The following is a 57070-nucleotide window of genomic DNA, read 5'->3' on the forward strand; positions in this document are numbered from 1 at the left end:
CTCGGCGAAGATCGTGTCGAACGCGAGGGAGGACTTGCCCGATCCCGAGAGCCCGGTGAAGACGATCAGGGAGTCACGCGGGAGGTCGAGCGAGACGTTCTTGAGGTTGTGCTCACGAGCGCCACGGACGATGAGACGGTCGGCCACGCCGGTCCGCACCTTTCTTCAGAGAGCGGATGTCTTCAGAGAACGGATGTGCCTGAACACCCAACACTTCAAGGATGCCGGATGCTTCCTTCGAGCTTATAGCACGCACATTCGATTTCCGGACTCACGGAGACCTCTTCACCCGAACGAGTGGTGACACCCCGGCCGGCACTAGGGTCGGCGCCATGATCGACCACGAACGCGACCTTGCCCACGTCCGCGAAGCGACCGAAAGGCTGCTGAACGCGACTGCCTCCCTGGACAACGCGGCGGTGGCCGAGCCGTCACGGCTGCCCGGCTGGACCCGTGGCCACGTGCTCGCCCACATCGCCCGTAACGCCGACGCCCTGGTGAACGTTCTCCAGGGCCTCCCCATGTACCCCGACGCCGCGACCCGCGACGCCGACATCGAGCGCGACGCCGGCCGTCCGCTCGACGTCCAGCTCGCCGACCTGCGCGCGACCGCCGACCGCTTCCAGGCCGTGGGCGCCGAGCCCGCCGACTGGAGCCGGACGGTCGAGCTCCGCAACGGCGTCAAGGACAGCGCCTCCCGGATCCCCTTCCGCCGCTGGGTCGAGGTGGCCCTGCACCATGTCGACCTGGGTGTCGGCTACGACCTGGACGACCTTCCCGAGGACTTCACGCGGCGGGAGATCGCCTTCCTCGCCGACCGCTGGTCCGGGCACGCGCAGGTGCCGCCGGTGACCCTGCGGACCCACCACGACGACACCCGCTGGCACACGGGCGGCACCGAGGGCACCCCGGTGACCGTCCAGGGCGCCCTCGGCGAGCTGCTGGGCTGGCTGGCCGGGCGCGGCCTCAAGGGCGCGCACCTGGCCGTCGAGGGCGGCCCGCTCCCTGAGCTCCCGCCGCTGTAGTCCCGGCTGTTGGGCCCCGCCCGTCGGTGCCCGGAGATAGGCTGAGGCCATGACGTACAGCGGAGTGGTGAAGGTCGGCGGGGCGGCGGATGTGCACGAGCTGACGGACCTGATGATCTCGAAGGTCGCGGTCGGCCCGATGGACAACAACGCGTATCTGCTGCGCTGCCGGGCCACCGGCGAGCAGCTGCTGATCGACGCGGCCAACGACGCGGACACCCTCCTCACGCTGATCGGTGACGACGGCATCAAGGCCGTCGTCACCACCCACCAGCACGGCGACCACTGGCAGGCGCTCGCCGAGGTGGTCGCCGCGACCGGCGCCGTGACCTACGCGGGCGCGTACGACGCGGAGGGCATCCCGGTCGCGACCGACGTGCCCGTCGAGGACGGCGACACGATCCGGGTGGGGCGGGTCGAACTGACCGCGCGCCGCCTGGTCGGGCACACCCCGGGCTCGATCGCCCTCGTCTACGACGACCCGCACGGCCACCCGCACGTCTTCACCGGCGACTGCCTCTTCCCCGGCGGGGTGGGCAACACCTGGAAGGACCCGGAGGCGTTCGCGAGCCTGATCCACGACGTGGAGACCAAGCTGTTCGCGGTCCTCCCGGACGAGTCCTGGATCTACCCGGGCCACGGCAAGGACACCACGCTCGGTGACGAGCGCCCCTCACTCACGGTGTGGCGCGAGCGCGGCTGGTAGGCCGTCGGGGAAGCCTTCGGAGACGAAGAGCGCGCGGCTGAGCAGCCGCGCGCTTCCGCACGCCCCCGTAACCCGGACGGCGGCGGGGTAGTTGGCGCGACATGAGCCTCAGTAACGCTCCGTCGCCGCCCGCTTCCCCCGCCCCGCCCGCCTCGCCCGCTCCGCCCGCGATGGGGAGGCTCGCCGCCGCCTCGCTCGTCGGCACCGCCATCGAGTTCTTCGACTTCTTCGTCTACGGGACCGCCGCCGCCCTCGTCCTCGGACCGCTCTTCTTCCCGACCTTCTCCCCGCTCGCCGGGACCCTGGCCGCCTTCGGCACCTTCGCCATCGGCTTCCTGTCCCGGCCGCTCGGCTCCGTCCTCTTCGGCCATGTCGGCGACCGGTACGGACGGCGCCCCGTCCTCTTCGCCTCGCTGATGCTGACCGGCTGCGCCACGGTCGCCGTCGGCTGCGTCCCCACGTACGCGACGATCGGCATCGCCGCTCCGATGCTGCTGCTCGTGCTCCGCTTCCTCCAGGGCCTGGGGCTCGGCGGCGAGTGGGGCGGGGCCGTCCTGCTCACCGCCGAGCACGCCCCCGAGAACCGGCGCGCACTCTGGTCTAGCTTCCCCCAGATCGGCCCGTCGATCGGCTTCCTCCTGGCGAACGGGGTGATGCTGGCGCTCTCCGCCGGCCTGAGCGACGCGGAGTTCCGCTCCTGGGGCTGGCGGGTGCCGTTCTGGGCGGCCGGCCTGCTCGCGGCGGTCGGGCTGCTGCTGCGCTCCTCGCTCGCGGAGACCCCGCAGTTCGAGAAGCTGTCCGCGACCGGGCAGACCGCGGGCGCACCGCTGGCCGAGGTCGCCCGCGACCACTGGCGGCTCGTGCTGCTGACGGCCGGGGCGCTCGCGGTCGGGTACGCCACCTTCTACACGGTCTCCACCTGGGCCCTGGCCTACGGCACCGAGCGGCTCGGGGTGAGCAGCACGGTGATGCTGACCTGTGTGATGGCGGCGGTCGCCATCAAGGGCGCGGCCACGCCGTTCGTGGCGGTCCTCGCCGACCGCTGGGGCCGCCGGCCGCTGTGCCTCGCGGGGTGCGCGGCCTCCGCGCTGTGGATGTTCCCGATGGTGGCGCTGCTGCACACCGCGCGCCCGTTCCTGATGTTCCTCGGCTTCCTGGGCGCGCTGCTCGCGTTCATCACGATGTTCGCGGTGGTGGCCGCGTATCTCCCGGAGCTGTACGAGCCCCGGGTCCGCTGCACCGGCGCCGCCGTCGGCTACAACCTCGCCGGTGTCCTGGGCGGCGCCCTGACCCCGCTGGTCGCCACCGCTCTCTCCGAAGGCGGCTCCGGGCCGCCCTGGGGCGTCGCGGCCTATCTGACCGTGGTCGCCCTGGTCAGCCTCGGCTGCTTCGCCTTGCTCCCGGAGACCCTTCCGGCCAAGGCCGAGCAGCGAGCGGAGCCCGAACCCGCCACGGCCTGAGTGCCGGAGTGCCCGGGACGGAGAAATGCCTGGGACGGAGATACGGCGACGGCCGGTCGGGGAGTCCCCCGGCCGGCCGCCGCCGTGTCTGTGCCATGTCTATGGCGTGTCAGGCACCGATGCTGTCCTTCTTGGCATCGTCGACGCCGTCGACGATGCCGACGTCGGTCACGTCGGTGACGCCCTCGGCCGCGGCTCGCTCCGCCTGCCTCTTGGAGGCGATGAGGCTGGTGATCGTGGTGACGACCAGGACGCCGCCGATGACCGCCAGCGAGAACCCGATGGAGATCTCCGGGACGTGCACCCCGGACTCGTGCAGGGCGTGCAGGACGAGCTTCACGCCGATGAAGCCGAGGATCACCGACAGGCCGTAGCTGAGGTGGACCAGCTTCTTGAGCAGGCCGCCGATCAGGAAGTACAGCTGCCGCAGGCCCATGAGGGCGAAGGCGTTGGCGGTGAAGACGATGTACGGGTCCTGGGTCAGGCCGAAGATCGCCGGGATGGAGTCGAGGGCGAAGAGGATGTCCGTGGTGCCGATGGCGATCATGACGACCATCAGCGGGGTCAGGACGCGCTTGCCGTTGACGCGGATGAAGAGCTTGGTGCCGTGGTACTTGTCGGCGACGCCGAACTTCTTCTCGACGGACTTGAGGAGACGGTTCTCCTCCCAGTCGTCCTCCTCCTCGTCGGCGCGCGCCTCCTGGATGAGCTTCCAGGCGGTGTAGATCAGGAACGCGCCGAAGATGTAGAAGACCCACGAGAAGTTCGCGATGACCGCGGCGCCCGCGACGATGAAGATCGTGCGGAGGACCAGGGCGATCACCACACCCACGAGCAGCACGCGCTGCTGGAGGTGGGAGGGGACCGAGAACTTCGCCATGATCAGGATGAAGACGAAGAGGTTGTCGACACTGAGCGACTTCTCGGTGACGTAGCCGGCGAAGAACTCCCCTGACGCCTGGCTGTTGCCGAACACGAGCAGGCCGACTCCGAAGAGCACGGCGAGCACGACCCAGACGATCGTCCAGATTCCGGCTTCCTTGACCGAGACGTCATGGGGCTTCCGCCCGATGAAGAAGTCGGCTCCGATGAGGGCGACCAGACCGAGAATGGTCAGCACCCACAGGGTCATTGAAACGTCCACTGCGCCTCCGGCGTCGTACGGCTACTTGATCAGCGTCGTCGCTGCCGGAGGTCTCTTCCACCCGAGCGGATCACACCGCGATCGGGCCGACGCCCCGGGATCGGATCGATGAGGATCCGTCCGTATTGACGGGTACGCCGCGCATGGGGAGTACTCCCCTCCGCACCGAGAAGACTACCCGAAAACCCAAGAGAAGGTAAAGGGAAGGGTAAAGAGCCGCCAAGAGAGCAGGTCAGGGCCGTCAGGGCCGCTTTCCATGGCGTGCGGCCGCCACCTGTCCGAGGACCTGACGGAGGACCCCGCTGCCCGGCGGGAGCATCGGAGGCTCGTACGACCAGGCGTGACCGACCCACGGATCGGCGAGGTGGTCGTCGGGGACGGGTGTGAGTCGGAGCAGCGAGCGCCACAGCGGGTCGAGCAGCGGCCCGTACGCGGACGCGTCCTCCCGGTCCGCCACCATCAGCAGATGGACGCCGACCGACGGGCCCTCGTCGGCGAGGTACCGGAGCCGGGTGACCGCCCGGTCGTCGAAGCCGTGCGGGAAGTCGTGCACGAGCAGCAGCTGCCGGGCCGCGTCCAGACCGGGCGGCAGTGCGTCGGAGGCCCCGGCCCGCACCGCCATCTGCAGCAGGTCGACCCGCTCGGTCAGCTGCTCCAGGACCGCCGACACCCCGGCCGCGCCCCGGGCCGGCGGGGCCGCGAGGACGCCCGTCTCGACGAGCGGCGCGAGCGCGGCGGCGCCCGCACCGGCCGGGTCGACGACATGGACGGTGAACCCGCCCGCCGGGTGCGCCGCGAGCAGCCGGGCCGCGTGCGCGACCGCGCAGTCCAGGGCGAGCCGTCGCAGTTCGGTCTCGTCGAGGAGGCCGGCGGCTTCGGAGCGGCCTCGGCCGCTGTCCACCCAGAGCCCCCGCTCCAGCGGCAGCCGGACGAGCATGGGGATCCGCAGATCGGTCCTCTCGGGGAGGTGGAGGTCGCCGAGGCGGACGGCCATCGGCTCCTCGGCCGGGACGCGGTAGGCGTGCCAGACGGGGTTGTCCCAGCGGGCGTAGGCGGCGGGCAGGGCCGGCTCGACGACGTCGGACTCGGCCACGAGCTGGGCGAGGTCCCGGTCCAGGACCTCCTGGGCCCGCTTCACCAGCTCGTCGTGCCGGGCGCGGGCGGCCGCCCGCGCGGCGTCGTTGGCGCCGTCGGCGCGGGCGCGGTAGTCGGAGAGCGTCTCGTCCAGCTCCCGGTCGAGCCGGGACTCGGCGAAGTCGCAGGCGCTGCGGTAGGCGGCGGCGGTACGGGCCAGGTCCTCGAACATGCCCCAGACCTGGTTGTACAGGCGCTCGTCCATGGACCAGCCCGACGCGTCCCCGGCGACCGGGGTGGGCGGACCCTGCCGGGGCTCGGGTTCGGGCGCGGGTGCGGCGGCCTGGCGGCGGGGGTGGGCGTAGTTGACGGGACCGCCGCCCGTCGCGGGCGTGGGAGTGGGCGTGCCCATGCCCGTCGGCGGGGTCGGTGGCGGGGTCGCCGGGGCTGTGGGGGCTGTGGGGGCGGCCGGGTCCGGGGCGGTCACCGGCGCCGTGTGGCGTACGCGCTCCGCCTCGGGGACGTGCTGCGGCGGGGCGGCGACCGGGGCGGGCCCGGGCGCGACCGTCTCCAGGATCGACGCGGCCAGGTCGGCGGGGCGCTCCAGGCCCTGGTCGCCGAGGAGGGCGGCGAGCCCGCCCTCGTACCCCTGGCCCATGGCGCGGACCTTCCAGGTGCCCTGGCGGCGGTAGAGCTCCAGGGCGACGACAGCGGACTCGCTGTCGAGTCCGGTGATCGTGAAGGTGGCGATCTCGGCTCCGTCCTGGCCGGCGACGGCGACGAACGGGGCGGCGACCGTTCCGAAGCGGGCGGCTCCGCCGGCGCGGGGTCCGGGGAGCGCGAGGAGGACCGAGACGCGGTGGACGGCGCCGGGGACGGCTTCCAGGTCGACGGTGAGGCGGTGGTCGGCGGCCGCCTGCCCGGGGACGTCGACGCCGGGGAGGGAGGGGGCGCCGGGGTGGGCGATCCACTCCACGCCGGGGACTCTGCCCTGTTCGTCGCCGAGGGTGGCTCCGGCGAGGACAGGGTGACCGGCCGACACCCGGATCTCCAGTCGGGTGTCGGGCAGGGGGTGGTTCTGCCCCCGGACCAGCTCGGCCGTCATCGACTCTGTCCCCTCAGCGTTTCCCGGCGTGGATCAAGCGGATCGTTCGTTCGTCCGCTCGGACGGGAGCGGATCATGCGGGACAGCTCCCGGTGGCCTGCTGCCTCCGGGAGCTGCGGGTGCGTCCTGCGCGGGACTGCCTACAGGTGCGGCAGGATCGCGGGCATCAGGTCCTGGAACGTACGGCCGTTGGCCGGGTTGCCCAGGGCGGTCATCTGCCAGCCGGAGCCGACCCGGTGCACCTTCGCCATGATCTGCGCGGTGTAGTTGCCGCCGCCGTCGAGGGTGTAGCGCGCGAGCTCCTGGCCGTTCGTCTCGTCGACGATCCGGCAGAACGCGTTCTGCACCTCCTGGAACGTCTGGCCGGTGAAGGAGTTCACCGTGAAGACGATCTGGTCGATGTGGACCGGGACCCGCTGGAGATCGACGAGGATCGCCTCGTCGTCCCCGCCCTGGCCCGCGCCGCCGACGAGGTTGTCGCCGGTGTGCTTGACCGAGCCGTCGTCGCTGACCAGGTGACGGAAGAAGACCACGTCGACCGGCTGCTTGTCCGCGAAGAGGACGGCCGAGGCGTCCAGGTCGATCTCCTGCGTGCGCTTGCCGAAGAGACCGCGGCGCGGTGCAGCCTGCCAGCCGAGGCCCATCCGCACCTGGCTGAGGCTGCCCCCGCCCTGCTTCTCCAGGCTGATGGCCTGACCCTTGGTCATGTTGACCGACACGCGTTTGCCCCTCTCGTTAGCGTTCCCCGCGCCCGCTGTTCCGGTGCGTGCGGTTGTCGAGCACCCTACGCAGCGCCACGGACACCGCGGAGGCGCGGTCCGGTTTTGTGTCGGTCTTGCAACACACCGGACCACCCGCCGGCCCGCGTCCGGTCAGGCGAGTCCCGCCTCCTTCATCTGGCGCAACTCCTTCTTCAGCTCTCCCACTTCGTCGCGGAGCCGGGCGGCCACCTCGAACTGCAGCTCGGCGGCGGCGGCGCCCATCCGGTCGGTCATCTCCTCGATGATCGCGGCCAGTTCGGTGGCGGGCCGGTCGCCGAGTTCGACTGTCGAACCGGCCCTGCCCTTGCCCTTGCCCTTGACACCGTGCGCGGCGAGCGAGGGAACGGGGGCCTTGGCGCCCTTGCCTTCCTTGCCCTGGCGGTAGCCGGAGCCGAGGAGTTCCTCGGTGTCGATCTCCTCGCGCGCGATGGTCGCGACGATGTCGTTGATCTTCTTGCGGAGCGGCTGCGGGTCGATGCCGTGCTCTGTGTTGTACGCGATCTGCTTCTCGCGGCGCCGGTTGGTCTCGTCGATGGCCTTCTCCATCGCCGGGGTGATCCGGTCCGCGTACATGTGGACCTGGCCCGAGACGTTTCGCGCGGCGCGGCCGATCGTCTGGATCAGGGACGTCCCGGAGCGCAGGAAGCCCTGCTTGTCGGCGTCGAGGATGGCGACGAGGGACACCTCGGGGAGGTCGAGGCCCTCGCGCAGGAGGTTGATGCCGACGAGGACGTCGTACTCACCGGCGCGCAGCTCGCGCAGCAGCTCGATCCGGCGCAGGGTGTCGACGTCGCTGTGCAGATAGCGCACCTGGATGCCGAGCTCCAGGAAGTAGTCGGTGAGGTCCTCGGCCATCTTCTTGGTGAGGGTGGTGACGAGGACCCGCTCGTCGCGCTCGGTGCGCAGCCTGATCTCGTGGACCAGGTCGTCGATCTGGCCCTCGGTGGGCTTGACGACGACCTCGGGGTCGACGAGCCCGGTGGGGCGGATGATCTGCTCGACGAAGCCGTCGCCGCGCGAGAGCTCGTACGTCCCGGGGGTCGCCGAGAGGTAGACGGTCTGCCCGATCCGCTCCTGGAACTCCTCCCACTTCAGCGGGCGGTTGTCGAGGGCGGACGGGAGCCGGAAGCCGTGGTCGACCAGGGTCCGCTTGCGGGAGGCGTCGCCCTCGTACATGGCGCCGATCTGCGGCACGGTGACGTGCGACTCGTCGATGACGAGCAGGAAGTCCTCGGGGAAGTAGTCGATGAGGGTGTTGGGCGCGGAGCCGGGGTCGCGTCCGTCGAAGTGCATCGAGTAGTTCTCGATGCCCGAGCAGGAGCCGATCTGGCGCATCATCTCGAGGTCGTACGTGGTCCGCATGCGCAGGCGCTGGGACTCCAGGTGCTTGCCCTGCTTGTCGAGCTCCGCGAGGCGGACCTCCAGCTCGCGCTCGATGTCGTTGACCGCGCGCTCCATGCGCTCGGGGCCCGCGACGTAGTGGCTGGCGGGGAACACGTACAGCTCGCGGTCCTCGCTGATGACCTCGCCGGTGAGCGGGTGGAGGGTGGAGAGGGCCTCGATCTCGTCGCCGAACATCTCGATGCGGACGGCGAGCTCCTCGTACACCGGGAAGATCTCGATGGTGTCGCCGCGGACGCGGAAGGTGCCGCGGGTGAACGCCAGGTCGTTGCGCGTGTACTGGATGTCGACGAAGCGGCGGAGCAGCTGGTCGCGGTCGAGCTCCTCGCCGACCTTGAGCGGGACCATCCGGTCCACGTACTCCTGGGGCGTGCCGAGGCCGTAGATGCAGGAGACGGAGGCGACGACGATGACGTCCCTGCGGGTGAGCAGGGAGTTCGTCGCGGAGTGGCGGAGCCGCTCCACCTCCTCGTTGATGGAGGAGTCCTTCTCGATGTACGTGTCCGACTGCGGCACGTACGCCTCGGGCTGGTAGTAGTCGTAGTACGAGACGAAGTACTCGACCGCGTTGTTCGGCAGGAGCTCGCGGAACTCGTTCGCCAGCTGGGCGGCCAGTGTCTTGTTCGGCGCCATCACCAGGGTGGGGCGCTGGAGCTTCTCGATCATCCACGCGGTGGTGGCGGACTTTCCGGTGCCGGTGGCACCGAGGAGCACGACGTCCTTCTCGCCCGCGCGGATACGCCGCTCCAGGTCGGCGATGGCCGTCGGCTGGTCGCCGCTGGGCTGGTAGGAGCTGACGACCTCGAAGGGCGCCACCGAACGTTCGATCTTGGAAACGGGCCGCATGCAACCACCGTACGACCCGGCACTGACAGTCGGGCGGTGATCGGCTCAGCGGTGGTCTTCCGTCACCAGTCCTGGGAGCGGTGGCCGGCCCGGGGGGCGGTCCTGCGGGCGCCGCGTCCGGCGGGCCGGGCCGTCCAGTTGGCGGGCTCGCCGTAGGACGGTACGTGGCGCGGGGCGGGCACGCCGGGGCGGTGCGGGGTACGGGCGGCGGGGCCCTGCCAGTCCGGGTCGCCCATCACCAGGAGCGGGTCGAACATGACGACGACGGCGGCGAGGATGAGGAAGACCGCCGGGCCGATCAGCATCGGCAGGAGCAGCGAGGTGGCGGTGGCGTCGGTGCCGGTGGCGGGCTCGGTGCCGTGCAGATGGACGCTGACCGCCGACATGGCGGTGTAGTGCATACCACTGACGGCGACACCCATCACCAGGCTCGCACCGAGACTGGCCAGAAATCCATGTACGGAGACGGCCGCCCAGAGGGCCGTCGTGGCGGCCACCACGGCGATGACCACGGACAGCGCGACGGTGAGCGTGTCGTACTCGATGCGCCCCTGGAGGCGCATCCCGGCCATGCCGAGGTAGTGCATGGTGGCGACGCCGAGGCCGGTGATGGTGCCGCCGGTGACCAGGGTGAGGGCGGTCGCGCCCCGGTATCCGACGATGAAGATGCCTATGCCGACCATGAGGACGGCGACGCCCAGGCTGGCGAAGGTGATGGGCAGGTCGTAGTTGATGGGCGCCTGCTGGACCGAGAAGCCCATCATGGCGATGAAGTGCATGGTCCAGATGCCGGTGCCGATCGAGGTGGCGCCGAGGGCGAGCCAGCCCGCCTTGAAGCTGTCGCGGTGGCGGAGCGATCTCGTCGTGCAGCGAAGGCCGAGGGCGCCGCCCAGGCACGCCATGAGAAAGGCCGCCACCGGAGTGACGAGCCCGTAGCTGAATCCGTCGACCGTGCCCTGCATGAGCGTGTGTCCTCCACCCCTGGTGCCACGTCGTCCGAAAACAGTCGGTACCGCTGGGTAGTACTACCGGGGCGAGATTATGGCGCGCCGGAGGCCACGCGACCACGCGACCGGGGAATTTCCGCTCGTGAGACCGGAGCGAGACCGGTTCGTGATCTTGCGCCCTCTTTCCGGGGCCTCTGTCACCGTCCGGGTGAGCGGCTTTCCCCGCCTCGCTGTCAGTGGCGGGTCGTACGGTGGGCGGCATGGACATCGAAGCGGGGCCGGAGGGCGGCGAGCGGGCCGTCCCGGTGGAGTGGACGGTCATGGAGTGCGCCATCGGGCCGCTCTTCCTCGCCGCGACCGAGCGGGGGCTCGTGCGGGTCGAGTTCCACGCCGACGCGGCGCGGCGGGACCGGATGCTCGACCGGCTGGCGGCGCAGCTCGGCGCGGAGCCGGTGGAGCGCGCCACGGGGCTGCTCGCGGGCGCGATACGTCGGCTCGACCGGTACTTCGCGGGCGAGCCGGGCGATGTCGACCTGCCTCTGGACTGGAGCCTGACGGCCGGGTTCAACCGGCAGGTGCTGCGCGAACTGGCGAGCGGTGTGCCGTACGGCACGGTCGTCGGGTACGGGGAGCTGGCCAGGCGCGTGGGGCAGCCGGGGGCCGCGCAGGCGGTCGGCGCCGCGATGGGCTCCAATCCGCTGCCGGTGGTGGTGCCGTGCCACCGCGTGGTGGAGAGCGACGGCGGCCTCGGCGGCTTCGGCGGCGGTCTGGAGACCAAGCGGCAGCTGCTGGCACTCGAGGGCGTGCTGCCCGCGCCGCTGTTCTGATTCCCATCAGGTGGGACGGCTGGCACACTCACGTAAGTGACCCACACCCCCGGCGCCCCTGACGCCACCCTGCCCGAGCACATACCCGCCCCCGTCACCGACGCCGAGCTGCCGACGCTGCGCCGGCGCGTCCAGGCCGTGCTCATCGCCACCCAGATCCTCGGGGGCCTCGGCATCGCCACCGGCGTCGCGCTCGCCGCCGTGCTGGCCAGGGACGTCAGCGGCTCCGAGGCGCTGTCCGGTCTCGCGTCGACGGCGACCGTGGCGGGGCCCGCGCTGCTCGCCATGCCGCTGGCCGCCCTGATGGCCTCGCGCGGGCGCCGGGCCGGACTCGTCCTCGCGTATCTCATCGGCGCGGTCGGCGCCGGGGTCGCGGTGCTCGGGGCGGTCACCGAGAGCTTCCCGCTGCTGCTCCTCGGGCTCGTCGGCTTCGGCGCCGGGTCCTCGGCCAATCTGGCGGCCCGCTTCGCCGCCGCCGACCTCGCCGAGCCGGACCGCAGGGCACGGGCCATCTCCACCGTGGTGTGGGCGACCACCATCGGCGCGGTGCTGGGCCCGAACATCGCCGCGCCGGCCGGGGAGAGCGTCGTGGGCCTGGGCATTCCGGCCACCGCGGGCCCCTTCGTCTGGGCCGCCGGAGTCTTCGTGATCGCGGCGGCCGTGGTGGCCCTGCTGCTGCGCCCGGATCCCCTCCTCACCGCCCGCGCGCTGAACTCGACCGGCGAGGGCGGGGCGGCGGAGGAACGGTCGCTGCGTGCCGGGATGCGGGCGGTACGGGACTCCCCGAAGGCCCGCCTCGCCGTGGTCACCGTCGCCGGCTCGCACACCGCGATGGTGTCGATCATGTCGATGACCCCGGTGGCGCTCACTCATCACGGTGCGGACATCCAGCTGATCGGGCTCGTCATCAGCGGGCACATCGCCGGCATGTACGCCTTCTCGCCCCTGATGGGCTGGCTCTCCGACCGGCTGGGGAGGCTGTCGGTGATCGGGCTCGCGGTCGGGCTGATCGGCGTGGCGGCGCTCGTCGCGGGCACGGCGGGGCCCAGCCACGGCCGGACCGCCCTCGGCCTGTTCATCCTCGGCCTGGGCTGGTCGGCGGGTCTGGTGTCCGGCTCGGCGCTGCTCACGGACTCGGTGCCGCAGGCTGCGCGGGCGGCGGTCCAGGGGCTCTCCGACTTCGTCATGAACACCGCCGCCGGCATCGGCGGCCTCGCGGCCGGGCTGATCGTCGCGCAGGCGGGCTACGGGCCGCTGAACGCGATCGCCGCCTGCCTCCTGCTGCCGATGGCGGCGCTCGCGATCCGCGGCTCACTCCGGAAGGCGTAAGCCTCCCTCGGGTCGGTCAGTGCGGCACCGCCGGGGAGGAGGCCCCGCGCGCCAGTTGCCGTGGGGTGCCCGTGCCGTCGGCCGGGACCGACCAGACCGCTCCCCCGTATCCGTACGCGAGGGTCTTCCGGTCCGTCCACAGCGCCTGGTCGTCGATGCCGCGCCGCTCGGCGACCGCGTGTTCGCGCCCGGTGCTCAGCTCGTACACGTACAGCCGCCACGGCTCGCTCGGGCCGTCGGAGACCCGCTTCTTGAAGGCGAGCCGGGTGCCGTCCGGGGAGAGCGACGGGCATTCGACGTTCTCCCGCAGGGTCTTGGCCGACCACTCGCTCATGTCGCCCTCGACGAGATGGGTGCGGCCGCCCGTGGAGACGGTGGCGTAGAAGCGGTTGTCGTCGGCGGCGAAGCTGACACCCCAGTAGTTGACGTCGGGGGCGTGGTAGCGCCGGCCGCCGAGGGTGAGGGGGATCTGCTCGATGTTCTTCACCAGATAGCCGGTGCGCAGATCGAGGATCGAGGTCCGGGTGGAGAAGGACGAGCGCGCGTAGGAGTCGCCGGTCGCGAACATCGTCCAGGTGAGCATGTTCCCCGAGGCCGAGACCCTGGCCCGGCTGGGGATGCCCGGCAGGCCGATCCGGCGCACCTCGCGCAGCCGCCGGTCGAGCACGAGGACGTACGAGCGGGCCGGGACGCCCGGCCTGCGCTGGAGACAGAGGGCGGTGGAGCCGGCCGCGTGGAAGCGGTCGCAGGAGGGGCCGCCCACCACCCGGCCGCCGGGCGCGGACGGATCCACGCGCGCGACGCGCCCGCTCGCGGTGTCACGGGCGTAGAGCGCGCCGGCGTCGCCGTCGAGCGTGAAGCCCGGGTCGGCGGTCCCGGTGGCCGCGGCCTCGCGGCCCGAGGCCGCCCGCAGGGTGTAGGCGGTGGCACCGCCTCCGAGCAGCAGAAGGGCGAGTACGAGGATCCACACGCGCGTACGGGTGGACGGGCGGGCGCCGGTCGGGGCGGACATGGGTCAGTCGGTCCTCTCGGAGGGCTCGGGGACGGCACGCTCGGAGGGCTTCGGAGCGCCGTGCGTCGAAGGTGTGGTGGGCAGCAGTCGCGCGGCGCAGCACAAGGCCGCCGTGAGGGCGAGCAGCGCCGCGACGAGCGCGGTCTCCGGCCCGCTCGCGGTCCAGACGGCACCGAACGCGACGGCGGCGCCGAGCCTGGCCAGCGCCTGCGCGGTCTGGACGACGGCGAGGCCGCTCGCCTGCCGGCCCTCGGTCAGGAAGGGGCCGGCCAGGGCCATCAGGACGCCGTCGGTGGCGGCGTAGAAGACCCCGAGCAGGAGGAGGACGCCGAGGAGGACCACGGCGTCGGGCAGCGGGGCGAGGAGCAGTCCGTAGGCGAGGAGCAGGGCGCCGTGCCCGTACAGGAGCGGTCCCCGCCGCCCGATCCGGTCGGCGAGCCGTCCGGCGGGGACGGCGAGCAGCAGATAGACGCCGGCCGCACCGAGCGGCAGGAACGGGAACCAGGTCGCGTCGAACGCGAGCCGCCGCTGGAGCAGCAGATAGAGGAAGGCGTCGCCGACGGTGGCGGCGCCGAGGATTCCGGCGCAGAGGACGATCCGCCGGTACGCGGGCGAGCGCAGCCCGGCGAGAAGCCCGTCACGCGCGCGTGGCGGGGCCGGAGCGGTGCGTGTCTCCCGGTCGGCACGGGCTCGCCCGGGGACGAGAAGCACCCACAGCAGGACGCCGAACACGCCGACGCAGAAGCTGACGGCGAAGACCGCGTCGTACGCGTCGGCCGTCCCCCACAGCAGCGCGAACGCGGCCAGGGGTCCGAGGAGGGCGCCGGTGGTGTCCATGGCGCGGTGCGTGCCGAAGGCGCGGCCCAGGTCCTCGGGCGGGCTGTGGAGCGTGATGAGGGCGTCGCGCGGCGCCGTGCGGACGCCCTTGCCGAGCCGGTCGGCGGCGAGCGCGGTCGCGATCCAGCCGGTCGCGCCGCCCGCGAGGAGGAGGCCGAGCCGGGAGCAGGCGGACAGGGCGTAGCCGAGCCCGCCGACCTGTTTGTGGCGGCCGCCGCGGTCGGCGGTGGCGCCGCCGAGGAGCCGTACGAGCGCGGTGGCGCCGGTCGAGAGGCCGTCGAGCAGCCCGAACTGGAGCGGGGAGAGACCGAGTCCGAGGACCAGGTAGAGCGGCAGGACGGCGGTCACCATCTCCGAGGAGATGTCGGTGACCAGGCTGACCGCGCCGAGGGCGAGGACGGTGCCGGGGACGCGCCGCCGGACCCCCGAGGGGGCGGGCGGCGCGTCGCGGCGACCGGTGGTCGCGAGGTACATCAGTGGCAGGTGTAGGTCGGGCCGGAGTCCTTCACCTGGTTGTCGGTGCCGACGTACTGCCAGGTGTAGGTGGTGTCGGTGAGGTCCAGCTTCAGGACGCCGTACGGACCGCTGATCCGCTTCTGGCTGTTGGGCTGGACCGTCTCGATGTCGTAGGGCTCGGCGCCGCCCATGCCGCCGACGATCTCGACGATGCCGTCGGCGGTGGCACGCCCGTTGGGGTCCTGCGGGGCGAAGCGCTCGTAGTGGTGGTCGTGTCCGTTGAGCACCAGGTCGGCCTTGGCGTTGTAGAGGATCTGCCAGACGGGCTTGGACACCGGGTCGTTGCCGTGTCCGCCGGAGGAGTACAGCGGGTGGTGGAAGTAGGCGGCGACGCAGCCCTTGCTGTTCCGCGCGAGGTCGTCCTTGAGCCACTGGATCTGCGCGGCGTCGTCGAAGGAGTTGGAGTCGAGGGCGACGAAGTGCCAGTTGCCCTGGTCGTAGCTGTAGTAGGACTTGCCCTGCGGGTAGGCGATCGAGCCGAAGTACGCCTTGTAGCCGGCGAGCGGGCCTGCCGGGTCGTAGGTCTCGTGGTTGCCGGGCACGGGGCGGGTCTTCGCCTTGAACGCGCCCCAGGACTTGTCGTAGTAGTTGCGGAAGTCGGAGAGCAGGGCGTCGTCGTACTGGTTGTCACCCATCGTCAGGTAGAAGGACGGCGCGATCCGCTGGGCCAGCGCTGCCGTCTTGGGGTGAGCGCACGAGCTGCTGGAGGCCGTGCACTGGGCGGCGATGTCGCCGGCCGCGACGACGGTGAAGGAGCCGGCGGGCGGCTCCGTGGTGCCGGTGGTGCCGTAGACCTCCACCGTGAAGAGCGAGTAGCCGTACGTGGTGCCGCGGGCGGTCCCGTACACGCGGAGGTAGCGGCCCTGGCCGGTGAGTCCGGTCCAGTCGTCCGTGGCGCCGTTCCCCGCCGTCTCGTCGGCGAGACGGGTCCAGGTGGTGCCGTCGGTGGAGATCTCGACGCGGTAGGCCTTGGCGTACGCGGCCTCCCAGACGAGCTTGACGCGGGAGACGGTGGCCGAGGGGCCGAGGTCGACCCGGATCCACTGGGGGTCGACGCCTTCGGCGCTGGCCCAGCGGGTGGTGGAGACGCCGTCGAAGGCCTTCTCCGGGCCGAAGGTGCTGTCCTCGACGGAGGAGGACGTGGCCGGCCGGCCCTGGGAGATGAGGACGTCGGCAGCGGCTCCGGCCCGGTCCGGGAGGGCGAGCAGGAGCCCGCCGACGAGCAGCAGCACGGCGGCGAGGACGAAGGGGAGAGGGGTGGTGGTGCGGCGAGGTGGGGCGGAGGCGTTCAGGCGCATACCTGGGCTCCCTGGCCTGTGGGGTCGGCGAGAGCTGGACACCGGTGCGGCGCACCACGCGCCGGCCGCGCGGGAGCGGGCCGGGGCGCCCGTGCCGTGGGGTACGGACACGGGCGACCGGCCGGGTGGCGATTCGGGGCGCCACACGGCGGGGTGGTGCTCGGCGGCCGGGTCAGAGCTCTCGCTGAGCGCGTCACGTCCCTTGGGGTGGGGCGCCGCGCCGAGCCGCTGCCGGGGATGCTAGCCGATAGGAAGGTTTCCTACCAGACCTTCAACCGCCCATGGATCTCATGGACTTGGCCTGCCTCCTCGGGTGACTCCGGGGACCTCAGAGACTGATGTGGTACGCCTTGCGCAGGGTCTCGTGCACGGTCCAGGTCGTCCGGTCGCCCTCGCGCAGCACGCAGGCGTCGCCGGGCCCGATCTCCAGGGTGTCGCCGCCCTCGACGGCGACGGTCGCCCGGCCGGAGACCACCACGAAGAGCTCGTTGGCCTCGGTGTCGGTGACGACGCCGGGCGTGATCTGCCAGATACCGCGCAGCTGCTTGCCGTCGGCCGACTCCCACAGCACCTTGCCCGTCACCTCGGGCGTGCCGGAGACGATCTGGGCGGGGTCGAGCGGCTCCGCCTCGAGCTCGGCGTCGGGGATGTGCACGGCGAAGGAGGGCTGGTCATGTGTCGTCATGGGCGGTGACTGTAGCCGGGGCCCAGAGCCACGCCGAGGCCGGGACCGGATGGACGGAAGCCCTCCGCTTCGCCTCCCACCAGGCGCGATGCCCGGATCCCGGCGCGACGACGAAATCCGCACGGCCCCTTCGCCGCAGCGCCGGACGGGTGGCGCGGCCGGCTCGGACGACCGCGCCGGGCACCCCGTGACGGAATCCGCAGGCATCCCCCACCGTGTGGCCGGAGCTCGCCGACGAGGTTTGCGAGGCCCGTGGTCGCGCCAGGAATGGGACATGTCCACACAGGTGTCCGAAGAGGTACGCGAGGCGCTCCACGAGGGGCGTCCCGTCGTCGCGCTGGAATCGACGATCATCGCCCACGGCCTGCCGCGCCCGCGCAACCTGGCCGTGGCGCTGGAGCTGGAGGAGCTGGTACGGGTCGGGGGCGCCGTCCCCGCCACCATCGCCGTGGTCGACGGCACGGCCAGGGTCGGCCTGGACCGGGCGGCCCTGACCCGCATCGCCGAGGACCCGGCGGTACGGAAGCTGGGGCACCGCGACCTCGCCCCCGCCCTGGCGACCGGCGTGACCGGGGCGACGACGGTCTCGGCGACTGCCTGGCTCGCGGACGCGGCCGGGATACGGGTCTTCGCGACCGGCGGCCTCGGAGGTGTGCACCGCGAGTGGACCGATACGCAGGACGAGTCCGCCGACCTGCGGCTGCTCGCCCGGGTCGGCATCACCGTCGTGTGCGCCGGGGTCAAGTCGATCCTCGACGTGCCCGCGACGCTCCAGCGCCTGGAGACGCTGGGGGTGACGGTCGTCGGGTACGGCACGGAGCACTTCCCCGGCTTCTATCTCGCCTCCTCGGGCGAGCCTGTCGACTGGAACCTGCGGACCCCGGAGGAGGTGGCCGGGGTGATACGGGCCCAGGACCGGCTCGGCGGGCCGCGGGCGGCGCTGATCGTGGCCAACCCGGTGCCGCCGGCCGAGCAGTTGGATCCCGCGCTGCACGACCGGGTGCTCGCGGGCGGCCTGGCGGCGGCGAAGGAGAAGGGGATCACCGGGCAGGCGGTGACGCCGTTCCTCCTCGAATATCTGACGGTGCACACGGAAGGGGCGTCCCTGGAGGCCAACCTGGCGGCGGTACGGGGCAATGTGCGGCTCGCGGCGAGCATCGCGGGAGCGTACGGCGCGGGGACGACGCCCGGTAGCGAGCCTGCGCGGGGCTCCGGGTCTGCGCCCGGTACCGAGCCTGCGCGGGACTCCGGGTCTGTGCCCGGTGCGGGCCGCCGGTGAACCCGGCGGCGGGTGCGCTGCTCGTCGTCGGGGACGTGGTCACGGACGTCGTCGCCCGGCACCGGACCCCGCTGGCCCCCGCGACGGACACGGCGGCGGAGATCCGGACCCTGCCGGGCGGCGCCGGGGCCAACGCGGCCTGCTGGGCGGTGCGTTCCGGATGCCACGACGTACGGCTCCTTGGCCGGGTGGGGACGGACGCGGCCGCCTGGCACGACCGGGCGCTGCGGCACGCGGGCGTACGCCCCTTGCTCGTCCCGGACGCGGACGCGGCGACGGCCACCGTGATCGCACTCGTGGACTCCTCGGCGGAGCGCACCTTCCTGACCGACAGCGGCGCGGCCCTGCGCCTGTCCCCCGGCGACTGGTCGGCCGGCCTGCTCGACGGCGTGGCCCGGCTGCATCTCTCCGGCTACCTGTTCTTCGCCGCGCCGAGCCGCGAGACCGCCAGGCGGGCGCTGCGGGACGCACGGGACGCGGGGGTCCCGGTGAGCGTGGACCCGGCCTCGGCGGGGTTCCTCGCGGAGCTGGGGGTGGACGGGTTCCTGGCGGCGGCGGACGGCGCCGAGATCCTGTTGCCCAACGTCGACGAGGCCCGGACGCTCACCGGCCGGGACGCACCGGAGGTGGCGGCTGTCGAGTTGAGCCGCCGCTTCCCCCTCGTCGTGGTCACCCTCGGTGCGGCGGGCGCGCTTGTCGCCGAGGACGGCGCGGTCACCGCGCGGGTGTCGGCGCCTCCGGTGCGGCCGGTGGACTCCACGGGCGCGGGGGACGCGTTCACGGGCGCGTTCCTGGCGGCCCGGCTCGCGGGCGCCGACCCGGCGAAGGCCGCCGAGGCCGGCTGCCGCGCGGGCGCGGAGGCGGTCACGGTGGTGGGCGGCAGACCTCCGGACGGGGTGCTGGGCGACTGACGGAGGGGGCGGAGGCGGGAGTCGGAGGGGCGGGGGCAGGAGGCGAGGGGCGGATCCAGGAGGGCCCCCGACTACTCGCCGAGCCCCGTCCAGGCCGGGTGGCGCGGGTCGTCCGCACGGACGACGACGTCCGCGGACGCGCCGGGCTCGACCTCCGTCTCGTACCGGGCGAAGGCAGGCAGGGTCCAGGCCTCCTCGGTGCGCCGGGCGAGTGCGGCGGGCGAGAGCCGCAGGTGCACGCTGAGGTCGAAGGGGAACCAGTGGCCGAGCAGGAAGGGCCCGTGCAGCACGAGCACCCCGCCGGGCGGCAGCGTCACGTACGGGCTGCGGGTCGCGCGGTCCTTCACCGGGTCCCACAGATCGGGCAGCACGCGCCCGGTGCCGCCGGGCTCCAGCGGCCCGAAGACCTCCCGCCACAGCGCCCCGGTGTCGGTCCATCCGCCGTAGTACGCGTCCGGGTCCTGCTTCCCGTACTCGTACCGCAGCGAGGCGGGCCGCAGGAAGCCGCCGGTCCCCACGACGTGGACGGAGCGCCCGCGCGTCCGCAACGCCTCGGCGAGCAGCTCGGCGAGCTCGTCCCCGGGGGCGGCGGGCGGTCCGTCGATGCCGACCTTGAGCCATGTGCCACCCGCCGTCGGTGCCGAGGCGTCGAGGTGCCCGGCGAGCGTCTCCGCCAGCCGTTCCCAGGTGATCGCCTCGTATCGCATCCCGCTCGTCCCACTCACTCCACCCATCCTGCCCGCAGGTGGGCTTGACCTTGTCACTGGCGTCACTGTTCGACCATCGGATTCATGGACACCACCGCACCCACCGCAGCCGCCTCACCCACCACCCTCACGACGCCCACGACGCCCACCAGGGTCGTTGTCGTCACCGGTGCCGGCACCGGCATCGGCCGGGCCACCGCCCGCGCCTTCGCCCGGCAGGGAGCGACGGTCGTCGCCGTCGGCCGCAGGACGGAGCCGCTGCGGGAGACCGCCGAGGGGCATCCGGGGATTCAGCCGTTCGTCGCCGACGTCACGGCGGAGGGCGCGGCCGAGGAGATCGTCCGCGCCGCGGTGACCGGCCACGGCCGCCTCGATGTGCTCGTCAACAACGCCGGGATCTCCGCCGGCGGCCCGCTCGGCACCCTCGACCGCTCCGTGATCGCTCCGCTCCTGGAGACCAATCTCGTCGCCCCGGTCCTGCTCACCCAGGCCGCCGTCCCGGCGCTGCGGGAGTCGCGGGGCGTCGTGGTGAACGTGACGACGACCATCGGCCAGCGAGGCTGGCCGGCCAACTCCGTCTATCCGGCGACCAAGAGCGCCCTGGAGACCCTGACCCGCTGCTGGGCTGTGGAGCTCGCGCCCGACGGCGTACGGGTGGTGGCGGTCGCCCCCGGCGCGATCGAGACCCCGATCGCGGACCACATGGGCCTCTCCCCCGAGCAGCTGAAGGCCTTGCGGGCGTGGCAGCTCGCGCACACCCCGCTGGGCCGGATCGGCCGGCCGGAGGAGGTCGCCTGGGCCATCACCTCGCTCGCGGCGCCGGACGCGTCCTTCCTGACCGGCACCGTCCTGCCCGTCGACGGGGGTGCGCTGGTCGCGTGATACCACTGGGCGGGGAGGTGGCGCCCTTGCGCATCGGTGAACTGGCCCGGCGGACCGGGGTGTCTCCGCGCGCGCTGCGCCATTACGAGACCGCGGAACTGATCGCGTCGACCCGCGCGGCCAACGGATACCGGCTGTACGGAGAGGACGCCGTCACGCGCGTGTCGAACATCCGGTACCTGCTGGACGCGGGACTGACCCTGGACGACGTGTCCGCGTTCCGTTCCTGCCTGGACGGCGACATGCCCTCGGTCCCGCCGTCCGCCCGCGGCCTGGAGATCGCCCGCGAGCGGCTGGCCGTACTCGACGCGCGCATCGCGGCGCAGACCGAGGCCCGGGACCGGCTGGCACGAAGCCTGGGCGCGGGTTCCGTCCCGAACTGACCGGCAGAGGCGCCCCGACGGGAATCCGCAGACGGAAATCCGCTCACCCGCCTACGGCGAGCCGCTCGGTCCCGCTCGGTCCTGCTAAGTCCCGCTACGACTGGGCAGCCCGCACGGGCCGTTCGAGAACCGCGCGCCCCGCCTCGACGGCCTCGGCGAGCGTCACTTCCCCGCCCGCGAGGGCCCGGCAGGTCGCCGTGTCGGTCCTCAGCCGGGCGTCGGCCGTGTCCGCCGTACCGGCGCCGTACACCCCGTCGCCGTACGACACGGCTCCGTCGCCCCCGACCCGCACGAAGAACTCGCCCTCGTCCAGGGTCACCTGGATGACGCCCTCGCCCAGCTCGGCGAGTGCCCCGAGGAGCGGGATCGCGTACCAGTGCGCACGGACGGCATCGGTGGGCCGCGGTTCACCCAGGTCGGGTGCCCCCCAGGCGGCGAGGGTGCGCAGCACGGGCAGCAGGTCACGGCCGCGCGGGGTGAGCTCGTACACGAACGCCGAGGCGGGCGGCGGCAGTCGGCGGCGGGTGACCAGCTCGGCGCCCTCCATGTCCTTGAGGCGGCCGGCGAGCATGTCGGTGCTGACGCCCGGGAGGTCGGCGTGGAGGTCGGTGTAGCGGCGCGGCCCGGCGAGGAGTTCGCGGACGACGAGCAGGGTCCAGCGGTCGCCGACGAGGTCGAGGGCGCGCGCGGCGGCGCAGTGCTGGTCGTAGCTGCGGCGGCGTGGCTGACGTGGCATGCGACGCAGTCTAGACATGTTGTTGGACTTTCCAAGCTCGAACTTGGTAAAACCAAGCAACACTGATTCCGGGGACTTGGGGAGGTCGGACATGGAGTTCCGGCAGTCGAGCAAGCTGAGCGAGGTCTGTTACGAGATCCGGGGCCCGGTCATCGAACACGCCAACGCGCTGGAGGAGGCGGGCCACAGCGTCCTGCGCCTCAACACCGGCAATCCGGCGCTCTTCGGCTTCGAGGCGCCCGAGGAGATCGTCCAGGACATGATCCGGATGCTCCCCAAGGCCCATGGATACACCGACTCGCGCGGCATCCTCTCCGCCCGGCGCGCGGTTGCCCAGCGCTGTCAGTCCATGGGCCTGCCGGACGTGGACGTCGACGACATCTTCCTCGGCAACGGCGTGTCCGAGCTGATCTCGATGGCCGTCCAGGCCCTCCTGGAGGACGGTGACGAGGTCCTCGTACCCGCCCCGGACTACCCGCTGTGGACGGCGGTGATCACGCTCGCGGGCGGCAAGCCCGTGCACTACCTGTGCGACGAGTCCGCCGACTGGTATCCGGACCTCGACGACATGGCCTCGAAGATCACCGACCGCACCAGGGCCATCGTCGTCATCAATCCGAACAACCCCACGGGCGCCGTCTACCCGAAGGAGGTCCTGGAGGGCATCTTCGAAGTCGCCCGGCGCCACGGTCTGCTGGTCTTCGCCGACGAGATCTACGACCAGATCGTCTACGACGAGGCCGTCCACCACCCGGCCGCCTCGCTCGCCCCCGACCTGATCGTCCTCACCTTCGGCGGGCTCTCCAAGACGTACCGGGTGGCGGGCTTCCGCTCCGGCTGGCTGGTCGTCACCGGCCCGAAGCAGCACGCCAGGAACTATCTGGAGGGCCTCACCATGCTGGCCTCCATGCGGCTCTGCCCCAACGCCCCCGCCCAGTACGCCATCCAGGCCGCGCTCGGCGGCCGGCAGTCGATCCACGAGCTGACCGCCCCCGGCGGCCGACTGCGCGAACAGCGCGACCGGGCCTGGGAGAAGCTCAACGAGATCCCGGGCGTCTCCTGTGTGAAGCCGAAGGGGGCGCTGTACGCCTTCCCGCGCCTCGACCCCGCCGTGCACAAGATCCACGACGACGAGAAGTTCGTCCTCGACCTGCTCCTGCGCGAGAAGATCCAGGTCGTCCAGGGAACCGGCTTCAACTGGCCCCGCCCGGACCACTTCCGCATCCTGACCCTGCCGTACGCCGACGACCTCGACGCCGCGATCAGCCGCATCGGCCGCTTCCTGAGCGGCTACCGGCAGTGACGCGCCACCCTCCCGACTGTCATGATCTGAGGGCCTGAAGATCCTTCGGGCCGACGGACAGGACAGCGGTACAGGAGGGGGCGGCCCGTCATGGATGTGGCGCTGATAGCGGTGGCGGGGACCCTGTTGGGCGTCATCGCCACGCACTGGTTCCAGGGGCGGGCCACCGAGCGCAACGCCTCGCTGACCCGGACCGAACAGCTCCGCCAGGAGCGGATCTCGACCTACAGCGCCTACGCGGGCGCGGTCGTCGACTACCGGCACAGTCAGAACGACCGCTGGTTCCGGGCCGCCGAGGAGCCGGGCTCGGAGGAGGCGGAGGAGTCCCGCCACGCGTCCTACCGGCAGCGGACCGCCGCCCGGCAGGCCCTCTTCCGCGTGCAGCTGGTGTGCGACGACCCGCAGGTCCGACGGCTGGCCGAGGCCGCCTTCGAGCAGACCCACTGCATGCACGAGGCGGAGGGAGAGTCCGAGCGCGCCCGCCGCTCGGCGGAGGCGAAGGAGGCGCTCGCCGACTTCATCGCCGCCGCCGCGCCCGGCGTGCGCTGAGCGGGGCGCGGACATGGACCTCGTCGCACCCGTGGTCGTCGAGCCCCTCAGGCGCCGCCGCTGCTCGGAGTGCCGGCAGGGCCCGCTCGAGCGGATGATCGTCGAGTTCAACGCCCCGGTCTGTCTCGACTGCGCCGACCTCGGGCATCTCGTCTTCCTGCGGCGGGGTGACACGGCGCTCACCCGGCGGGCCCGCGAGGGCAGCGCGCTCTGGGCCGTGGTCGTACGCCACAACCGGCGCCGTACCCGGTACGAGCGTCAGGGCCTGCTCGTCGAGGAGGCCGCGCTGGCCGAGGCGGAGCTGGCCTGCCTGGCGGACGCGGAGGCCCGGGCCAGGCGCCGGGCCAGGGACGCGGTACGCCGTGCGGCGCTCGACGCGGAGATCACCGAGGAACTCCGGGCGGAGATCCTGCGGCTCTTCCCCTCCTGCCCGGCGGACCGGGCCACGGAGATCGCCGTCCACGCCTCGGCGAAGGGCAGTGGACGGGTGGGGCGCACGGCGGCGGGCCGCTCGCTCGACCGCGGCGCCGTCACGGCCGCGGTGCGTGCCTCCGTACGCCATGTCGACACGCCGTACGACACGTTGCTGATGAGGGGTGTTCCTCGGCACCAGGCCCGGACGAGGGTCGCTCCCGCCATCGAGGCGGTGCTCCGGGCCTGGCGTCGTGGCGGCGAGAGCGCCCACGGCCGGGGACGCGGCTGACGGCTCGGGTGTCAGCTCACGTCGACCGGGCCACGAGGACGGGACCGTCAGGCCTGATCTCCGGCGCGGCGCGCGCGACGGTACAGCAGGGCTCCGCCGAGCAGCAGCGCGGCGCTCGCGGCGGACGTGTAGCCGACGGCGTCCGAACCGGTGGCGGCCAGCGCGACCGTGCTCGTCTCACCCTGCGGCTTGGGGGCCGCCGGCGTCTCCGTCTCGGTCTCGGTCTGCGGGACCGGCACGTTCCGGACGGGGGTCTGCGGGCGCGGCGTCGGCGTCTCGACCGGCGGCGTGGGCTTCGAGGGGCCGTTGACCGAGGTGTTGCCGAAGACCGGGTTGAGCAGGCCGACCACGTTGACCGAGTTCCCGCTGACGTTCACGGGGAGGTCGACGGGCAGCTGGAGGCCGTTCCCGGAGAGGACGCCGGGAGACCCCGCGACATGGGTCTCGGCCGTGGAGCCGCCGCCGTTGGAGGAACCGCTGCCGGAGGAGCCGCCGCCGTGCTGACCGCCTGCCTGCTCGCCGCCGCGCGGGGTGCCGGGCTCGTCCTTGTGGGACCTGCCGCCGCCGTCCTCCGAGCCGTAGCCGTCGGGCTCCTTCTCGGCGGAGCGGTTGGCACAGCCGTTGCCGAAGGCCGGGTTGAGCAGGCCGACGACGTTGACCGTGTTGCCGCAGACGTTGACCGGCACGTGCACCGGCAGCTGAACCGTGTTGCCGGAGCCGACGCCCGGCGAACCGACCGCGGCGCCCTGCGCGCCGGCGTCGGCGTGCGCGGCGCCGGCCGAGAGGGCGATCGCCCCACCCGTGACCAACAGTGTGGCCAGACCACTTCGGCGAATCTGCCTCATGGCTTCCTGCCTTCCGGAGGTGTGCGGGCAAGTGCCCGTACCGGAATCAACGCGACAAACGCACGTGCCGGATCCGGCCGTTGACGGGTTTCACTCCATCGAGTGGGCCCCGTTCGAGTGTGGGTCAGCGCCCCAGAAGGTCGGTGAGGGCTCCCACCGGGTCGTGGTCGGGGGCCCCGCGGGGCCACCAGTCCTCCCGGCCGGCGTCCGACTCGTAGCCGTACCAGAGGCCGTCCCGGCCGAGGCGGAGCTGCAGGGACTCGGTGGAGAGCCGGTTGCGCCAGGGGCGGAAGGCGGGGAAGTCGGCGGCGAGCAGCGCGGGTCGGGCCCGGTCGAACGGACCCGCCGGCGGATCCCACGGCTCCTCGAGTACGGCGAGACCGGCGGCGCCGCCCTGCCGCCAGGCGGCGACGGCCCGGGCGAGGTCCGTGGGGGTGCGGTCGAGTGCGTACGCCAGGTCCCGGTAGAGGGCGCGGGTCGAGGCGGTGAGCCCTGAACCGGGGTGCGCGGCGGCCAGCCGGACGGCGTCCTGCCACGGGGTGAGCGCGGCGACCGGATCGTGCCCGGTGGTGAGGAACACGTGGGCGCGGGCCGCGGCTTCGGAGGCGAGGAGGTCGAGGGCGAGCGGGTCGGGGGCGTCGGGGTCGGGCGGGAAGACGGCGGGGCGGCCGGGGCGGTCCGGCGGCGGCAGCGGAGGCGGCAACGGCAGCCCGGCCCGCTCCGCCGCGTCGAACACGGCCCGGGCGGGGACGGTCGGCATCGGGGGTGCGGCCGCGGTCGTCTCGGCGGCGGACAGGGCCGCGTTGCGCCGGGTGAGTTCGGCGAGCAGCTCCTGCTCCCCGCGGCCGCGCATCAGGAAGAGGACGAACGGATCCTCGTCGAGGAGCCGGGCGGCCTGGTAGCAGAGGGCGGCGGCGTGCTTGCAGGGGTAACCGTCGTCCGGGCAGGAGCAGTCGGGGACGAGGTCGCCCGGTGCGGGCAGCAGTCCGGTGACCGCCTCGAGGGCGTGCGGCACGTCCTTGTCGAGCAGGGCGGCGATGTGGTCGGGGCGGGCGGTGGCCTCGTCGAGGAACCGCTCCCAGCCGTCGTCGCCGAGGGTCCGCATCCTGATCTCGGTGCGGTACGGGCGGGGCCGGCTGCCGTGGACGTAGGCGACGACCCGGCCGGGGGTGACGGTGATCGCGTCGACATGGCCGCGCCCCGCGTACGCCCTGCCACGGGCAAGGCGGGCCGGGTCGAGGGCGGTGTCCTCCAGGGCTTCCACCCAGGCGTTGCCCCACCAGGTGGCGGCGAACCGCCCGTCGGGCGCCTCGCGGGACGCGACCTGCGGGAAGCTGCGGCGGCGGTCGTCGTGGCGGGGGGCCGCTCCGCGCGCGCCCCGTGGGATGGTCACGAGGGCCTCCTCAGGGACACCAGGTCGGCGAGCTCCCGGTCGGTCAGTTCGGTGAGGGCCGCCTCGCCGGAGCCGAGGACGGCGTCGGCCAGGGCCCGCTTGGCGCGGAGCATCTCCCCGATCCGGTCCTCGACGGTGCCCTCGGCGACGAGCCGGTGGACCTGCACCGGCTGGGTCTGCCCGATGCGGTAGGCCCGGTCGGTGGCCTGCTCCTCGACGGCCGGGTTCCACCAGCGGTCGTAGTGGACGACATGGCCGGCCCGGGTGAGGTTGAGGCCCGTACCGGCGGCCTTGAGCGAGAGCAGGAAGACGGGGATCTCGCCGGCCTGGAAGCGGTCGACCATCCGCTCCCGCTCGGCCACCGGAGTGCCGCCGTGAAGGAGTTGGGCCTGGATGCCGCGCGCGGCCAGATGGTCGGCGAGGAGCCGAGCCATCGACACGTACTGGGTGAAGACGAGCACAGAGCCGTCCTCGGCGAGGATCGTGTCGAGGAGCTCGTCGAGCAGGGCGAGCTTCCCCGAGCGGCCGGCGAGGCGCGCGGTGCCGCTGCCGCGCGGTGCCTCCTCCTTCAGATACTGCGCGGGGTGGTTGCAGATCTGCTTGAGGGAGGTCAGCAGCTTCATGACGAGGCCCCGGCGGGCGATGCCCTCCGACTCCTCGATCCGGGCCATGGTCTCGCGGACGACCGCCTCGTAGAGCGAGGCCTGTTCCCGGGTGAGGGAGACGGGGTGGTCGGACTCCGTCTTGGGCGGCAGCTCGGGGACGATGCCGGGATCGGACTTGCGGCGGCGCAGCAGGAAGGGGCGCACGAGCCGGGCGAGCCGCTCGACGGCCTCCTCGTGCTCGATCTCCTCATGGTTCTCGACGGCGCGGGCGTGCCGGGAACGGAAGGCCTTGAGCGGGCCGAGGAGACCGGGCGTGGTCCAGTCGAGGAGCGCCCAGAGTTCGGAGAGGTTGTTCTCCACGGGGGTGCCGGTGAGGGCGACCCGGGCGGGCGCGGGAATCTCGCGCAGCGCCTTCGCGGTCGCGGAGAACGGGTTCTTGACGTGCTGGGCCTCGTCGGCGACGACCATCCCCCACTCCCGCCCGGCCAGTTCGGCGGCGCTCGTACGCAGCGTGCCGTAGGTGGTGAGGACGAAGCCGCCCTCGGCGCCGTCGAGGTCGCGGTCGGCACCGTGGAACCGCCGGACGGGCACGTCGGGGGCGAACTTCCCCACCTCCCGCTGCCAGTTGCCGAGCAGTGACGCCGGGCAGACGACCAGGGTGGGGGCACGCCGGGCGCGGCGCAGATGGAGGGCGATGAGGGTGACGGTCTTGCCGAGGCCCATGTCGTCGGCGAGGCAGCCGCCGAGGCCGAGCGAGGTCATCAGGTCCAGCCAGGCGAGGCCGCGCAACTGGTAGTCGCGGAGGGTGGCCGTGAGGCCGGGCGGCGCCTGCACGTCCTCGGGTCCGGCCAGGAGCCGGTCCCTGAGTGCGGCGAGCGCCCCGACGGGGACGGCGGGCACGGTCTCGCCGTCCACCTCGGCGGTGCCGGTGAGGGCGACGGCGAGGGCGTCGACCGGTTCGAGCAGGCCGAGTTCCCGCTTGCGCGCTTTGCGGACGAGGTCGGGGTCGACGACGACCCACTGGTCGCGGAGGCGCACGATCGGCCGGTGGGCCTCGGCGAGGTGGTCCATCTCCCGGTCGGTGAGCGGATCGCCGTCGAGGGCCAGCTGCCAGTTGAACCGCAGGAGCTCCTCGCTGTCGAAGAACGCGGTGCCGTCGGTCGCCGAGCCCGGCGCGGCGTGGGCGGCGCTGACGACGGCGGAGGCGCTGAGCGAGCGGGCCAGCTCACGCGGCCAGTGGACGGCGACCCCGGCGTCGGCGAGCCGGGCGGCGGCGGGGCCGAGCAGTTCGTACAGCTCGTCCTCGGTGACGGCCAGGACGTCGGGCACGTCCCGCTCCAGGAGCCGGGCGAGCGGGGACCAGACGCGGGCGGCCCGGCGCAGGGCGAGGACCGCGTCGATCCGGGCACGGGGCCCGAAGTACTCGCCGTCGCCCGCCCACAGGGCCGTGGCGTCGATGACGAGGGTGGGGTCGGCCAGGCTGTGGACCTGCAGGAGCGCGGCGGCCGCGTGACGCTCACGGCCGGGAGTGCCGGCGGCCTCGGCGGTGCCCGCGCCGTCGGCCGTGTCGAACAGTTCGTACGGCGAGAAGTCCAGACGGAGCGAGACGCGGACGCCCGCGTCCATCCCGGCCGCCGCCTCGGCGGCCCAGGCACGGGCGCGGGGCAGATGCTGGGGCGCTCGGGCCGCGAACGGCGCCCCCACCGCGTGGGCGGCGGCCGGCGTCCGGGGCAGGATGTCGGCGACCGCGTCGAGGAAGGCGCGCACGAGGGCCTCCGGATCGGGCAGTCGCAGCGGCCCGCTCCCCGGCACGGGCACGGCGTGCGCCTCGTACGGCAGGGCCGCGGCGACGGCCCGCAGATGGGCGATGTCGTCGGCGTCCAGGGGACCGGCCCGCCAGGCGTCCAGGTCGTCGGCGGTGAGACCCGGCAGCATGCGGCCGCGGGCCACCAGGTGCAGGGCGTGCAGGGCGGCGGCCCCCCAGCCTGCGGTGGCGGGGTGGGCGGCCGGGTGGTGCCGGGCCGCGACGAGGCGGGGCAGGGCGGCGTCGACCGGGAGGGTCAGGGCGGGGACGGCTCGGCCTCGGGCGCCGCTGCCGTGCCGCCGGGCGACGGTCAGCTCGACGCGCTCCGCGCCGCTGTCCGCCGGGTCCGGCAGGGCGCCGCCGTCGGGGGCCCAGAAGGCGACGCGGCCCTCACGGGGCAGGGCGGTCGGCAGGAAGACGGCGGCGCTGGTCATCCACGTGTGTGCCACGGCTCCGCGCTCCTTCCCACCGGGTGACGTGTGTCGACTGGATCTCCGACCTTACGGCGGGGGTCTGACAACGGCCGCCAGGCGGGTTCGCCCGGGCGGCCCAGCAGCGGATGACACGGGGCCCCGGGGGCGGGAGCGTGGTCCACGTCAGACCCGTGTCAGACCCATGACAGAAGAGGAACCGCCATGTCCGTTCGCCGGCGTCTCACGACCGCCACCGGGGCCGTGCTGCTCACCTTCGCCGTCGCCGGCTGTTCAGGTCTGGGCCGCACCATGGTCGGCACGCTCACCTACGAGACGGAACGCGAGCTCGTGGTGACCGTGACCAGCCCCTCGGTGAACGGCTGCCACCGCCTCGCGCCCTCCGGCGCGACCAAGGTCGAGAACAACACCCTGGTCGACATCGTGCTGTACCGGACGCGGGACTGTAAGGGCGAGGACTCCATCTACCTGGCCACCACCCTGGGCGACGAGATCGCCCCGGGCACCCTGCCCTGGCGCAGCTACAGCGTCGTCCACTAGCCCGGCCCCCGGGCCGTTCCCGTTCTCCCCGCCCCGGGTCCATCCTGGAAGTGACCGAAGGGGGCCGGACGGGAGACGCGAGCGTCATGCGTACAGGCAGCGAGCCGGTGACCGCGCGCAGTCCGCTGCGCATGCGGTTCTGGCTGAGTGTGTGGGGCCTGCTCTGGGCCGTGTTCGGCACGACCGTGTTCGCGCTGGTGGGACGCCCCGGCTGGGCCGCGGCCTGCGGCGTACTGTTCCTCGTCGTCCTGGTCGACCTGGTGATGGTGGTGCACCACATCCACCAGGGCCCGCACTGGCAGCCGGGCCGGAACATCCCCCCGTACGAACCCGATCACGGCGGCACGGGACGCTGAGCCCCCCGCTCCTTGACCGTGGCCACTGCTCCGTGACTACTGCTCCGTGTCGAAGCCCGCGGCCTTGAGGTACTCCGGCTTCGGGTCGAGCGCGGCCGCGAGGCGGAAGTGCCGGGTGGCCTGGGCGGTGAGACCGGAGCGCTCGAACGTGCGAGCGAGGGCGAAGTGCGCGAACGCGTTGTCCGGCTCGCGCTCCAGGACCAGCTCGAACTCCAGCTGCGCGGGGCGCAGCTGCGCCGCGGCGAAGAACGCACGGGCCCGCAGCAGGCGCGCCGCCGTGTTCTCGGGATGGGCGGCGATCACGGAGTCCAGCAGCTTCACGGCACCACGAGGGTCGCGCGCGGCCAGCAGATGCTCGGCGGCGCGGAAGTCGATGACGTGCGTTTCCGGGTTTCTGTCGGCCACCATGGCATCCTTCCCCTCGATCCAGTGGTTGAACACCGGACCCGGCACCCTCATTCCACCGCCGCACACACGAACAGGGCGCTAAGTCGCGTCCGCCGCCCGGCGCTCCAGCTCGTCCCAGACCTTCCGCACCTGTGGCGCGAGCGCTTCGAGCGGTCCGTCGTTGTCGATCACGAGATCCGCGACGGCCAGTCGCTGCGCGCGCGTGGCCTGGGCCGCCATCCGGGCCCGCGCCTCGGACTCGACCATGCCGCGGAGCCGCACGAGCCGGTCGAGCTGGGTCTCCGGGGACGCGTCCACGACCACGACCAGGTCGTACAGCGGTGCGAGCCCGTTCTCGGTGAGCAGGGGTACGTCGTGGACGACGACGTCTCCCGTACCCGCCCGGCTCTCCAGCTCCGCCGACCGAGCCCCGACCAGCGGGTGGACGATGGCGTTGAGGGTGGCGAGGCGGTCGGCGTCGGCGAACACGATGGAGCCGAGCTTCGGACGGTCGAGCGCCCCCTCCTCGGTGAGGATGTCGTCCCCGAAGGCCTCGACGACGGCCGCGAGCCCCGGTGTTCCGGGCTCGACGACCTCGCGGGCGATCCGGTCCGCGTCGATCAGCACGGCCCCGTACGAGACGAGCAGCCGTGATACTTCGCTCTTGCCGGCGCCGATCCCGCCGGTCAGGCCCACCTTCAGCATGAGCGGCAGCTTAGGGCCTGCCCCGGACGGGTCAGGCGTCGCCCTCCCGCTCGGCGAGGAAGCGCTCGAACTCGCGGCCCAGCTCGTCCGCCGACGGCAGGTCGACGGGTTCGGCGACCAGGCTGCCGCGGGTCTCGGCGCCTGCCGCCGCGTCGTACTGGTGCTCAAGGCCCTGCACCAGCGCGACCAGCTCCTCGTCGCCCTCGCCGATCTGGCGGTCGATCTCGGTCTGGGTACGACGGGCCTCGGTCCGCAGGGAGTGCGCGACGGCGGGGAGGACGAGACCGGTGGCGGCGGTGACGGCCTCGAGTGCGGTCAGGGCCGCGTCCGGGTACGGGGAGCGGGCGACGTAGTGCGGGACGTGCGCGGCGACGCCGAGGGTGTCGTGGCCGGACTCGGTGAGCCGGTACTCGAGGAGCGCCTCGGCGCTGCCGGGAACCTGCGCCTCGTCGAAGGGGCTGCGGTGGCCCGGCATGAGGTCCGTACGGCTGCCGTGCGGGGTGAGTCCGACGGGCCGGGTGTGCGGCACGCCCATGGGGATGCCGTGGAAGTTGACGGAGAGGCGTACGCCGAGGCGCTCGATGACCTGCCGGACGGCGGCGGCGAACCGCTCCCACTCCACGTCGGGCTCGGGGCCGGAGAGGACGAGGAAGGGGGCGCCGGTGGCGTCCTGGACGAGGCGGACCTCGATGGACGGCGTCTCGTACGCGGTCCATCGGTCTCGCCGGAAGGTCAGCAGCGGGCGGCGGGCGCGGTAGTCCACGAGCCTGTCGTGGTCGAAGCGGGCCACGAGCTGGTGGGGCAGGGTGCCGAGCAGGCCGTCGATGATCTGCTCACCGGTCTCGCCCGCGTCGATGTAGCCGTCGAAGTGGTACAGCATGACCAGCCCGGCCGACTCCTGCGCCAGGGCGACGTCGACGACGGCCAGGCCCTTCGCGTCCCATTCGTACAAATCCTGGGGATCAAGCACGATTACCGCTCCTCCTCGTGTTCTCTCTGGGAACGTCTCGTGCGGCACCGCCATTCCCGCGCCGCGCGATCTCCGGCGAACGCTCTTCCGCGGTCCTTCCCCGTCACGCCCCCGATCCGCCCTGAGCCGCCCGATCCGCCCCGATCCGGTTCACGAAGGGACCGGAAAATGACCGAGGCCCGCTCCCCCGAAGGGAAGCGGGCCTCGATTCGCTAGCGGCTAGCGCTCAGCGGAGAGCCTGTTCAGCTCTGGCCGCCGGCCAGCTTCTCGCGCAGGGCGGCGAGCGCCTCGTCCGACGCCAGGGCGCCGGAGTTGTCGTCCGACTCCGAGGAGTACGAACCACCCGAGATGCCCGCACCGGCGTTGCCACCGGCGGCCGGGGCGGCAGCGCCCTCGGCAGCAGCGGCCTCGTCGGCCTCGCGGGACTTGATGACCTGAGCCTGGTGCTGCTCGAAACGAGCCTGCGCCTCGGCGTACTGGGTCTCCCAGACCTCGCGCTGGGTCTCGAAGCCCTCGAGCCAGTCGTTGGTCTCGGGGTCGAAGCCCTCGGGGTAGATGTAGTTGCCCTGGTCGTCGTAGGACGCGGCCATGCCGTACAGGGTCGGGTCGAACTCGACCGAGGCCGGGTCGGCACCGAAGGACTCGTTGGCCTGCTTCAGCGAGAGGCTGATGCGACGACGCTCGAGGTCGATGTCGATGACCTTGACGAAGATCTCGTCGTTGACCTGGACGACCTGCTCCGGGATCTCCACGTGGCGCTCGGCCAGCTCGGAGATGTGGACCAGACCCTCGATGCCCTCGTCCACGCGGACGAACGCACCGAACGGAACCAGCTTGGTGACCTTACCCGGGACGACCTGACCGATCTGGTGCGTCCGGGCGAACTGCTGCCACGGGTCCTCCTGCGTCGCCTTCAGCGACAGGGAGACACGCTCGCGGTCCATGTCGACGTCGAGAACCTCGACGGTGACCTCCTGGCCGACCTCGACAACCTCGGACGGGTGGTCGATGTGCTTCCAGGACAGCTCGGAGACGTGCACGAGACCGTCGACGCCACCCAGGTCCACGAAGGCACCGAAGTTGACGATCGAGGAAACGACGCCGGAGCGGACCTGACCCTTCTGCAGGGTGGTGAGGAACGTCTGGCGAACCTCGGACTGGGTCTGCTCGAGCCAGGCGCGGCGGGACAGGACCACGTTGTTGCGGTTCTTGTCCAGCTCGATGATCTTCGCCTCGAGCTCCTTGCCCACGTAGGGCTGGAGGTCGCGGACGCGACGCATCTCGACGAGGGAGGCCGGCAGGAAGCCACGGAGGCCGATGTCGAGGATGAGACCACCCTTGACGACCTCGATGACGGTACCGGTGACGATGCCGTCTTCTTCCTTGATCTTCTCGATCGTGCCCCAGGCACGCTCGTACTGAGCGCGCTTCTTGGACAGGATCAGGCGGCCTTCCTTGTCCTCCTTCTGGAGAACCAGGGCCTCGATCTCGTCGCCGACCTTGACGACCTCGTTCGGGTCGACATCGTGCTTGATCGAGAGCTCACGGCTCGGGATCACGCCTTCGGTCTTGTAACCGATGTCGAGCAGGACCTCGTCCCGGTCGACCTTCACGATGACGCCGTCGACGATGTCGCCGTCGTTGAAGTACTTGATCGTCTCGTCGATCGCGGCGAGGAATGCTTCCTCGTCACCGATGTCGTTGACCGCAACCTGCGGGGTGGTGGCGGTGGTCTCGGTGCTGCTCGTCATGTGGGTAAGGGCTCCGGTTACGGACAGAAAGTCGTAGGTACTGCTACGCCGAGAGCCCGTATCGCACCAAGAAGCCGGACAGCCAATGAGGCCCCTTCCCGCGAACGGAAAAGTGCCTCGAAAACCGAGGGGACATACAACAGGTACGAGCGCGGCCTGCTCCGTCTGAGGCGCGCAGGCCCGCAGCGCAACCTTTAGCATACGGGGGCGGCCGGACAGGGTCAATGCGCGAAGCGCGCACCCGGGGCAGATCTACTCAACTCCGGCACCAACTCGTGTCCTTCCACGCCTCATCGGCGGGATCCGCGCACAGCGGTACTGAGCGCAAACTACATCGGCGGGCGAGATGAACCAAGAGTACGAACACGAAGTCCCCTCCGACTCGGCCGAGGACGAGGCGGAGGCGACCCGGCGTGACGCGGGGGACGCGGAGAGCAGTCGGGCGAGCCGTGGCTGGTGGGACAGGAACGCCGACGAGTACCAGAGCGATCACGGATCGTTCCTTGGCGACGACCGGTTCGTCTGGGGTCCGGAGGGGCTCGACGAGGCCGAGGCCGGGCTCCTCGGGCCGGCCTCCTCGCTGAAGGGCCTCGACGTCCTGGAGATCGGGGCGGGCGCGGCGCAGTGCTCGCGGTGGCTGGCGGCGCAGGGGGCGCGGCCGGTGGCCCTCGACCTCTCGCACCGCCAGCTCCAGCACGCGCTGCGGATCGGCGGGGACGTGCCGCTGGTGGAGGCCGACGCGGGTGACCTGCCCTTCAAGGACGGCTCCTTCGACCTCGCGTGCTCGGCGTACGGCGCGGTGCCGTTCGTCGCCGACCCGGTGAAGGTGTTCCGGGAGGTGCGGCGGGTGCTGCGGCCCGGTGGCCGGTGGGTGTTCTCGGTGACTCACCCCATCCGCTGGGCGTTCCCGGACGAGCCCGGCCCCGAGGGCCTCTCGATCGCGGCCTCCTATTTCGACCGCACCCCTTATGTGGAGCAGGACGAGCAGGGGCGGGCCGTGTACGTGGAGCACCACCGGACGATCGGCGACCGGGTACGGGACGTGGTGGCCGGCGGGTTCCGCCTGGTGGACCTGGTCGAGCCGGAGTGGCCGGAGTGGAACAGTCAGGAGTGGGGCGGCTGGTCCCCGCTGCGGGGGAACCTGATCCCGGGCACGGCGATCTTCGTCTGCGAGCGTACGGAGTAGATCGCACGGAGTAGATCGCGCCGAGTAGCGGTCCGGAGCGTTGCGCTTGTCGTACTTATAGGTGGGCCCTGTGGACAACGGGGCCCACCTTTTCTCGTCGCGTACGAGACTGAGTGCGTGATCCGAAACGACGCACTCGACCGTCTCCCCGTCCGCCACGCCGTCCCCGAGCTCCTTGCCGCGCTCGACCGGCGCGGTACGGCCGTGTTGTCCGCGCCTCCCGGCACGGGCAAGACGACGCTGGTGCCGCTCGCGCTCGCGGGTCTCATAGGGGAAGGACCGCGGCGGCGGGTCCTGGTGGCCGAGCCGCGCAGGATGGCGGTGCGGGCGGCGGCCCGGCGGATGGCGTGGCTGCTCGGCGAGGAGGTCGGCGGCACGGTCGGCTTCTCGGTGCGCGGCGAGCGGCGGACCGGTCCGTCGACCCGGGTCGAGGTGGTGACCACGGGCATCCTGCTGCAGCGGCTGCAGCGCGACCCCGAGCTGGCGGGCGTGGACGTGGTCCTGCTCGACGAGTGCCATGAGCGGCACCTGGACGCCGACACGGCGATGGCCTTCCTCGTGGACGTACGGGCCACCCTGCGGCCGGAGCTGAAGCTGATCGCCGCGTCGGCGACGAGCGACGCGGCGGCCTGGGCGGATCTCCTCACGGTCCTGGACGGCGGTGGGCCCGCGCCGGTGGTGTGGAGCAAGGGGGAGGGCCACGGCTGCCGGGTCTTCTTCGCGGCACCGCCCCCGGGCGTCCGCCCGGCACACGGCACCTGGGTGGATCCGGCGCTGCTCCGGCACGTCGCCGCGACGGTCCGGCTCGCGATGGAGCGGCACGAGGGGGACGTCCTCTGCTTCCTTCCGGGTACGGGGGAGATCGCGCGGACGGCCGGGATGCTGGCCGATGCCGAGGCGGAGGTGCTCCAGCTGCACGGGCGGGCCCCCGCGGCGGTACAGGACGCGGTGCTGCGCGGTACGGAGCCGGGCGGGCGGCGCAGAGTGGTGCTCGCGACCTCGGTGGCGGAGTCGAGCCTGACGGTGCCGGGGGTTCGGATCGTCGTGGACTCGGGTCTCGCCCGTGAGCCGCGCATGGACCACGCCCGGGGGCTGGGCTCGCTGGCGACGGTGACGGTCTCCGAGGCGACGGCGACCCAGCGTCTGGGCCGGGCGGGCCGTGAGGCCTTCGGGACCGTCTACCGCTGCTGGGCGGAGGCGAGCGACGGGGGCAGGCCGCGCTTCCCGTCCCCGGAGATCAAGGTCGCCGACCTGGCGGACTTCGCCCTGCGGACCGCCTGCTGGGGCGACCCGACGGCGGAGGGGCTCGCGCTGCTCGACGCGCCGCCCGCCGGGGCGATGACGGCGGCCCGGTCGGTCCTCGGCTCGATCGGAGCCGTGGACGCGGCCGGCCGGGCCACCGATCGAGGGGTACGGATGTCCCGGCTCGGGCTCCATCCACGGCTCGGCCGCGCTCTCCTGGACGGTGCGTCGGAGGTCGGGGTGCGGCGGGCGGCGGAGGTGGTGGCGCTGCTCAGCGAGGAGCCGCCGCGCGACTACGGGGACGATCTGGCGGCGGCCTGGCGTGCCGCCCGCCGGGGCGCCGACGGGTACGGGGCCCGCTGGAAGGCGGAGGCCCGGCGCCTGGAACGGTCGGCCGCGGAGGCGGTGCGCGGCGGCGGCGCGACGGACGGGAGCGCCTCGGCAGGCGGGGGCTCCGCGGTGGGCGGCGGCTCCGCTGTGGGCGGCGGCTCCGCTGTGGGCGGGGCGGCCCCCGCGACCGGTGACGACGCGGTGGCCGGGCTGGTGACGGCGCTCGCCTTTCCCGAGCGGGTGGCGAGGGCCCGGGAGCAGGGGGGCTATCTGATGGTGTCGGGGAGCGGGGCCCGGATCGGCGAGGGTTCCGGGCTGCGGGCCACGCCGTGGCTGGCCGTGGCGGTGGCGGACCGTACGGCGCGGGACGCCACGGCGCGGGTGCGGCTGGCCGCCGTGCTGGACGAGGACATGGCTCGGCGGGCGGCCGGACATCTGCGGACCACCGGCGAGGAGGTCCACTGGGAGGACGGGGACGTGGTCGCGCGCTCGGTGGACCGGCTCGGCGCGGTCGAGCTCACGGTCCGGCCGCTCGGGGCGAAGGCCGAGCCCCGGCTCGTACGGGAGGCACTGCTCGACGGCCTGCGGCGGGAGGGGCTCGGGCTGCTGCGGTGGAGCCGGGAGGCCGGGGAGCTGCGCGAGCGGCTCGCCTTCCTGCACCGGGAGGTGGGGGAACCCTGGCCGGACGTGGCGGACGAGGCGCTGGTCGACCGGGCCGGGGAGTGGCTGGAGCCGGAGCTGTCCCGGGCCGGGCGCCGCGCCGATCTGGGGCGGATCGACGCCGGCGACGCCCTGCGGCGGCTGTTGCCGTGGGCGTCGGGCGAGGCGGGCCGGCTGGGAGAGCTGGCGCCCGAGCGGATCGAGGTGCCGAGCGGATCGCGGATCCGGGTCGAGTACGGCGGCGGGCGGCCGGTGCTGGCGGTGAAGCTCCAGGAGATGTTCGGTCTGGCCGAGACGCCTCGGGTGGCGGGTGTCCCGGTGCTCGTCCATCTCCTCTCCCCCGCCGGGCGGCCGGCGGCGGTGACCGCCGACCTGGCGTCGTTCTGGCGGGACGGCTACCGCTCGGTGCGGGCGGAGTTGAGGGGGCGGTACCCGAAGCACCCGTGGCCCGAGGATCCGTCCACGGCGGAGCCGACCCGGTTCACGAGCGCGCGGCTCAGACGGGAGGGGTGAGCGGGGCGGTGGCGGGTTCCGGTGCCGGGCGGCGGGAGCGGGCCTCCAGCCAGAGGGCGAGGGCGAGGAGGAGGAGCGCCAGGAAGGTGAGGCTCCACGGGAGGTAGGAGACGAGCAGGAGGACCGTGAGGCGGTTGGAGGCGACCATCTCGCCGACGCTCTCGATGTAGTCCTCGCGCATCTTCACGTGCCCCTCGAAGACGGTGAGGGTGTCGCGGCCCATCAGCGCCTTGGCGTTGCGGAGCTCCTCCTTGTGGATCTCCTCGCCGTTGACGGGGGCGCCGGTGACCGGCTCGATCCAGAACATCCGCTTGGTGGTGTACCAGCGGGTGAGGCCGGAGTCGGCGAGCAGCTTCGGGGTGATGCCCTTGACCGGCATGGTCTTGGGCATGGGGACCTCGGTCCAGGGGATGGTCTGCTCGAAGTAGTAGACCTCCATGCCCCGGAAGGTGCGGGTGCCCTTGTAGTGGATGGGGGCGGAAGTGCGGGTCTGGGCGTCGAAGTACTGGTAGTCCCGCTTCTCGGTGAGGAAGGGCCACTTGAACTCGATGCCCTCGCGCCGGACCGCGTCGCCGTCCACGGACTCGCCGGTGGCGTGGACGGGGTCCTGGGTGTGGGCGTCGAAGATGTAGCGCTCGGGGACCTGGGAGACCATCTTGCCGTCGGGGCCCGTGATGTGGGCGAGGACGTCCCAGACGACGACGTCGCGCCCGGCGTCGCGTTCGATGCGCCGCGACTCCTCCACGTTGCCCTTGAGGGTCTGGATGATCGTGATCTTGTCGACCTTCTCCGACTTGAGCGTGGAGTAGTTGAGCAGGGTCGCCGGCTTCGCCTCCAGGACGGTCTCCTGGTACTGGTTCGGCGGGATCTTCGCCAGGCGGGGGAAGGCGTACCAGCGCAGGGTCGGGGCCATCGCGACGCAGAAGACGGCGAGGGCGAGGAGGACGAGGCTGGCTCGGCGGCGCACGGTCGCCCCCTTACTTCTTGGGGCCGGGATCGGCGGTCAGGAGGGGCTTGGGCGAGGTGGGCCCGTCGGGCGGCAGATCGACCACGGAGACGAGGAGGACGAAGAGGAGGACTGGGGCGAGTCCGATGGCGGCGGCGACGAGGGCGCGCATGGTCGGCCTCCCGGGGTGCGATCTGATAGGTCGTCAGGGCGGGGGCACCGTAGCAACGCGACCGCGAGATGAGAACACGTTGCACCGCTCTGCCCGGGGAACGAGAAGCGCCGCTCCCCCGCCCGGTGGGGCGGAGAAGCGGCGCTGAGGGCCGAGAGGAACGCGAGTGGGTCAGGCCGAGGGCGAGGGGGAGGCCTCGGGTGCGCCGGTGCCGGAGGGCGTCGGCTCCGGGGTCGGAGTCGGCGTCGGGGCGGGCGCGGTGACCGTCAGCTTGATCTCCGTGGTGCCGCCGCCGGGCGCGGTCAGGCGGAGCACGTACTCGCCCGCCTTGTCGCCGGCGAGGATCTCCGGCAGGGAGATCAGGCCGTTCGCGTCGGTCTTCAGAACGAGCGTGCGAACGCCCCCGTTCTTGAAGGACGGACCGTCGGCGCTCTCCTCGGTCTCCGCCGAGGAGGCGACGATCACGGCCGTGACGAGCACACCGGGGGCCAGTGCGCCCTTGTCGGTGGCCTTCACCTGGACGGGCTGGGTGAAGGAGGTGCCGGTGGTGGCCGACAGGGGGTCGCCCGCGACCCGGGCCAGGGTGTCGGCCTGCCGTTCGGTGACGGTCGCGGTGAACTCGGCCGCCTTCACGCTGTTGCCCACGACGGTGGCCTTGACCGTGAACGAACCGGTCTTCTCGCCCGCCACCAGCCGGGGGGCGGCGGCGATTCCGGCCGATCCGGTGGTGACGGTGGCGGTCGTCGCACCGCCGGCGAAGCGGGTGTCGGTGGTGCCGGTGATCTCGAAGCGAATGCTCACCCTGATGATCGGCGCGCCCGCGGCGTCGAGCGCCGCGACCGTCGGAGCCTTCTCGAAGGTGCTCTCGGTGGTCGCGGTCAGGGGGCCCGAGGAGACGACCGAGAGCCGTGCGACCTTGACGGCCGGCGGGACGACCGGGGGCTTCGTCGGCGGAGTGACCGGGGGCTTGACCGGCGTGGTCGGCGGCGGGGTGACTTCCGAAGGCCCGCCCGGCTGCGTCGGCTTGGGCTTCGGGGTGCCCGTTCCCGACGGCTTCGGAGCGGGGGACGGCGGCGGGGTCGGGAGGGGGCGGTTGCCCTGCCCCCGGTTGTCGCTGCGGTCGACCGGCAGCAGTCCCGTGCCGTCCGGGACCTGGTGCGTGCCGCGCTGGTAGTACTCGAACCAGGACGTGACCGTGTTCAGGTACTCCGTCGAGCGGTTGTAGCTGAGGATGGCCCGGTCGAGGTCGGCCTTGAGCGCGAGGTTGCGGTCGTTGGCGCAGAGGTAGAGACCCGCGGCCTGCGCGGCGTCGTAGATGTTGTTCGGGTCCTTCTTCCCGTCGCTGTTCGCGTCCTGGCCCCAGGTGGCCCAGGTGGACGGGATGAACTGCATCGGGCCGACGGCGCGGTCGTGGGTACGGTCGCCGTCGTAGGCGCCGCCGTCCGTGTCGGAGATGTCGGCGAATCCGATGCCGTCGAGGACGGGGCCGAGGATCGGCGAGAGGGTCGTGCCGTTGGCGTCGACCTTGCCGCCGCGTGCCTGTCCGGACTCGACCTTGCCTATGCCGGCGAGCAGCTGCCAGGGCAGGTTGCAGCCGGGGGTGGTCGAACGGATCGACTGTTCGGCCCGCTTGTAGGCGGCGAGCACGGACGCGGGTATACCGGCCTCGGCGGGGCCGGTGATCACCGGAAGGTTGGTGGGCGCCCCGGGCTTGTTCGGCGTGTTCAGCGGCGGCAGGTCCGTGTAGTACGGCGAGTCACCGGTGGCGGACCCGTCGTCCGGCGGCGGCGCGGTGTCCCCGGCACCGACGGCCCGGTCACCGCCGGCGTTGTCGGTGGGCGGCGGGGTCGTCTCCGGCGCCTGCGAGGCGGCGAGCGCGGCGACCGCGGCCGCCACGACCACACCGCTGGTGGCCCCCTTGCGCAGCCTGCGGCCCAAGTGCGCTGACATGTCTGTGGTCCCTTCCCCCTCGACTGAGGCCCCCCGCTCCCCGCGCGAAACCTCCGGCGACCCTATGCCAACTCCGGTCCACCGGGCACCGGCGCCTGACCGTGTTTCACGGTTTCGTCACCTCTCGGCCGCCTGCCCACCGCCCCCACCAGGGGCGGAGCGCGACCGGGCGGAGGGCCGGGCGGGAGCCCGAGCGGAGAACCAGGCACCTCCGGGCAACGATCGGGCAGAGACAGAGGGCCGGGCGCTCCTGTGACGGGAACCGGGCGGAGGGCCGGGAGCCTCTTGCACTGCGGCCGATGATGTACTCCGGCCGTCACCACCGGAACCTGGGGGAACACCCGTTGCCGTTCACGCTGAGCCATGCCGCCGCCGTGCTGCCCGCACTGCGCCGGAACGGGACCGCGCGCGGACCGCTGGTCGCGTCCGCTCTCGTCGCGGGCTCCTTCGCGCCCGACATGACCTATTTCGCCGCGACGGCCTTCCCCGGGGCGATGGTCCTCGGGGACGTCACCCACTCCCCCGTCGGGATCGTCACCGCCGACGTACTGATCACCGCCGTGCTCGTGGCGCTGTGGCTGACCGTCCGTGAGCCGCTCGTGGCGCTGCTGCCCGCCCGGTGGCGCGGGCGGGTGTACGGGCTCGTCCGGGGCAGTACCTGGCGCGACCGGCACCCGGCCGTGCTCGCCGGGTGGTTCGGCCTCTCCGCGATCGCCGGCTCGACGACCCATGTCGTGTGGGACTCCTTCACCCACCTCGACCGCTGGGGCACGCGGGCGATCCCGTTCCTCGGGGACATCGTGGCCGGGTTCCCCGTCTATCTCTATGCGCAGTACGGGGGTTCGGCGCTGGCCCTGGGACTCCTCGGCCGGTTCACGGCGCGGGCGCTGCGCTCCGCCGCACCGGTAGAGGAGTTGCCGGCCCGGGTACGGGTCCCGGGCCGGCGCGGACGGCTGCTCGCGGCCGGGCTCATCGGCGGCTGCGTGCTCGCCGGGATCGCGCACCGGGTGCTGCGCTGGGCCGCGTACTGGGGCTGGGGCCGGATCGAGACACCTCTGGACGTCATTCCGACGGCCTGTTTCGGGGCCGGTGCGGGGCTCGCCGTCGGGCTCGTGCTGTACGGGACGGGGGCACGGCTCCTGGGAGGGTCGCCCACGCCGACGCCGGAGACCCCGGCCCCCTCTCCCCCGGCGCCGGAAGGAGCGGACCGCCCGGCGCCTCGCGCGGAGCGCTCCCGTCAGGGATCTCGCTGAGCCGCTCCGGCGGGGTGAAGCCACGGGCCGCGGCACCGCCGGAGAGTCTGCGGTGCACGGCGAGGGAGACGCCTTCCAGGGTGCGGACGCCGTACCGCTTGGTGGGGTTGTCGTGGCTGAGGAGGGCGATGCGGTATTCGACCGCCTCGGTGCCCGTGGCGGGGGCGGCCGGTCGTGCGATGCCGATGCTGTGGACGCGCCAGGCGTGGGTGGTGCGGGGCAGCCAGCCGTTCTTGAGGTGGACCTTGACGGTACGGGGCGCGCCCGCGGTGACGCCCCAGGCCTGGTCGCGGACGATCTGCCCCATGAGGTTCATCGCCTCGGTGCGGCGTGAGACGGCGGCGAGCAGGGCCAGTTGGTCCCGGGCGGTGGTGCGGGTGAGGCCCCAGTAGTGGCCGCGGCCGAGGACGGTGCCCTGGGCGCCGGCCTCGCGCAGCACCCTGTTCAGCCGGGCGCGGGAGAGCCCCTGCCACAGTTCGGTGGCGGCGCGGTTGTCGGAGCGGGTGATCATCGCCTTCATCCGCCGGGACTCCCGCGCGGTGGGCGCCCGGCCGAGCTCCTCGGCGCGTCCGAGGACGGCTTGCAGAATGAGGATCTTCGCGATGCTGGCCGAGTCGTACGCCAGGGTGTCGCCGAGCCGGCAGCTCAGTCCGCGTCCGGGGGCGTGGACGGCGACGGAGACCCGGCCGTCGCGGCCCTTGAGCGCGGCTTCGATGTCCTGCGACAGCCGGGCGGCGAGGGTGGGTTCGCGGGTCGAGGTGCAGAGTGCGGGCGCCCGGTGTGCCTCGGCGGGCCAGGCGGTGCCGGACGCCGCGACGAGGGCGCCGAGCAGGGCCCAGACGCGGAGGCGGGGGCGGCGGCTCACGATCATGCCCACCAGTCTCGGGAGCGGGGGCGCGGGGGGGCGCTCGGAGTGGTCCACCTGGCGCATACCCCGCAACCGGTGCGGAGCAGCGCCGACACGGGCGCCGCACCCGTGGTGCGGGCTCAGACACCGGAAGCCCGGGCCCGGCAAGGGGCGCCGTCCGTTGTGCCCACCCTCCCCCAGACTCCGTCCGGGGGGGACCTCCATCGCCCCAGTGGAACGAATGCCCACAACGGGGTGCCTACAACGGGGAGGGTGGGCCCACAGTGAGGTGGGCCCACCTGCCGGGCTGGTGTCAGTGTGCCGCCGAGTCCCAGTCGTGGCCCACGCCGACGGAGACGTCCAGCGGGGCGCGCAGGTCGGCCGCGGCCGACATCTGCTCGCGGACCAGGGCCTCGACCTGCTCGCGCTCGCCGGGGGCGAGTTCGAGCACGATTTCGTCGTGGACCTGGAGGAGCATCCGGGAGGCGAGACCCGCCTCGGTCAGCGCCCGGTCGACTCCCAGCATCGCGACCTTCACGATGTCGGCGGCCGTGCCCTGGATCGGGGCGTTGAGCGCCATCCGCTCGGCGGCCTCGCGGCGCTGCCGGTTGTCGCTGTTGAGGTCGGGCAGGTAGCGGCGGCGGCCCAGCATGGTCTCGGTGTAGCCGGTGGCGCGGGCCTCGTCGACGACCCGGCGCAGGTATTCCCGTACCCCGCCGAAGCGCTCGAAGTAGGTGTCCATCAGACCGCGGGCCTCGCCCGGGTCGATGTTCAGCTGCTGCGAGAGGCCGAAGGCGGACAGGCCGTAGGCCAGGCCGTACGACATGGCCTTGATCTTGCGGCGCATCTCGGCGTCGACGGCGGACCGCTCGACGCCGAAGACCTGGGAGGCGACGGTGGTGTGGAGGTCCTCGCCGGAGGTGAAGGCCTCCAGGAGGCCCTCGTCCTCGGAGAGGTGGGCCATGACGCGCAGCTCGATCTGGCTGTAGTCGGCGGTCATGAGGGCCTCGAAGCCCTCGCCGACGACGAAGCCGTGCCGGATGGCGCGGCCCTCGTCCGTCCGTACCGGCACGTTCTGCAGGTTGGGGTCGGTGGAGGAGAGCCGGCCGGTGGCCGCCACCGTCTGGCTGAAGGTGGTGTGGATGCGCCCGTCGGCGGCGACGGTCTTGATCAGGCCCTCGACGGTGGAGCGCAGCCGGGCCTGCTCGCGGTGGCGGAGCATGATCACGGGCAGGTCGTGCTCGGTCTGGCCGGCCAGCCAGGCGAGCGCGTCCGCGTCGGTCGTGTAGCCGGTCTTGGTCTTCTTGGTCTTCGGCAGGTTCAGCTCGCCGAAGAAGACCTCCTGGAGCTGCTTGGGCGAGCCGAGGTTGAACTCGTGGCCGACGGAGGCGTGCGCCTCCTTCACGGCCTGCTGCACGGCGCCGGCGAACTGCTGCTCCATGGCCTCCAGGTGGTCGCGGTCGGCGGCGATGCCGTGCCGCTCCAGGCGGGCGAGGAGGGCGGAGGTGGGCAGCTCGACGTCGTGGAGGAGCTCGCGGGCGCCGACCTCGCCGAGCTTCTCCTCGAAGGCCCCGGCGAGGTCGAGGACGGCCCGCGCCTGGGTCATGAGGGCCTCGGCCTCGGCGGTGTCGTCGGCGCCGAAGGCGAGCTGTCCGTCGGCGGCGGCCGCCGGGGCGAGCTCACGGTGGAGGTACTCGACGGAGAGCGCGTCGAGCGCGAAGGAGCGCCGGCCGGGCTTGACGAGGTAGGCGGCGAGGGCGGTGTCCATGGTGACGCCCGCGATGCTCCAGCCGTGCTCGGGGAAGACCCGCATGGCGCCCTTGGCGTTGTGCATGACCTTCGGCCGGTCGGGGTCGGCGATCCACGCGGCCCAGGCCTGCTCGTCGGCCTCGTCGAGCGCGCTCGGCTCGAACCAGGCGGCGGCGCCTCCGGCGGCCGCGAGGGCGATCTCTCCCACGTTCCCCGTGCCGAGGGCCCAGGTGTCGACGGTGGCGATGCCGAGGGGCTCGGTGCCGTGCTCGGCGAGCCAGGGAGCGAGCTCGCCGGCGCCGAGGACGGTGCCGTCGATCTCGACGCCCGCCTCCGGGGCCGGGGCGGTGTCCTCGGCGGCGCCCGGGTCGACGGCGAGGAGCCGCTCGCGCAGCGAGGGGTTGCGGATCTCCAGGGTGTCGAGGACGAGGGCGACGGCCCCGCGGTCGTACGGCTCGCGGGCGAGGTCCGTGACTCCCTTCGGCAGCTCGACGTCCGTGACCATCGCGGTCAGGCGGCGGTTGAGCTTGACCGACTCCAGGTGGTCGCGGAAGTTCTGCCCGGCCTTGCCCTTGACCTCCTCGGCGCGCTCGACGAGCTCGTCGAAGGAGCCGAACTGGTTGATCCACTTGGCGGCGGTCTTCTCGCCGACGCCGGGGATGCCGGGCAGGTTGTCCGACGGGTCTCCGCGGAGGGCGGCGAAGTCGGGGTACTGCGAGGGCGTGAGGCCGTACTTCTCCTGGACCTTCTCCGGGGTGAAGTGGGTGACCTCGGAGACGCCCTTGGTGGGGTAGATCACGGTGGTGCGGTCGGAGACCAGCTGGAAGGAGTCCCGGTCGCCGGTGAAGATCCGGACGTCGAAGCCCTCGGCCTCGGCCTGGGTGGTGAGGGTCGCGATGACGTCGTCGGCCTCGAAGCCGTCGACGGCGAAGCGCGGCACGTTCATCGCGTCGAGGAGCTCGCCGATCAGCTCGACCTGCCCCTTGAACTCGTCGGGCGTCTTCGAGCGGTTCGCCTTGTACTCGGGGAACTCCTCGGACCGCCAGGTCTTGCGGGACACGTCGAAGGCGACCGCGAAGTGCGTGGGCGCCTCGTCGCGCAGCGTGTTCGCCAGCATCGAGGCGAACCCGTAGATCGCGTTCGTCGGCTGTCCGGTCGCGGTGGTGAAGTTCTCCGCGGGCAGCGCGAAGAACGCCCGGTACGCGAGCGAGTGCCCGTCCATGAGGAGGAGGCGGGGGCGGGTGTCTGGGGAGTTCTTCGATGCTGTCTCGGCCACATGACGATCCTGCCACGGACGACTGACAATCCCGCCCACCGATCCCGCCCGCACCGGCGGGGTGCCGGGCTGTCACCGGCGCGTGACAGGATCGGAGACGTACGCCGCAGGATTACCGCTCAAGGGAGAGCGCGATGGTCAGCAAGCCGCCGGTCGGCGACCCGGTCCAGGACGCACCGCAGGTCACGCCGCCGCAGCACGCCGCCGCCGGGCTGCCCGCCATCGGGCACACCCTGCGGATCGCCCAGGAGCAGATGGGGCTGCGGCGCACCGCGCGGACCCTGCTCAAGGTCAACCAGAAGGACGGTTTCGACTGTCCCGGCTGCGCTTGGCCCGAGGCGGACAAGCGGCACGTGGCGGAGTTCTGCGAGAACGGGGCGAAGGCGGTCGCCGAGGAGGCGACGCTGCGCCGGGTGACTCCTGAGTTCTTCGCGGCGCACCCGGTGGCGGACCTGGCGACCCGCAGCGGGTACTGGCTGGGGCAGCAGGGCCGGATCACGCAGCCGATGCTCCTGGAGCGGGGAGGCGCTCCGGAGGGCGAGGAGCGCTACGAACCGGTGACCTGGGAGCGGGCCTTCGCGATCATCGCCGAGGAGCTCCGGGCGCTCGCCTCCCCCGACGAGGCGCTCTTCTACACGTCGGGGCGGACGAGCAACGAGGCGGCGTTCCTGCTGCAGCTCTTCGCCCGCGAGTTCGGTACGAACAACCTGCCGGACTGTTCCAACATGTGCCACGAGTCCTCGGGCTCGGCGCTGACGGAGACGATCGGCATCGGCAAGGGCAGTGTCTCCCTGGAGGACCTGCACCGGGCGGACCTGATCATCGTGGCCGGGCAGAACCCGGGGACGAACCATCCCCGCATGCTCTCGGCCCTGGAGCAGGCCAAGGCGGGCGGCGCGAAGATCATCTCGGTCAACCCGCTGCCCGAGGCCGGCCTGGAGCGGTTCAAGAACCCGCAGACCCCCCAGGGCATGCTCAAGGGTGCCGCGCTCAACGATCTCTTCCTGCAGATACGGATCGGTGGCGACCAGGCCCTCTTCCGGCTTCTGAACAAGCTGGTCCTGGAGACGGCCGGGGCGGTCGACGAGGAGTTCGTACGCGAACACACCCACGGCTACGAGGAGTTCGCGGCGGCGGCCGGGCAGGCCGACTGGGAAGAGACGCTCGCCGCGACGGGGCTGGACCGGGCCGAGATCGAGCGGGCCCTGGAGATGGTGCTCGCCTCGGAGCGGACCGTCGTCTGCTGGGCGATGGGTCTCACCCAGCACAAGCACTCCGTGCCGACCATCCGCGAGGTGGTCAACTTCCTTCTCCTGCGCGGCAACATCGGCCGGCCGGGCGCCGGGGTGTGCCCGGTGCGCGGGCATTCGAACGTGCAGGGCGACCGCACGATGGGGATCTTCGAGCGGCCCGCGCCCGCGTTCCTCGACGCCCTGGACAAGGAGTTCGGGATCGTCTCGCCGCGCCACCACGGTTTCGACGTGGTCCGTTCGATCCAGGCGCTGCGCGACGGCGAGGCGAAGGTGTTCTTCGCGATGGGCGGCAACTTCGTGGGGGCGACGCCCGACACGGAGGTGACGGAGGCGGCGATGCGCCGGGCCCGGCTGACCGTCCACGTCTCGACGAAGCTGAACCGCTCACACGCGGTCACGGGCACGCGCGCGTTGATCCTGCCCACGCTGGGCCGCACCGACAAGGACGTGCAGGCGAGCGGCAAGCAGTTCGTGACGGTCGAGGACTCGATGAGTCTGGTGCACGCCTCGCGGGGCAATCTGCCGCCCGCGAGCCCGCACCTGCTCTCCGAGCCGGCGATCGTGGCGCGGCTCGCCCGGGCCACCCTGGGAGCCGGATCGGCCACGCCCTGGGAGGAGTTCGAGGCCGACTACGCCACGATCCGGGACCGTATCTCGCGCGTGGTGCCCGGTTTCGAGGACTTCAACGCACGTCTGGCGGCGAACGCGGGCGGCTTCCGGCTGCCGCACGGTCCGCGGGACGAGCGACGTTTCCCGACGAAGACCGGCAAGGCCAACTTCACGGCGGCGGCCGTGGAGTACCCGAGGGTGCCGGAGGGGCGGCTGCTGCTCCAGACGTTGCGCTCGCACGACCAGTACAACACCACGATCTACGGCCTGGACGACCGCTACCGGGGCATCAAGGGCGGCCGCCGGGTCGTCCTGCTCCATCCCGAGGACGCGGCGGCGCTCGGCTTCGCCGACGGGGCGTACGCGGATCTGGTGAGCGAGTGGACGGACGGCAGCGAGCGGCGGGCGCCCGGATTCCGGGTGGTGCACTACCCGACGTCCCGGGGCTGCGCGGCGGCCTACTACCCGGAGACGAACGTCCTGGTACCGCTGGAGTCGACGGCGGACGTCAGCAACACCCCCGCGAGCAAGTCCGTGATCGTCCGTCTGGAACAATCGCCCTCCGCCTAAGCGTTTGCTCAGGCGACTCGGGAAGACCAGCCGCACGAAGACGAACGAAGACGAACGGAGCCGGGCCATGGGTGAACAGCAGCACGTGAAGTTCCCGCAGGAGGTCATCGACGAGTACGCGGCGTTGGGCGTCGACCTCCCGGCGCTCTTCTCGGCCGGGCACCTCGGGAACCGGATGGGTGTCCAGATCCTGGAGGCCTCCGCCGAGCGGGTCGTCGGCACCATGCCGGTGGAGGGCAACACCCAGCCGTACGGTCTGCTGCACGGCGGTGCTTCGGCGGTGCTCGCGGAGACGCTGGGATCCATCGGCTCGATGCTGCACGGCGGGGTGTCGAGGATCGCGGTGGGGGTCGACCTGAACTGCACCCACCACCGCGGGGTGCGCAGCGGTCTGGTGACCGGTGTGGCGACGCCCGTGCACCGCGGCCGGTCGACCGCCACGTACGAGATCGTGATCACCGACGAGCAGGACAAGCGGGTGTGCTCGGCGCGGCTGACCTGCCTGCTGCGTGAGGTCACCGCGAAGGACGCGACGAACGTCCCGAACGGCTGACCGGTGACAGACGACGCCTGACCAGCGATGCACGACCAAGGGGCGGCACCTTCGGGTGCCGCCCCTTCGGCGTTCCCGGACCGCCCCCACCCCCGATTTCGTCACGCTGTGTCACCTACACAAGGGGGCGCACCGGCCGAAGCGGAGGGGCCGGTTCGTCCGCTCACATTTCTGCCGTTGTCCGATATCCGGAGAGTCCGCTGAGCGGACCGTCAGTACCAAGAATCGCTCAAGCCCCTTAGCGGAACTGCATGTTCTCACTATGTGAACACCGCGTTACCGACCCATTTGTCCCGATTTTCCCACCCGACGCGCACACTCTTTCCCCGTCGGCATAACAAGACAGTCACATCCTGTCCTCGGCGCTCCCCGACCCTCCCCACCTGCGCTTAGAGTCACCGCCAGTCACCGCGCCGCCGGGCGCGTTCTAACTGCACGGCCCTGTACCAACTCCAGTACGGCCCGGCGTTCCAAAACGGCACCCCTCGCTCCGCAGCTTCACGGCACCGCCTCATCCGAGGGGGCCGCGCCAGGGAAAGGACCCTTCGTGCGAAACCGTTCGATGCTCATACTCACCACCGCGGTCACCGCGGGAGCACTCACCCTCACCGCCTGTGGTTCGCGCGACGACAAGGGTGGCGCCGCCGAGAACGGTGACAACGGCAACGTCACCGTGACCATCGGTCTCGACGCGCCCCTCACGGGCGAGCTGTCGGCCCTCGGCCTCGGCATCAAGAACTCGGCCGACCTGGCGGTCAAGACGGCCAACGAGAAGGCCTACGTCAAGGGCGTGACCTTCAAGCTGGAGTCCCTGGACGACCAGGCCCAGCCCTCCGCCGGCCAGCAGAACGCGACCAAGTTCGTCGCCGACAAGGGCGTCATCGGTGTCGTCGGTCCGCTGAACTCCTCGGTCTCCGAGTCGATGCAGAAGGTCTTCGACGACGCGAAGCTGGTGCAGGTCTCCCCGGCCAACACCAACCCGTCCCTGAGCCAGGGCGTCAACTGGAGCAGCGGCGACAAGAAGCGCGGCTACAAGTCGTACTTCCGTACCGCCACCACGGACGCCATCCAGGGCCCGTTCGCCGCCCAGTACGTCTTCAAGAAGGCCAAGAAGACCAAGGCCTTCATCATCGACGACAAGAAGACCTACGGCGCCGGCCTCGCGGGCACCTTCAAGGGCGAGTTCGAGAAGCTCGGCGGCAAGGTCCTCGGCACCGAGCACATCAACCCGGACACCAAGGACTTCTCCGCGGTCGCGACCAAGGTGAAGAGCTCCGGCGCCGACGTCGTCTACTACGGTGGCGAGTACCCGGCCGCCGGCCCGCTGGCCAAGCAGATCAAGGAAGCCGGCGCGAAGGTCGTCGTCGTCGGCGGCGACGCGATCTACAGCCCCGAGTACGTGAAGCTCGGTGGTGCGGCCGCGACCAACGGCGACATCGCCACCTCCGTCGGTTCGCCGATCGAGGAGCTCGCCTCCGCCAAGGAGTTCCTGGCCAACTACAAGGCCAAGGGCTACAAGGAGGCCTACGAGGCCTACGGCGGCTACGCCTACGACTCGACCTGGGCCATCATCGAGGCCGTCAAGAAGGCCGTCGACGCCAACAACGGCAAGCTCCCGGACGGTGCCCGCGCCAAGGTCGTCGAGGCCATGCAGGGCGTCTCCTTCGAGGGTGTGACCGGCAAGGTCTCCTTCGACGAGTTCGGTGACACCACCAACAAGCAGCTGACCGTCTACAAGGTCGAGGGCGGCGCCTTCAAGCCGGTCGAGTCCGGCACCTTCGGCGGCTGATCAACCCCACCACTCAGCACCACCTTCACCGCGCGGGGGGCCGCACCTGGCTCCCCGCGCGGTGTCACATCCGTCGAAAGTCTCGGAGGACAATGCGGTGAACGAACTGCCGCAGCAGCTGGTCAACGGCCTGCTACTGGGATCCATGTACGGGCTCGTCGCCGTCGGCTACACGATGGTCTACGGCATCGTCCAGCTCATCAACTTCGCCCATGGCGAGATCTTCATGACCGGCGGCTTCGGGGCGCTCACGGTCTGGCTCATCCTGCCCGGTGGCACCACCATGTGGGTGGCACTGCCCCTCATGATCATCGGTGCCGTGCTCGTCGCCACGACGATAGCCGTCGGAGCGGAACGGCTCGCGTACCGTCCGCTCCGTGGCGGCCCCCGCCTCGCCCCCCTCATCACCGCCATCGGTCTCTCGCTCGCCCTCCAGCAGGCCGTCTGGTCCCTGTACCCGGAGGCGAAGTCCGCCCGGACCTTCCCGCAGATCCCCGGCGGCCCCATCGAGCTCGGCCCGGTGACCATCCAGACCGGCGACGTCTTCCTCCTGATCGCCGCCCCCGTCTGCATGGCCGTCCTCGCCTTCTTCGTGATGCGCACCCGCACCGGTCGCGGCATGCAGGCCACGGCGCAGGACCCCGACACCGCGAAGCTCATGGGTGTCAACACCGACCGGATCATCGTGATCGCCTTCGCCCTCGGTGCCGCGATGGCCGCGGTCGGCGCGGTCGCCTACGGCCTCAAGTACGGCGTCGTCGACTACAAGATGGGCTTCCTCCTCGGACTCAAGGCCTTCACGGCCGCCGTCCTCGGCGGTATCGGCAACATCTACGGAGCCATGATCGGCGGAGTCGTCCTCGGTATCGCCGAGACCATGGCGACGGCGTACATCAGCCACATCCCCGGTATGGAGCAGCTCGGCGGCCAGTCCTGGGCCGACGTCTGGGCCTTCGTACTCCTCATCGTCGTACTCCTCGCCAGGCCACAAGGCCTCCTCGGCGAGCGCGTCGCGGACAGGGCGTGAGCACCATGACCACCATCTCCGAGAACCCCCAGGCAGCCGCGGTCTCCAAGGAGGACCAGGCGACCGGTCTCATCGGCTTCGTGCCGGCCAAGGCCGCCCGCGCCCTCGCCCTCGGCGGCGGCGTCCTCACCGTCGCCAGCTGCTTCCTCGCCTGGACCTGGACCCCCCGCTTCCCCGGCGACCTCACGTTCTACGGCTCCCCCGGCGGCCTCCAGATGCAGGTCCTGGTCACGGGCCTGCTCACCACCCTCTTCGCCCTCTCCGCGTACGGCGTCAAGGGCACCCGCTGGCTCACCCCGGCCGGCCCCGACGCGGCGCTCAAGCTCGCCGCGATCGCCAACTTCGCCATCGCCTGGTTCACCATCGGCGCGATCAGCATCACGCTCGGCGGCCCGGTCAACCTGGAGCCCGGCGGCGCAGTCGTCGCGGTCGCCAGCCTGCTCGCCTTCGTCGGCGCCCTCGCCCTCCCCTTCGAGCGGCCGAAGCTGCTGCCCGTGGACCCCGAGGACACCGGCTGGGACCGGTTCAAGCACGAGTCCGGCAACAACTGGGCCACCTTCAAGGCCGCCTTCGCCACCGGCCCCGTGCGCAAGCTGCCCTCGATGCACTCCTCCGTCGAGATCCTGATCATCACCGGCATCCTCGCCGTGGCGCTCGGAGTCTTCACCTACGGTGTCGGCACCGAGTACGACGAGCTGTTCCTCGGCTTCCTGATCACGGCCGGCCTCGGCTTCGCCGCGCTCAACAAGTCGGGCCTCGTCGCGCAGGCCACACAGCTCACCGGGAAGCACCAGAACCTCACCATCGCGGGCGCGTTCACCGCCGCGGCGCTCTTCCCCTTCACCCAGACCGACGACCAGTACGCGACGCTCGGCGTCTACATCCTGATCTTCGCCACGGTCGCCCTGGGTCTGAACATCGTCGTCGGCCTCGCCGGTCTCCTCGACCTCGGTTACGTCGCCTTCCTCGGCGTCGGCGCCTACGCGGCCGCCCTCGTCTCGGGCGCCCCGACCTCCCCGTTCGGCGTGCACTTCCCCTTCTGGGCCGCGGTCCTGGTCGGCGCAGCAGCCTCCCTGGTGTTCGGTGTCCTCATCGGCGCCCCGACCCTGCGGCTGCGCGGCGACTACCTCGCCATCGTCACCCTCGGTTTCGGTGAGATCTTCCGCATCGCGGTGAACAACACCGACGGCACCTCCGGCCCCGACATCACCAACGGTTCCAACGGCATCGCGTCCATCCCGAACCTGAGCATCCTCGGCTTCGACTTCGGCGCCGAGCACGTCATCGCCGGGTTCACGATCGGCCGCTTCGCCAACTACTTCTTCCTCATGCTGGTGATCATGGCGGTCGTCGTGCTGGTCTTCCGGCGCAGCGGCGACTCCCGTATCGGCCGCGCCTGGGTCGCCATCCGCGAGGACGAGACCGCCGCGCTCGCCATGGGCATCAACGGCTTCCGGGTCAAGCTCATCGCCTTCGCGCTGGGCGCCTCGCTCGCCGGCCTCGCCGGCACCGTGCAGGCCCACGTCACCTACACGGTGACGCCGGAGCAGTACCTCTTCGCCGGCCCCATCCCGCCCAACTCCGCCTTCCTGCTCGCGGCCGTCGTCCTCGGCGGCATGGGCACCATGAGCGGACCGCTGGTCGGCGCCTCGCTGCTCTTCCTCATCCCCAACAAGCTCCAGTTCATGGGCGAGTACCAGCTCCTCGCCTTCGGCGTCGCGCTGATCCTGCTGATGCGCTTCCGCCCGGAGGGCATGATCGCCAACCGGCGCAACCAGCTGGAGTTCCACGAGAAGGACGAGACGCCCGCCACGCTCGCCAAGGCAGGTGCCTGAACCATGACGACCACCACCAAGCCCGCCGACGCCACCAGCGCGCCGGCCGCCGGCGAGACCGTCCTCGACGCGCGCGGGGTCACCATGCGCTTCGGCGGCCTCACCGCCGTACGCGATGTGAACCTCACCGTCAACAGCGGCGAGATCGTCGGTCTCATCGGCCCCAACGGCGCCGGAAAGACCACCTTCTTCAACTGCCTCACCGGCCTCTACATCCCCACCGAGGGTGAGGTCCGGTACAAGGGCAAGGTCCTGCCGCCCACCTCCTACAAGGTCACCGACGCCGGCATCGCCCGCACCTTCCAGAACATCCGCCTCTTCCACAACATGACCGTCCTGGAGAACGTCCTCGTCGGACGCCACACCCGGATGAAGCAGGGCCTCTGGTCGGCACTGCTCCGTCTTCCCGGGTTCAGGAAGGCCGAGGCCGAGGCGGCGGATCGGGCCATGGAGCTCCTGGAGTTCATCGGACTCCAGGACAAGGCGCAGCACCTCGCCAAGAACCTCCCGTACGGAGAGCAGCGCAAGCTGGAGATCGCCCGCGCCCTCGCGAGCGACCCCGGTCTGATCCTGCTCGACGAGCCCACCGCCGGCATGAACCCGCAGGAGACGCGGGCGGCCGAGGAACTCATCTTCGCCATCCGGGACATGGGCATCGCCGTACTCGTCATCGAGCACGACATGCGGTTCATCTTCAACCTCTGCGACCGGGTCGCCGTGCTCGTCCAGGGGCAGAAGCTGATCGAGGGCGACAGCCAGACCGTCCAGAGCGACGAGCGGGTCATCGCCGCGTACCTGGGCGAGCCCGTCGCGGAGGACGCGCCGGCGGCGGAAGCCCCCGCGAAGGACGCGCTCTCCAAGGACGCGCCCGCCGAGGAGGCTCCGTCGGAGGACGCACCGTCCGAGGACACGCCCGCCGAGGAGGCCCCGTCCGAGGACACGCCCGCCGAGGAGGCCCCGTCCGAGGAGGCCCCGTCCGAGGACACACCGTCCGAAGAGGCCCCGTCGGAGGACGCACCCGCCGAGGACGCGCCCGCCGATGACGCCCCTTCCGAGGGCGCCCCGGAGGCCACCGACGCCCCGGAGGCCTCGGAGGCCACCCCGCACGACCCTGCTTCGGGCAAGGAGAACGACGCATGACCGCACTGCTCGAAGTCGAGGACCTGCGCGTCGCCTACGGAAAGATCGAGGCCGTCAAGGGCATCTCCTTCTCCGTCGACGCCGGTGAGGTCGTCACCCTCATCGGCACCAACGGCGCCGGGAAGACCACCACCCTGCGGACCCTCTCCGGGCTCCTCAAGCCGGTCGGCGGCCAGATCAAGTTCGAGGGCAAGTCCCTCCGCAAGATCCCCGCACACAAGATCGTCTCGCTGGGTCTGGCCCACTCCCCCGAAGGCCGGCACATCTTCCCCCGGATGACGATCGAGGAGAACCTCCTCCTCGGCGCCTTCCTCCGGAAGGACACCGCGGGCATCGCCAAGGACGTCCAGCGCGCCTACGACCTCTTCCCGATCCTGGGCGAGCGTCGCAAGCAGGCCGCCGGCACGCTCTCCGGCGGTGAGCAGCAGATGCTCGCCATGGGCCGGGCGTTGATGTCCCAGCCGAAGCTGCTCATGCTCGACGAGCCCTCGATGGGTCTCTCGCCGATCATGATGCAGAAGATCATGGCGACCATCGCCGAGCTGAAGGCCCAGGGCACCACCATCCTGCTCGTCGAGCAGAACGCCCAGGCCGCGCTCGCCCTGGCGGACCACGGTCACGTGATGGAGATCGGCAAGGTCGTGCTCTCGGGCACCGGCCAGAACCTGCTCCACGACGAGTCCGTCCGCAAGGCGTACCTCGGCGAGGACTGACCCCCGCCGGTCCGCACCAAGGACAGAAGGCCCGCCCCACAAAGTCGTGGGGCGGGCCTTCTCTCGTACGGCGGGGTTACTGCTGGCCCTTGGCCGCCTTCTTCTCCTCGGCGTCCTCGATGACCGCCTCGGCGACCTGCTGCATGGACATGCGCCGGTCCATCGACGTCTTCTGGATCCAGCGGAACGCCGCCGGCTCCGTCAGCCCGTACTGGGTCTGCAGGATCGACTTGGCGCGGTCCACCAGCTTGCGGGTCTCCAGACGCTGCGAGAGGTCCGCGACCTCCTGCTCCAGGGCGCGCAGCTCGGAGAAGCGGGAGACGGCCATCTCGATGGCCGGCACCACGTCGCTCTTGCTGAACGGCTTCACGAGGTACGCCATGGCACCGGCGTCCCGGGCCCGCTCGACGAGCTCGCGCTGCGAGAAGGCGGTGAGCATGAGGACCGGGGCGATGGACTCGCTTGCGATCTTCTCCGCGGCCGAGATGCCGTCCAGGACGGGCATCTTCACGTCGAGGATGACGAGGTCGGGGCGGTGCTCGCGGGCGAGCTCGACGGCCTTGGCGCCGTCACCGGCCTCGCCGACGACCGTGTAGCCCTCTTCCTCCAGCATCTCTTTGAGGTCGAGGCGGATGAGGGCCTCGTCCTCGGCGATGACGACGCGGGTCGTCAGCGGCGGGACGTGCGACGCGTCGGCGTCGTCGGCGGGCTGGGGCGACTCGGGGGCGGTCACGGGGGCTCCTCGTTGCGGGGCAAGTACTGCTCCCCTGAGCCTACCTAGCTCCTGTAAGGTGGTGCTCCGCAGGGGCCATAGCGCCCTCGCTTTCTAAGGCCCCAGTACTCCAACTGGTCAGAGAGGCCGCTCTCAAACAGCGGACAGTGTGGGTTCGAATCCCACCTGGGGCACTCTTCCTTTGATTCCAAGGTTGACGGGTGAGGAATGATCGTCACCCACATGCGTGAACCCTGCGGATTCACACACAGCCACTGAGGCGAGTCAGCCACGCTCGACTGCGTGTACGACATTGGAACGCGCCAGCAGGTACTCACTCTTCTCGGCGACGGGCGCAGCCTCAACTCGGTGAGCAAACAGACCGGCATCTCCCGCGCCGCCTTACGCGCCTGGCAGACGCGACTTGAACCCCTCACCCGCATGAACGGGCAGTGCTCACCCTGCCCGCGGTGCCGTTCGACCCCAGGCTTGCCGGACGACATCGCCGCATACGCCTATTTGCTCGGCCTCT

General features: G+C 72.0%; 49 protein-coding genes, 1 tRNA gene and 1 pseudogene (2 of these 51 cut by a window edge). 26 read left to right on the plus strand and 25 right to left on the minus strand.

Annotated elements, in window-relative coordinates; genetic code table 11:
• Window positions 1-147: the start of an excinuclease ABC subunit UvrA gene (gene uvrA, locus OG462_RS12780; RefSeq protein WP_406057423.1), read on the minus strand. It extends 2901 nt beyond the left edge of the window; only the first 147 of its 3048 coding nucleotides appear in the window; the start codon lies at window positions 145-147; its stop codon lies beyond the left edge, outside the window.
• A gap of 185 nt (window positions 148-332) precedes the next feature.
• On the opposite strand from uvrA, the gene OG462_RS12785 reads away from it, so the two are divergent.
• From OG462_RS12785 to OG462_RS12795, 3 genes are all read left to right on the plus strand, one after another.
• On the plus strand, window positions 333-1025 hold the full coding sequence (locus tag OG462_RS12785) for a maleylpyruvate isomerase family mycothiol-dependent enzyme (RefSeq protein WP_406057425.1): 693 nt from the start codon (window positions 333-335) through the stop codon (window positions 1023-1025).
• A 49-nt stretch (window positions 1026-1074) separates the two neighbouring features.
• Window positions 1075-1731, plus strand: a complete 657-nt coding sequence (locus OG462_RS12790) for an MBL fold metallo-hydrolase (protein ID WP_406057427.1) — start codon at window positions 1075-1077, stop codon at window positions 1729-1731.
• A 170-nt stretch (window positions 1732-1901) separates the two neighbouring features.
• Entirely contained in the window at window positions 1902-3191 is a 1290-nt protein-coding gene (locus OG462_RS12795) for an MFS transporter (RefSeq protein WP_406066509.1), read from the plus strand.
• Window positions 3192-3300: 109 nt separating this feature from the next.
• Here OG462_RS12795 and OG462_RS12800 read toward each other — a convergent pair whose 3' ends face one another.
• From OG462_RS12800 to OG462_RS12820, 5 genes are all read right to left on the minus strand, one after another.
• The gene (locus tag OG462_RS12800) at window positions 3301-4335 is read right to left on the minus strand and encodes a TerC family protein (protein ID WP_406057429.1); all 1035 of its coding nucleotides are present in this window, start codon (window positions 4333-4335) and stop codon (window positions 3301-3303) included.
• Between the two features lie 241 nt (window positions 4336-4576).
• Window positions 4577-6514: a TerD family protein gene (locus tag OG462_RS12805; RefSeq protein ID WP_406057431.1), complete on the minus strand. Its 1938-nt coding sequence runs from the start codon at window positions 6512-6514 to the stop codon at window positions 4577-4579.
• A gap of 140 nt (window positions 6515-6654) precedes the next feature.
• A complete protein-coding gene (locus tag OG462_RS12810; RefSeq protein WP_030325289.1) occupies window positions 6655-7233 on the minus strand; it encodes a TerD family protein in 579 nt (192 codons plus the stop codon).
• A gap of 153 nt (window positions 7234-7386) precedes the next feature.
• Window positions 7387-9522, minus strand: coding sequence for an excinuclease ABC subunit UvrB (uvrB, locus tag OG462_RS12815; protein WP_406057433.1), 2136 nt, complete (start codon window positions 9520-9522; stop codon window positions 7387-7389).
• A gap of 62 nt (window positions 9523-9584) precedes the next feature.
• Window positions 9585-10484 carry an MHYT domain-containing protein gene (locus OG462_RS12820; RefSeq protein ID WP_406057435.1) on the minus strand — a complete coding sequence of 300 codons (900 nt, stop codon included), beginning with the start codon at window positions 10482-10484 and terminating at the stop codon, window positions 9585-9587.
• A 245-nt stretch (window positions 10485-10729) separates the two neighbouring features.
• On the opposite strand from OG462_RS12820, the gene OG462_RS12825 reads away from it, so the two are divergent.
• Together OG462_RS12825 and OG462_RS12830 are read left to right on the plus strand one after the other, a co-directional pair.
• Complete coding sequence (locus tag OG462_RS12825) at window positions 10730-11296, plus strand: methylated-DNA--[protein]-cysteine S-methyltransferase (protein ID WP_406057437.1); 567 nt, start codon at window positions 10730-10732, stop codon at window positions 11294-11296.
• A gap of 36 nt (window positions 11297-11332) precedes the next feature.
• The gene (locus OG462_RS12830) at window positions 11333-12625 is read left to right on the plus strand and encodes an MFS transporter (protein WP_406057438.1); all 1293 of its coding nucleotides are present in this window, start codon (window positions 11333-11335) and stop codon (window positions 12623-12625) included.
• A 16-nt stretch (window positions 12626-12641) separates the two neighbouring features.
• Here the strand turns inward: OG462_RS12830 and OG462_RS12835 are convergent, their stop codons facing one another.
• The 4 genes from OG462_RS12835 to OG462_RS12850 all read right to left on the minus strand — a co-directional run bounded on the left by OG462_RS12835 (window position 12642) and on the right by OG462_RS12850 (window position 16973).
• Window positions 12642-13637, minus strand: coding sequence for a TolB family protein (locus tag OG462_RS12835; RefSeq protein ID WP_406057440.1), 996 nt, complete (start codon window positions 13635-13637; stop codon window positions 12642-12644).
• Between the two features lie 3 nt (window positions 13638-13640).
• Window positions 13641-14948 carry an MFS transporter gene (locus OG462_RS12840; protein ID WP_406057441.1) on the minus strand — a complete coding sequence of 436 codons (1308 nt, stop codon included), beginning with the start codon at window positions 14946-14948 and terminating at the stop codon, window positions 13641-13643.
• On the minus strand, window positions 14948-16288 hold the full coding sequence (locus tag OG462_RS12845) for a discoidin domain-containing protein (RefSeq protein ID WP_406057443.1): 1341 nt from the start codon (window positions 16286-16288) through the stop codon (window positions 14948-14950). Before OG462_RS12845 ends, OG462_RS12840 begins: the two co-directional genes overlap by 1 nt.
• A gap of 328 nt (window positions 16289-16616) precedes the next feature.
• Window positions 16617-16973 (minus strand): cupin domain-containing protein, encoded by a 357-nt coding sequence (locus OG462_RS12850; protein WP_073917086.1) that lies wholly within the window; start codon window positions 16971-16973, stop codon window positions 16617-16619.
• Window positions 16974-17247: 274 nt separating this feature from the next.
• On the opposite strand from OG462_RS12850, the gene OG462_RS12855 reads away from it, so the two are divergent.
• Both OG462_RS12855 and OG462_RS12860 read left to right on the plus strand, forming a co-directional pair.
• Window positions 17248-18252 (plus strand): pseudouridine-5'-phosphate glycosidase, encoded by a 1005-nt coding sequence (locus OG462_RS12855; RefSeq protein WP_406057446.1) that lies wholly within the window; start codon window positions 17248-17250, stop codon window positions 18250-18252.
• A complete protein-coding gene (locus tag OG462_RS12860; protein ID WP_406057448.1) occupies window positions 18249-19163 on the plus strand; it encodes a carbohydrate kinase family protein in 915 nt (304 codons plus the stop codon). The genes OG462_RS12855 and OG462_RS12860 overlap by 4 nt, the downstream gene beginning before the upstream one ends.
• A gap of 71 nt (window positions 19164-19234) precedes the next feature.
• Here OG462_RS12860 and OG462_RS12865 read toward each other — a convergent pair whose 3' ends face one another.
• Window positions 19235-19870, minus strand: coding sequence for a uridine kinase (locus tag OG462_RS12865; protein WP_406066511.1), 636 nt, complete (start codon window positions 19868-19870; stop codon window positions 19235-19237).
• An 84-nt stretch (window positions 19871-19954) separates the two neighbouring features.
• Here OG462_RS12865 and OG462_RS12870 point away from each other — a divergent pair, with 84 nt between their 5' ends.
• Both OG462_RS12870 and OG462_RS12875 read left to right on the plus strand, forming a co-directional pair.
• Window positions 19955-20752 carry an SDR family NAD(P)-dependent oxidoreductase gene (locus OG462_RS12870; protein WP_406057450.1) on the plus strand — a complete coding sequence of 266 codons (798 nt, stop codon included), beginning with the start codon at window positions 19955-19957 and terminating at the stop codon, window positions 20750-20752.
• A 26-nt stretch (window positions 20753-20778) separates the two neighbouring features.
• Entirely contained in the window at window positions 20779-21135 is a 357-nt protein-coding gene (locus OG462_RS12875) for a MerR family transcriptional regulator (RefSeq protein ID WP_406057452.1), read from the plus strand.
• A gap of 94 nt (window positions 21136-21229) precedes the next feature.
• On the opposite strand, the gene OG462_RS12880 is transcribed toward OG462_RS12875, so the two are convergent.
• Window positions 21230-21871 (minus strand): winged helix-turn-helix transcriptional regulator, encoded by a 642-nt coding sequence (locus OG462_RS12880; RefSeq protein ID WP_406057454.1) that lies wholly within the window; start codon window positions 21869-21871, stop codon window positions 21230-21232.
• Window positions 21872-21962: 91 nt separating this feature from the next.
• Between OG462_RS12880 and OG462_RS12885 the strand changes: the two genes are divergently transcribed.
• From OG462_RS12885 to OG462_RS12895, 3 genes are all read left to right on the plus strand, one after another.
• Window positions 21963-23174, plus strand: coding sequence for a pyridoxal phosphate-dependent aminotransferase (locus OG462_RS12885; protein ID WP_406057456.1), 1212 nt, complete (start codon window positions 21963-21965; stop codon window positions 23172-23174).
• 90 nt (window positions 23175-23264) lie between these two features.
• A complete protein-coding gene (locus OG462_RS12890) occupies window positions 23265-23723 on the plus strand; it encodes a hypothetical protein (RefSeq protein ID WP_406057458.1) in 459 nt (152 codons plus the stop codon).
• A 13-nt stretch (window positions 23724-23736) separates the two neighbouring features.
• Window positions 23737-24426 carry a DUF2293 domain-containing protein gene (locus OG462_RS12895; protein ID WP_406057459.1) on the plus strand — a complete coding sequence of 230 codons (690 nt, stop codon included), beginning with the start codon at window positions 23737-23739 and terminating at the stop codon, window positions 24424-24426.
• A 47-nt stretch (window positions 24427-24473) separates the two neighbouring features.
• On the opposite strand, the gene OG462_RS12900 is transcribed toward OG462_RS12895, so the two are convergent.
• The 3 genes from OG462_RS12900 to OG462_RS12910 all read right to left on the minus strand — a co-directional run bounded on the left by OG462_RS12900 (window position 24474) and on the right by OG462_RS12910 (window position 29507).
• On the minus strand, window positions 24474-25271 hold the full coding sequence (locus OG462_RS12900; protein WP_406057461.1) for a chaplin: 798 nt from the start codon (window positions 25269-25271) through the stop codon (window positions 24474-24476).
• Window positions 25272-25395: 124 nt separating this feature from the next.
• Window positions 25396-26664 carry an SWIM zinc finger family protein gene (locus OG462_RS12905; protein WP_406057463.1) on the minus strand — a complete coding sequence of 423 codons (1269 nt, stop codon included), beginning with the start codon at window positions 26662-26664 and terminating at the stop codon, window positions 25396-25398.
• Window positions 26661-29507, minus strand: coding sequence for an SNF2-related protein (locus tag OG462_RS12910; RefSeq protein WP_406066513.1), 2847 nt, complete (start codon window positions 29505-29507; stop codon window positions 26661-26663). The genes OG462_RS12905 and OG462_RS12910 overlap by 4 nt, the downstream gene beginning before the upstream one ends.
• Before the next feature lie 201 nt (window positions 29508-29708).
• Between OG462_RS12910 and OG462_RS12915 the strand changes: the two genes are divergently transcribed.
• Window positions 29709-30044, plus strand: a complete 336-nt coding sequence (locus tag OG462_RS12915) for a hypothetical protein (RefSeq protein WP_406057464.1) — start codon at window positions 29709-29711, stop codon at window positions 30042-30044.
• 86 nt (window positions 30045-30130) lie between these two features.
• Entirely contained in the window at window positions 30131-30400 is a 270-nt protein-coding gene (locus tag OG462_RS12920; protein ID WP_406057465.1) for a DUF6343 family protein, read from the plus strand.
• Between the two features lie 36 nt (window positions 30401-30436).
• Here the strand turns inward: OG462_RS12920 and OG462_RS12925 are convergent, their stop codons facing one another.
• From OG462_RS12925 to rpsA, 4 genes are all read right to left on the minus strand, one after another.
• Complete coding sequence (locus OG462_RS12925) at window positions 30437-30805, minus strand: tetratricopeptide repeat protein (protein WP_406066515.1); 369 nt, start codon at window positions 30803-30805, stop codon at window positions 30437-30439.
• 81 nt (window positions 30806-30886) lie between these two features.
• Entirely contained in the window at window positions 30887-31492 is a 606-nt protein-coding gene (coaE, locus tag OG462_RS12930; RefSeq protein WP_406057467.1) for a dephospho-CoA kinase, read from the minus strand.
• Window positions 31493-31523: 31 nt separating this feature from the next.
• On the minus strand, window positions 31524-32462 hold the full coding sequence (locus tag OG462_RS12935; RefSeq protein ID WP_406057469.1) for a PAC2 family protein: 939 nt from the start codon (window positions 32460-32462) through the stop codon (window positions 31524-31526).
• Between the two features lie 242 nt (window positions 32463-32704).
• Window positions 32705-34213 carry a 30S ribosomal protein S1 gene (rpsA, locus tag OG462_RS12940; protein WP_406057470.1) on the minus strand — a complete coding sequence of 503 codons (1509 nt, stop codon included), beginning with the start codon at window positions 34211-34213 and terminating at the stop codon, window positions 32705-32707.
• Window positions 34214-34559: 346 nt separating this feature from the next.
• Between rpsA and OG462_RS12945 the strand changes: the two genes are divergently transcribed.
• Entirely contained in the window at window positions 34560-35399 is an 840-nt protein-coding gene (locus OG462_RS12945) for a class I SAM-dependent methyltransferase (protein WP_406057472.1), read from the plus strand.
• Between the two features lie 117 nt (window positions 35400-35516).
• The gene (gene hrpB, locus OG462_RS12950) at window positions 35517-38144 is read left to right on the plus strand and encodes an ATP-dependent helicase HrpB (protein WP_406057474.1); all 2628 of its coding nucleotides are present in this window, start codon (window positions 35517-35519) and stop codon (window positions 38142-38144) included.
• Here the strand turns inward: hrpB and OG462_RS12955 are convergent.
• The 3 genes from OG462_RS12955 to OG462_RS12965 all read right to left on the minus strand — a co-directional run bounded on the left by OG462_RS12955 (window position 38128) and on the right by OG462_RS12965 (window position 41212).
• Window positions 38128-39111, minus strand: a complete 984-nt coding sequence (locus OG462_RS12955; protein WP_406057476.1) for a DUF3068 domain-containing protein — start codon at window positions 39109-39111, stop codon at window positions 38128-38130. The two genes, hrpB and OG462_RS12955, sit on opposite strands and share 17 nt — an antisense overlap.
• Before the next feature lie 10 nt (window positions 39112-39121).
• Window positions 39122-39262: an SPW_0924 family protein gene (locus OG462_RS12960; RefSeq protein WP_106975990.1), complete on the minus strand. Its 141-nt coding sequence runs from the start codon at window positions 39260-39262 to the stop codon at window positions 39122-39124.
• Between the two features lie 171 nt (window positions 39263-39433).
• Window positions 39434-41212, minus strand: coding sequence for a lytic transglycosylase domain-containing protein (locus OG462_RS12965; RefSeq protein ID WP_406057478.1), 1779 nt, complete (start codon window positions 41210-41212; stop codon window positions 39434-39436).
• Between the two features lie 344 nt (window positions 41213-41556).
• Between OG462_RS12965 and OG462_RS12970 the strand changes: the two genes are divergently transcribed.
• Entirely contained in the window at window positions 41557-42465 is a 909-nt protein-coding gene (locus tag OG462_RS12970; RefSeq protein WP_406057480.1) for a DUF4184 family protein, read from the plus strand.
• A gap of 217 nt (window positions 42466-42682) precedes the next feature.
• On the opposite strand, the pseudogene OG462_RS12975 reads toward OG462_RS12970, so the two are convergent.
• Window positions 42683-43537: pseudogene (locus OG462_RS12975) on the minus strand (serine hydrolase); the annotation flags it as partial.
• A gap of 88 nt (window positions 43538-43625) precedes the next feature.
• Window positions 43626-46337: a DNA polymerase I gene (polA, locus tag OG462_RS12980; RefSeq protein WP_406057482.1), complete on the minus strand. Its 2712-nt coding sequence runs from the start codon at window positions 46335-46337 to the stop codon at window positions 43626-43628.
• A gap of 134 nt (window positions 46338-46471) precedes the next feature.
• Between polA and OG462_RS12985 the strand changes: the two genes are divergently transcribed.
• The 7 genes from OG462_RS12985 to OG462_RS13015 all read left to right on the plus strand — a co-directional run bounded on the left by OG462_RS12985 (window position 46472) and on the right by OG462_RS13015 (window position 55826).
• On the plus strand, window positions 46472-48769 hold the full coding sequence (locus OG462_RS12985) for an FdhF/YdeP family oxidoreductase (RefSeq protein ID WP_406057483.1): 2298 nt from the start codon (window positions 46472-46474) through the stop codon (window positions 48767-48769).
• 67 nt (window positions 48770-48836) lie between these two features.
• A complete protein-coding gene (locus tag OG462_RS12990; protein WP_406057485.1) occupies window positions 48837-49322 on the plus strand; it encodes a PaaI family thioesterase in 486 nt (161 codons plus the stop codon).
• A 562-nt stretch (window positions 49323-49884) separates the two neighbouring features.
• On the plus strand, window positions 49885-51111 hold the full coding sequence (locus tag OG462_RS12995; protein WP_406066517.1) for a branched-chain amino acid ABC transporter substrate-binding protein: 1227 nt from the start codon (window positions 49885-49887) through the stop codon (window positions 51109-51111).
• 97 nt (window positions 51112-51208) lie between these two features.
• The gene (locus OG462_RS13000; protein ID WP_406057487.1) at window positions 51209-52138 is read left to right on the plus strand and encodes a branched-chain amino acid ABC transporter permease; all 930 of its coding nucleotides are present in this window, start codon (window positions 51209-51211) and stop codon (window positions 52136-52138) included.
• A gap of 5 nt (window positions 52139-52143) precedes the next feature.
• Window positions 52144-53973, plus strand: a complete 1830-nt coding sequence (locus tag OG462_RS13005; RefSeq protein WP_406057489.1) for a branched-chain amino acid ABC transporter permease — start codon at window positions 52144-52146, stop codon at window positions 53971-53973.
• Between the two features lie 3 nt (window positions 53974-53976).
• Window positions 53977-55113, plus strand: a complete 1137-nt coding sequence (locus tag OG462_RS13010) for an ATP-binding cassette domain-containing protein (protein WP_406057491.1) — start codon at window positions 53977-53979, stop codon at window positions 55111-55113.
• Window positions 55110-55826, plus strand: coding sequence for an ABC transporter ATP-binding protein (locus OG462_RS13015; RefSeq protein ID WP_024757294.1), 717 nt, complete (start codon window positions 55110-55112; stop codon window positions 55824-55826). The genes OG462_RS13010 and OG462_RS13015 overlap by 4 nt, the downstream gene beginning before the upstream one ends.
• A gap of 76 nt (window positions 55827-55902) precedes the next feature.
• Here the strand turns inward: OG462_RS13015 and OG462_RS13020 are convergent, their stop codons facing one another.
• Window positions 55903-56559, minus strand: coding sequence for an ANTAR domain-containing response regulator (locus OG462_RS13020; RefSeq protein ID WP_406057493.1), 657 nt, complete (start codon window positions 56557-56559; stop codon window positions 55903-55905).
• A gap of 98 nt (window positions 56560-56657) precedes the next feature.
• Between OG462_RS13020 and OG462_RS13025 the strand changes: the two genes are divergently transcribed.
• Both OG462_RS13025 and OG462_RS13030 read left to right on the plus strand, forming a co-directional pair.
• Window positions 56658-56732: transfer RNA gene (locus OG462_RS13025), tRNA-Leu, on the plus strand.
• 109 nt (window positions 56733-56841) lie between these two features.
• A protein-coding gene (locus OG462_RS13030; RefSeq protein WP_406057494.1) for a transcriptional regulator crosses the window boundary here: on the plus strand, window positions 56842-57070 show its beginning. 554 nt of this gene lie beyond the right edge of the window; only the first 229 of its 783 coding nucleotides appear in the window; it begins with the start codon at window positions 56842-56844; its stop codon lies beyond the right edge, outside the window.

The sequence above is a fragment of the Streptomyces sp. NBC_01077 genome (assembly GCF_045162855.1).
GTDB lineage: Bacteria > Actinomycetota > Actinomycetes > Streptomycetales > Streptomycetaceae > Streptomyces.

Excerpts from the sequence above, each read along its gene's own strand:
- OG462_RS12785 (WP_406057425.1), top strand. The coding sequence starts at position 333 with ATGATCGACCACGAACGCGACCTTGCCCACGTCCGCGAAGCGACCGAA.
- OG462_RS12790 (WP_406057427.1), top strand. The coding sequence starts at position 1,075 with ATGACGTACAGCGGAGTGGTGAAGGTCGGCGGGGCGGCGGATGTGCAC.
- OG462_RS12795 (WP_406066509.1), top strand. The coding sequence starts at position 1,902 with ATGGGGAGGCTCGCCGCCGCCTCGCTCGTCGGCACCGCCATCGAGTTC.
- OG462_RS12805 (WP_406057431.1), bottom strand. The coding sequence starts at position 6,514 with ATGACGGCCGAGCTGGTCCGGGGGCAGAACCACCCCCTGCCCGACACC.
- uvrB (WP_406057433.1), bottom strand. The coding sequence starts at position 9,522 with ATGCGGCCCGTTTCCAAGATCGAACGTTCGGTGGCGCCCTTCGAGGTC.
- OG462_RS12820 (WP_406057435.1), bottom strand. The coding sequence starts at position 10,484 with ATGCAGGGCACGGTCGACGGATTCAGCTACGGGCTCGTCACTCCGGTG.
- OG462_RS12825 (WP_406057437.1), top strand. The coding sequence starts at position 10,730 with ATGGACATCGAAGCGGGGCCGGAGGGCGGCGAGCGGGCCGTCCCGGTG.
- OG462_RS12835 (WP_406057440.1), bottom strand. The coding sequence starts at position 13,637 with ATGTCCGCCCCGACCGGCGCCCGCCCGTCCACCCGTACGCGCGTGTGG.
- OG462_RS12840 (WP_406057441.1), bottom strand. The coding sequence starts at position 14,948 with ATGTACCTCGCGACCACCGGTCGCCGCGACGCGCCGCCCGCCCCCTCG.
- OG462_RS12845 (WP_406057443.1), bottom strand. The coding sequence starts at position 16,288 with ATGCGCCTGAACGCCTCCGCCCCACCTCGCCGCACCACCACCCCTCTC.
- OG462_RS12850 (WP_073917086.1), bottom strand. The coding sequence starts at position 16,973 with ATGACGACACATGACCAGCCCTCCTTCGCCGTGCACATCCCCGACGCC.
- OG462_RS12855 (WP_406057446.1), top strand. The coding sequence starts at position 17,248 with ATGTCCACACAGGTGTCCGAAGAGGTACGCGAGGCGCTCCACGAGGGG.
- OG462_RS12865 (WP_406066511.1), bottom strand. The coding sequence starts at position 19,870 with ATGCGATACGAGGCGATCACCTGGGAACGGCTGGCGGAGACGCTCGCC.
- OG462_RS12870 (WP_406057450.1), top strand. The coding sequence starts at position 19,955 with ATGGACACCACCGCACCCACCGCAGCCGCCTCACCCACCACCCTCACG.
- OG462_RS12880 (WP_406057454.1), bottom strand. The coding sequence starts at position 21,871 with ATGCCACGTCAGCCACGCCGCCGCAGCTACGACCAGCACTGCGCCGCC.
- OG462_RS12885 (WP_406057456.1), top strand. The coding sequence starts at position 21,963 with ATGGAGTTCCGGCAGTCGAGCAAGCTGAGCGAGGTCTGTTACGAGATC.
- OG462_RS12890 (WP_406057458.1), top strand. The coding sequence starts at position 23,265 with ATGGATGTGGCGCTGATAGCGGTGGCGGGGACCCTGTTGGGCGTCATC.
- OG462_RS12895 (WP_406057459.1), top strand. The coding sequence starts at position 23,737 with ATGGACCTCGTCGCACCCGTGGTCGTCGAGCCCCTCAGGCGCCGCCGC.
- OG462_RS12900 (WP_406057461.1), bottom strand. The coding sequence starts at position 25,271 with ATGAGGCAGATTCGCCGAAGTGGTCTGGCCACACTGTTGGTCACGGGT.
- OG462_RS12910 (WP_406066513.1), bottom strand. The coding sequence starts at position 29,507 with ATGACCAGCGCCGCCGTCTTCCTGCCGACCGCCCTGCCCCGTGAGGGC.
- OG462_RS12915 (WP_406057464.1), top strand. The coding sequence starts at position 29,709 with ATGTCCGTTCGCCGGCGTCTCACGACCGCCACCGGGGCCGTGCTGCTC.
- OG462_RS12920 (WP_406057465.1), top strand. The coding sequence starts at position 30,131 with ATGCGTACAGGCAGCGAGCCGGTGACCGCGCGCAGTCCGCTGCGCATG.
- coaE (WP_406057467.1), bottom strand. The coding sequence starts at position 31,492 with ATGCTGAAGGTGGGCCTGACCGGCGGGATCGGCGCCGGCAAGAGCGAA.
- rpsA (WP_406057470.1), bottom strand. The coding sequence starts at position 34,213 with ATGACGAGCAGCACCGAGACCACCGCCACCACCCCGCAGGTTGCGGTC.
- OG462_RS12945 (WP_406057472.1), top strand. The coding sequence starts at position 34,560 with ATGAACCAAGAGTACGAACACGAAGTCCCCTCCGACTCGGCCGAGGAC.
- OG462_RS12960 (WP_106975990.1), bottom strand. The coding sequence starts at position 39,262 with ATGCGCGCCCTCGTCGCCGCCGCCATCGGACTCGCCCCAGTCCTCCTC.
- OG462_RS12965 (WP_406057478.1), bottom strand. The coding sequence starts at position 41,212 with ATGTCAGCGCACTTGGGCCGCAGGCTGCGCAAGGGGGCCACCAGCGGT.
- OG462_RS12985 (WP_406057483.1), top strand. The coding sequence starts at position 46,472 with ATGGTCAGCAAGCCGCCGGTCGGCGACCCGGTCCAGGACGCACCGCAG.
- OG462_RS12990 (WP_406057485.1), top strand. The coding sequence starts at position 48,837 with ATGGGTGAACAGCAGCACGTGAAGTTCCCGCAGGAGGTCATCGACGAG.
- OG462_RS12995 (WP_406066517.1), top strand. The coding sequence starts at position 49,885 with ATGCTCATACTCACCACCGCGGTCACCGCGGGAGCACTCACCCTCACC.
- OG462_RS13005 (WP_406057489.1), top strand. The coding sequence starts at position 52,144 with ATGACCACCATCTCCGAGAACCCCCAGGCAGCCGCGGTCTCCAAGGAG.
- OG462_RS13010 (WP_406057491.1), top strand. The coding sequence starts at position 53,977 with ATGACGACCACCACCAAGCCCGCCGACGCCACCAGCGCGCCGGCCGCC.
- OG462_RS13015 (WP_024757294.1), top strand. The coding sequence starts at position 55,110 with ATGACCGCACTGCTCGAAGTCGAGGACCTGCGCGTCGCCTACGGAAAG.